Consider the following 56,787-nt stretch of genomic DNA (forward strand, 5'->3'; position numbering starts at 1 on the left):
GGGGCTATGGCGTGTTCGCCTCGGGGGCCCCCGCGGACCCTACCCGCGCCTCCACTACTACCCCACATCTTGCCGGGGGGGGGGGGGCCGGGGGGGGGGGGCCCCCCGCCCCCCCCCCGGCGCCGGGCGGCCCCGCTCAGCGCCGGTAGCCCAGCACCGTCATCATCCCGGCCTCCGCGTGGTAGACGTTGTGGCAGTGCAGCATCCACAGGCCCGGGTTGTCCGCGTCGAAGTCCACCGTCAGCCGGCCGTTCGGCAGCACGATCGCGGTGTCCTTGCGGGCCCCCGACGCCGCGCCGCCGAGCGCGAAGGTGTGCCCGTGCAGATGCACCGGGTGCCACATCGCCGTCGCGTTGGCGACCTCCAGCCGCACCCGCTCGCCCGCCCGTACCGGGTGCCGCTGGTCCGGCGCGTACGGCCTGCCGTCGAAGGCCCAGTCGTACTTCGCCATCCCGCCGGTCATCCGCAGCCGGATCGTCCGGTCCGGCGCACGCGGGGGCAGCGCCACCGACCGCGCGGCCCGCAGCCGGTCGGCCGTCACCAGCTTCCCGGCCAGCTCCCTCGGCCGTACCCCGGCGTCGGGCGCGGCGCCGCCGCCGGTGCGCAGCAGCGCGAGCCCCGACGCCTTCTTGCCCTCCGCGACCGCCGTCAGCGGGAACACGCCGTCCCCGGCGGTCACCAGGACGTCGTACCGCTCGCCCATCCCCAGCAGCAGCGCGTCCGTAGTGACGTGCTCGACCGGGAAGCCGTCGGTGTGCGTCACCGTCATCCGGTGCCCGCCGAGCGCGACGCGGAAGGCGGTGTCGCCGCCCGCGTTGACGATCCGCAGCCTGATCCGCTCGCCGGGTTCGGCGCGGTACGTCGAGGGGTCGGCCGGCACACGGCCGTTGACCAGGTAGTGCGGATAGGCGACGTCGCCCGCGTCCGCGCCCAGCAGGTCGCTGGCGGCGCCCGTCATCATGCGGGAGGGGCCGGCGCCCCGCGGCGGCTTCGTGGGGGCGGGCACGCCGTGGCCCCCGTGCCCGCCGCCCGGACCTCCGCCGTGGTCCATGCCGCCCATGCCCCCGCTGAGTTCGGCGAGCACGGCGTCCGGGGTCGAGCCCGCCACCCCGTCCACCCAGTCGTCCAGCACCACGACCCACTCCCGGTCGTACGCCAGCGGCTCCTTCGGGTCCTCGACGATCAGCGGCGCGTACAGTCCCCGGTCCTGCTGGACGCCGGAGTGCGGGTGGAACCAGTACGTCCCCGGGTGCGGCACCGTGAAGCGGTACGTGAACGAGGCGCCCGGCGCGATGTCCCGCTGCGTGAGCCCCGGCACGCCGTCCATGTCGTTGCGCAGCGCGAGGCCGTGCCAGTGCAGGGAGGTGGCGGCGGGCAGGTGGTTGGCCAGGGTCAGGGCGAGGGTGTCGCCCGCCGTGACCCGGACCTCCTGGCCGGGCAGCGCGTCGCCGTACGCCCAGGACTTCACGGTGACGCCGCCGCCCAGGTCGAGCGGGGCGGGGGTGGCGATGAGCCGGACGGTGCGGACGGGGCCGTTGCCCCGGGCGGCCTCGGCGGCGACGACCTCCTCGTCGTACGGGGCGATGTAGCCCCGGGGTGCGGCCGGCGGGGCGGAGGGGGAGTGCCCCGGCCCGGCGTGCCCGGTGGCGCCGCCGGACGAACAGGCCGTCAGGAAGCCGGTCCCGGCGGCGGCGATGCCCGCGCCCAGCACGGAACGGCGCGTGTGATGCGTACGCATGACTGGAGTACCTCGTGTGTCTGAAGGTGAGTGCCCGGCTCCCGCGGCCGTGCGGGCGTGCGGGAGCGGCGGATGGACGAAGCGGGAGGAGGGCCGCTTCTAGATCCGCAGGACCGACAGACGGGCGAGCGCGACGCGCAGGGGCGGCGGGTGGGGCCACAGGGCGCGCAACAGGCCGCTGTCGCGCACGGGTTCGGCCCACTCCCGCCGACGCCGCGACAGTGCGAGCGCGCACAGGAGCGCGACGCCCCACGCCGTGAGCACGGCGAGGCAGACGGACATGGGGTCCATGCCGTGCAGCGGGGGCTCGGAGGTCGCCGCCAGGGGGTCGGCGGCCGCGAGGGGCGCCGCGGGGGCGCTCGCTGCCGCCGCTTCGTGGAGGGGCGCGGCGGACCCCTGGTGACGGGCCGTCACGGAGGCCGGGTCCGCGGAGCCCCCGTGCTCTTCGGCGGGATGCCCCAGCGTGTGCATCGCGACGATGCCGCACAGGAGCGCGACGAGCAGCAGGAGCCGCCCGCCCCACGTGTCCCGCCCGCGCCTCGTCGCCATGCCGTGCACCTTACCCCCGGCGGGTATCCCTTCCGAGGGAGGCGTGGGCCCCGGATGACCGTCTGTCCCGTGTGTCCGGATTCGCGCGGCCTCCGTACGCACCCGGGTGCCGGGCCCCGCCGACGCCTTCAGGTGCTGCTGGTGGCGATCCGGCCCATGGTGCTCGCGCACTCCGTGCGACGCGAGAAGCTGTCCCCATGACGATCATGGGAGAGTTCGTGCGGATCGCGGGAGTGCCCCACCACGTGGTGGTGGAGGGCAGCGGCCCGGTGTGCGTGCTGAGCGCGGGGCTCGCGATGAGCTGGTACGACTGGGAGCCGGTCGTGCCGCTGCTGACGCCGCACCGCACGGTGGTGCGCTTCGACCGGCCCGGCCACGGGTTCTCGGGCCCGGCGCGGGCGGTGCCCACGGCGGCGGGGGAGGCGCACCGGATCGGGTCGCTCCTGGACGCGCTGGGGCTGCGCACCCCCGTCACCGTCGTCGGGCACTCCATCGCCGGTTTCCACGCGGAGGCGTTCGCGCGGCTGCACCCGGAGCGGGCGGCCGGTGTCGTCCTGGTGGACTCCAGCGCCGAACCCCACGCGCAGGCGCCCGCCGCTCCCGCCGTACGGACCGGGGCGACGCGGGCGCTGGGATCGGCCCTGGCCGCGGCCGGACTGCCCGCCCTGCTGGGCCCCGCCGTCCGCCGCGCCGCCGTACGGGCCTCCCGCGCCCGGCACGCCCACGACCCGGCCCCCACCCCGCTGGTGCGCCGCACCTACCGGACGGCCCGGGTCCTGCGGGGCGCGCTGCTGGAGAACGGCTCCTACCGGGCGGTCGCCGCCGAACTCCTCGCCCTGCGCACCACGCACCCGCTGCCCGCCTCCCTCCCGGTGACGGTGCTCGCCGCGTACGACGGCCGGCCCACCCTGCCCGCGCTGCACTGGCTGGAACGCCAGCGCGACCTCGCCGACACGCTGGCCGCACGCTTCGAGGCCGTCCCCGGGGCGGGGCACCTGCTCATGCTGGACCGCCCGGAACGGGTCGCGGAGGCGGTGCTCTGTCAGACCCCCGTGCTGTGATGGGGGCCATGACGGAGCTGAGGCTGAGACTCATCGGGGAACACCTGCCGGGCGCGGACTGCGGCGAGTTCCGCGACGTGCACGTGGCGGTGCAGCGCGGGAAGGACCCGGAGGGGCCGGTGCGGGGGGACGCGGCGGAGGCGGTCTGGGACCTCACGCTGGACGTCCGCCCGGGCCCGGACTTCCGCGGCCCGTACGTGCACGGCCGCCCCGGGACCCGCTTCCTCTACCTGACCTGGGGCGAGGTGGGCCCGGACGGGGCCTTCGCGATGTTCCGCCGCGCCAAGATCTTCTGCGCGGACATCCCGGCGGCCCTGGTGGCCCGGGGCGAGGCGGAGGGCCGCATGTCCCTCACGGACGACAAGGGCCTGCCCCTGTGCGCGGGGATCCTCCCCCCGGAGATCAGGTGGAGCTGACGGCCCCGCCGGCGATCCAGCGGAGCCGACGGCCCGGCGACCATGTGGGGCTGACGTCCCTCCCGGCGGTCACGTAGAGCCGACGGCCCCCGGCGATCACATGGAGCCGACGCCCCCGGCGATCACGTGAAGCCGACGGCCCGCACGGCGGCTGCCCGGCGGCCCGCCCGACGGCCCGCACGGCTACTGCCCGCGCTCCCTCAGCATCCCCTCCATCAGCTCCACCTCCGCCTGCTGCGCGTCCACCATGCCCTGCGCCAGCTCCTTCTCCACCCGCACCGAGCACAGCCGCACGCAGCCCCGGGCCATCTCCACCCCGCCCCGGTGGTGCGCGGTCATCAGCCGCAGGTAGCGGACCTCGGCCGCCCGCCCCGACGCCGTGCGCAGCTCGGCGAGCTGGGCGCGGGTGGCCATGCCCGGCATCAGGCCCTCCGGACCCCGCGCGTGCCCCGCGTGCCCGGACCCGCCCAGCCACGCCATCGGCGCGGTGCCCGTCTTCGGCAGCCCCCACAGGTCCAGCCAGCCCAGCATCATGCCCCGCTGGTTGGCCTGCGTGTTGGCGATGTCGTACGCGAGCCGCCTGACGTCCGCGTCCTTCGTGCGGTCCCTGACCAGGAACGACATCTCCACCGCCTGCTGGTGGTGCGCCGCCATGTCCCGCGCGAACCCCGCGTCGGCGGAGTCCCCCCCGGGGCCCCCGGGCACGGCGGGCCCGCCCTCGGACGGCGCGGACGCCACGGGCGCGGGCGACGACGTCATCGCCGCCCGCGTCACCGTCACCGTTCCGGCCACCACCGCCAGCGCGAACACCACCGCCCCGACGGCCTGCCACCACGTACGGCTCCCCGCACGGCCCACTACTCCATGCCCCCGCCCAGCACCGGCTTTCCGGCCCCGTCCAGCGTCACGCCGTTCGAGCAGGCCGCGCCCGGCTCCGGGGTCTGCTTGCCCATCACGTACCGGGTGAAGAACTGGCCGACGCGCGGGTCGTCCGCCCCGTCCACGGTGACCTGCTTGCCCCACGCGCTCAGCATGATCGGCCCGGCCTGCGCCCGCACCGGGCTCATCAGTGAGTACTGCGTCTTCCTGACCTTCGCCGCGAGTGCGTCGACATCGCTCTTGGCGGCCTTGTCGTTGTACGTCACCCACACCGCGCCGTGCTCCAGGGAGTGCACGGCGTGCTTGTCCGGGACCGGCTTCGTGTAGACGTCGCCCTGACAGTTCATCCACGCCTGGTGGTGGTCGCCGCCGACCGGCGGGGTCATCGGGTACGTGACGTCCTTGGTCACGTGCGTGCGGCCCAGCTTCTTGGCGTCCCAGGCCTTCTCGCCCCTGATCGGGGCCTTCGCGGCCGCGACCTGGGCCTCCTTCTTGTCGGACTGCTCGGTGAAGACGTACACCCCGAAGCCGACGACCCCGGCGAGGACGGCCCCGCCGACGCCGAAAGCGATGATCTTGTTGCGGCGGTCCCGGGCCTTCTCGGCACGCCGCATCTCGTCTATTCGGGCCTTGCGGGAGGGGGAGGCGGTGGACATGGCTGGACTTCCTCTTCTGCGCGGGGAGTTGGGCGTACGGAGGGAACTCGTCCGGAAACGGACCCCCTCCTACCTCCGCAGCACTCCCAGCACGTGCGCCCCCGGCGCCCGGGCCCGCACCTCGCCCGCGCGCCGCACCCTCGGCCTCTCGTCACCGCTCGCGTGCCGCACGACGAGTACGGCGGCGCCGGGGGCGGAGTCCTGGGGCGGGGCGGTCAGAACGGCGGGCGCGAGGTGCGGGAAGACCCCGCAACCGCCTTGCTCATAGGGGCAGTTGTACGCAGCCGTGGCCGCGGCCGTGGTCAGGCCCTCGCGGTGCGGGCCGGCCGTCCCGCCGCCCGCCCCGGCGGGGTCCGGGCAGGCGAGCAGGGTGCCCAGCAGCGCGGCGACGGCGCACAGCAGGGCCGCGCCGCGCCACGCGTGACGCACGGTGCCCGTGATGCGGAGGTGCCGCACTCGCCCCATGGCCCGAGATGCTAACGGCCGCCCGGTCCGGCGTCCCCGTTTCTCCGTCACCAGGCCGGTTCGGTGCGCGACGGCGGGCACGACGCGTTGGCCGGTCCAGGGGCACTGCGCAACCTGCGCGAAACCGTGTGGTGGGATGCTGGAAGCCCCGATTGTGTCCCGAGGCGCGGGAGCAGGCGGCCTGACCAGCAAGGATGGATGTGAAAATGGACAAGCAGCAGGAATTCGTGCTCCGTACCCTGGAGGAGCGTGACATCCGCTTCGTGCGCCTGTGGTTCACCGACGTGCTCGGCTTCCTGAAATCGGTGGCGGTGGCCCCGGCCGAGCTGGAGCAGGCCTTCGACGAGGGCATCGGCTTCGACGGCTCCGCCATCGAGGGCTTCGCCCGGGTCTACGAGTCCGACATGATCGCCAAGCCGGACCCCAGCACCTTCCAGATCCTCCCGTGGCGCGCGGAGGCCCCCGGCACCGCCCGGATGTTCTGCGACATCCTCATGCCGGACGGCTCGCCGTCCTTCGCCGACCCGCGCTACGTCCTCAAGCGCATCCTGAACAAGACCTCCGACCTCGGCTTCACCTTCTACACGCACCCCGAGATCGAGTTCTTCCTGCTCAAGGACAAGCCGCTGGACGGCTCGAAGCCGGTCCCGGCCGACAATTCCGGCTACTTCGACCACACCCCGCAGAACGTCGGCATGGACTTCCGCCGGCAGGCCATCACCATGCTGGAGTCGATGGGGATCTCGGTCGAGTTCAGCCACCACGAGGGCGCGCCGGGCCAGCAGGAGATCGACCTGCGCTACGCCGACGCGCTCTCCACCGCCGACAACATCATGACCTTCCGCCTGGTCATGAAGCAGGTCGCGCTCGAACAGGGCGTCCAGGCGACCTTCATGCCCAAGCCCTTCTCCGAGTTCCCCGGCTCCGGCATGCACACCCACCTCTCGCTCTTCGAGGGCGACCGCAACGCCTTCTACGAGTCCGGCGCGGAGTACCAGCTCTCCAAGGTGGGCCGCTCCTTCATCGCGGGCCTGCTCAAGCACGCCGCCGAGATCTCCGCCGTCACCAACCAGTGGGTCAACTCCTACAAGCGCATCTGGGGCGGCTCGGCGCGCACCGCGGGTTCCGGCGGCGAGGCCCCCTCGTACATCTGCTGGGGCCACAACAACCGCTCCGCCCTCATCCGCGTCCCCATGTACAAGCCCGGCAAGACCGGCTCCTCACGCGTCGAGGTCCGCTCCATCGACTCCGGCGCCAACCCCTACCTGACCTACGCGGTCCTGCTCGCCGCCGGCCTCAAGGGCATCGAGGAGGGGTACGAACTCCCGCCGGGCGCCGACGACGACGTCTGGGCCCTCTCCGACGCGGAACGCCGCGCCATGGGCATCGAACCCCTGCCGCAGAACCTCGGCGAGGCGATCGCGCTGATGGAGCGCAGCGAACTGGTCGCCGAGACGCTGGGCGAGCACGTCTTCGACTTCTTCCTCCGCAACAAGAAGCAGGAGTGGGAGGAGTACCGCAGCGAGGTCACCGCGTTCGAGCTGCGGAAGAACCTGCCCGTTCTGTAGCTTTCGGGCAACGAGCCTGCCTGTCGCATCCGTTGAAGGGCCGTTAAACGGGTGCGGCGGGCCCGCCGGGGTGAGAGCCTGCGCGGATGGAAAGATCACTCAGGTCCCGGCTGGCCCACACGCACCACCCCATCGCGGCACCGCTCGACGACTCCTCCGTACGCAGGGTGCTGGACCGCGCGGTCGTGCGCGGTGACGAGCGTCTGCTCGACCTCGGCTGCGGCCAGGCGGAATGGCTGATCAGGGCCCTTGAGGCGAATCCCGGGGCCACCGGCGTCGGGGTCGACATCGACACGGCGGCCCTGGCGGCCGCCCGCGAGCAGGCGGACGCCCGGGGTGTCGGGGACCGGCTGACCCTGCACGAGGCGGACGCGGACGCCTTCGTGCCGGACGGGGACTTCGACGTGGTCCTCAGCGTCGGCGCCACGCACGCCTTCGGCGGGCTGATCGCCACGCTCGCGGTCGCCCGGAAGTACCTCGCGCCCCGGGGCGCCGTGCTCGTCGGCGACGCGTACTGGCTGACCGAGCCGACCGCCGAGGCCGTCGAGATGCTCGGCGAGTACGAGGACCTGGCGACGACGGTGGAGAACGTCGTCGCCGACGGGTGGGTCCCGGTGTACGGGCACCTCAGCACCCGGCACGAGCTCGACGACTACGAGTGGCACTGGACGGGCTCGCTCGCGGAGTGGGCCGTGAACCACCCCGACCACCCGGACGCCGCGGCGGCCCTGGAGTCCTCCGCCGCGCACCGCACGGAGTGGCTGCGGGTGTACCGGGACAGCTTCGGCTTCCACACGCTCGTACTGCGGCCGACGAAGGGCTGAGGGGGGATCGCGATGGACGCCGGGACCGGGCGGCCCGCGCCGCCCCTGCGCGGGGGCGAGCGGGAGACGCTGCGGGCGTTTCTGGACTTCCACCGGGCCACCCTCGCCATGAAGTGCGAGGGGCTGTCGGACGAGCAGCTCAGGACGCGGTCGATGCCGCCCTCGACGCTGTCGCTGCTGGGGCTCGTACGGCACATGGCGGAGGTCGAGCGGACATGGTTCCGGCGGGTCGTCGGGCGGGAGACCGGCCTGCCCTTCGTCTGGTCCGACACGCAGGACTACCAGGAGGCGTACGACGCCACGGGCGCGACCCGGGCGGAGGCCTTCGCGGCCTGGGAGGCCGAGGTGGAGTGCGCGCGGCGCGTCGAGCGGGAGGCGGAGTCGCTGGACGTCACCGGGTACCAGGAGCGGTGGGGTGAGGACGTGTCGTTGCGGCTGGTGATGCTGCACCTGATCCATGAGTACGCGCGGCACAACGGGCACGCGGATCTGCTGCGGGAGGGGATCGACGGGGTGGTGGGGGCCTAGCGCCGACCGCCCGGGCCGCGCGGGTCCGGGGGCAGGAGGGTCCCGCGCGGGAGACCGGGTGCGCGGGGCCCGCGCGGGCGCCTCGTGGCCGGTCGCGCGGGCCCCGTACTCCAGAGGGGCGTCGGCTCACGACCCGTAGAAGAGGTCCTCCATCACCGCCCTCGCCCGGCGGGTGATGCGGCGGTAGTCGTCGAGCATGTCGCCCACGTGGCCCTCGTCGTAGCCCAGGTAGCGGCCCATCGCGGCCAGTTCGCGGCCGTCGGAGGGGAACGTGTCGCCGGCCCGGCCGCGCACCAGCATCACTCCGTTGCGGACGCGGGAGGCCAGGACCCACGCGTCGTCCAGGGTCTGCGCCTCCTCGGTCGGGATCAGGCCCGCCGCGTGCGCGGCGCGCAGGGCCTCGCGGGTGCGGGTGGTGCGCAGGCCCGGTTCGGCCCAGCCGTGCCGCATCTGGAGGAGCTGGACCGTCCACTCCACGTCGCTCAGGCCGCCCCGGCCCAGTTTGGTGTGCAGGGTGGGGTCGGCGCCGCGCGGCATGCGCTCGGACTCCATGCGGGCCTTCAGGCGGCGGATCTCGCGCACCGCGTCGTCGCCCAGGCCCTCCACCGGGTAGCGCAGCGGGTCGATCAGCTCGATGAAGCGGCGGCCGAGGTCCGGGTCGCCCGCCATCGGTTCGGCGCGCAGGAGGGCCTGGCTCTCCCAGACCAGGGACCAGCGGCGGTAGTAGGCCTCGTAGGACTTCAGGGAGCGGACCAGCGGGCCGCTCCTGCCTTCCGGCCGCAGGTCCGCGTCGATCAGCAACGGCGGGTCCGAGGTGGGGAGCTGGAGCAGCCGGCGCATCTCGGTGACGATCCTGTTGGCGGCCCGGGCCGCCTCCTGTTCGTCGACGCCCTCGCGCGGCTCGTGGACGAACAGGACGTCCGCGTCGGAACCGTAGGCGAGTTCGTGGCCGCCGAAGCGGCCCATGCCGATCACGGCGAAGCGGGTGGGGAGTTCGTCGCCCCACTGGGCGCGGACGGCCGCCCGCAGGGCCCCGGCGATCGTGGCCGCGTTCAGCCCGGTGACCGCCTGGCCGACGCGGTCCACCAGCGCGCCGGGGTCGGATTCCGCCGGGCTCTCCTCCGTGCCGTAGGAGCCGATGATGTCGGCGGCCGTGGTGCGGAAGAGCTCGCGGCGGCGTACGCCGCGGGCCGCCGCGACGGCGGCCTCCGCGCCGTCCGCGCGGCCCACCGCGGCCAGGACCTCCTGCTCCAGGTGTTCGCGGGTGCGGGGGGTGAGGCCCTTGGGGTCGCCGAGGATGGCGACGGCCTCGGGGGCGCGCAGCAGGAGGTCGGGGGCGAGCCGGCCGGCGGACAGCACGCGGGCCAGGTTCTCCGCCGCCGCGCCCTCGTCGCGCAGCAGGCGCAGGTACCAGGGGGTCTTGCCGAGCGCGTCGGAGACCTTGCGGAAGCCGAGCAGCCCCGCGTCCGGGTCGGCGGAGTCCGCGAACCAGCCGAGCAGGACGGGCAGCAGGGTGCGCTGGATGGCGGCCTTGCGGGTGACGCCGGAGGAGAGGGCTTCGAGGTGGCGGAGGGCTCCGACGGGGTCCGCGTAGCCGAGGGCCTGGAGGCGCTGGCCGGCCGCGCGGGGGCTCAGCCGGGCCTCGCCGGGGGCGAGCTGGGCGACCGCGTCGAGCAGCGGGCGGTAGAAGAGCTTCTCGTGCAGGCGGCGTACGACCGACGCGTACCGGCGCCAGGCCTGCTGGAGCTCGGTCACCGGTTCCCCGCGCAGGCCCAGGGAGCGGCCCAGGCGGCGCAGGTCCGCCTCGTCCGTGGGGACGAGGTGGGTGCGGCGCAGGCGGTGGAGCTGGATGCGGTGCTCCATGGTGCGCAGGAAGCGGTACGCCTCGTCGAGCTGCGCGGCGTCCGCCCGGCCCACGTACCCCCCGGCGGCGAGCGCCCGCAGGGCTTCGAGGGTGGTGCCGCTGTGCAGCGACGCGTCGCTGCGGCCGTGCACGAGCTGGAGGAGCTGGACGGCGAACTCCACGTCCCGCAGGCCGCCCGGGCCGAGCTTCAGCTCGCGGTCCACCTGCCCCGCGGGGATGTTGTCGACGACCCGGCGGCGCATCTTCTGCACGTCGGGGACGAAGTTCTCGCGCTCGGCGGCCTGCCAGACCATCGGGGCGAGGGCCTGGACGTACTCCTCGCCCAGGGAGAGGTCCCCGGCCACCGGGCGGGCCTTCAGCAGGGCCTGGAACTCCCAGGTCTTCGCCCAGCGCTGGTAGTACGCGACATGGCTGGAGAGGGTGCGCACCAGGGGGCCGTTGCGTCCCTCGGGGCGGAGGTTGGCGTCGACGGGCCAGATGGTGCCCTCGACGGTGGTGTCCGAGCAGATCCGCATGAGGTGGGAGGCGAGCCGGGTGGCCGCCCGCATCGCCTTGGCCTCGTCGGCCCCCTCGGCCCCCTCGACCGCCTCCCCGACGAAGATCACGTCCACGTCGGAGACGTAGTTCAGCTCGTGGCCGCCGCACTTGCCCATCGCGATCACCGCGAGGCGGCACTGGGCGGCGTCCTCGGGCGCGGCCCGGCGGGCGATGGCCAGGGCGGCGCGCAGGGTGGCGGTCGCGAGGTCGGCCAGCTCGGCGGCGGTCTCGGCCACGTCGGTGGTCCCGCAGACGTCCCGGGCCGAGATCGACAGCAGGCAGCGGCGGTAGGCGACGCGCAGGGCGTCGGGGTCGTCGGCGCCGGCGAGGTGGTGCTCGAACTCCGCCACGCCGGGGTGCAGGTCGGCCGCCTCGTACGTGAGGAGGGCGTGCCAGTCGCCGGGGTGGCGGGCGAGGTGGTCGGCCAGGGCCTCGGAGGCGCCCAGCACGCCCAGCAGCCGGTCCCGCAGCGGCTTCGCCGAGACGAGCGTCCGCAGGAACTCCTGCCGCCGCGCCGTGTCCTCCTGCGCCTCGGCGAGGCGGACGAGGCCCCGCAGGGCGAGGTCGGGGTCGGCGGTCGCGCCGAGGGCGTCGAGGAGGACGGGGTCGTGGCGCACCGGTTCGAGGGCTTCCTCGTCGAGGAGGCGCTCGGCGGTGGCCGGGTCGGTGAAGCCGTGCCGGATGAGGCGGGTGAAGGTGCTGCTGCGGCGGCCTGGCACGGTCATGCGGGTCCCTTGGGCGGTGGGCGTACGGTGCCCTCCGAGCCTAGCCGGGCGCCGCCGCACGAACCCGGGGCCGGGCGGTGCGCCCCTTCAGGGGCGCGGGGAACTGCGCGCCCAGCCACGACGCACCCGCGGTGAACCCTGGACAGCCGCGCGGCGAGCGCTTTAGGGAAAGGGGCGGGTCCGGGGCCTCTCTGCCCGAGCCGGGCGGGGCTGCCTGGCCCGGTGCCGGGGCTGAGCTCGCGGCCTTGGCGGGATCGCGCACCCGGCACAGGCGCTCACGCAGGGGGCGGCACCCGGGCGGGCCGGGAGCGGGAGGGGCCGCCCCCTTGCCCGCCCGTTCCGCCCCCTTGGGGCGGCCCCGTCGCCCAAGGGGGCTCGGAGGTGAAGCCCAAGGGGGCGGGGGCGGAGGGCGGCTGCGGAGCCGAAGGGGGCTGGTGTCACGGCCTTGGCGAAGTCGCGCGTCCGGCGCAGGCGCTTGCGCAGGGGGCGGCATCCGGATGGGCCGGGAGGAGGGTGCGGGGTCAGGCCTGGGCTGGGAGGAGGTGGTGGGGGGAGGGGGCGGAGACCAGCTTGGGGAGGCGGTGGGGGAGGGACCCGTACCAGGCGTAAGCCACCGCGTACCCGAAGGACAGGCACAGCAGCCCCCCCACCGCGTCCAGCCAGAAGTGGTTCGCCGTGGCGACGATGACGACGAGGGTGAGCGTCGGATAGAGCAGGCCGAGCACCCGCACCCACGGCACCGACGCCAGGAAGAAGATCGTCAGCCCGCACCACGTCGACCACCCGATGTGCATCGACGGCATCGCCGCGTACTGGTTCGACATGTGCTTGAGGTCGCCCGACGCCATCGACCCCCACGTGTGGTGCACGAGCACGGTGTCGACGAAGCCGCCGCCGTTCATCAGGCGCGGCGGGGCCAGCGGGTACAGGTAGTAGCCGACCAGTGCGACACCGGTCGTGGCGAAGAGGATCGTCCGCGCCGCCGCGTACCGCCCCGGCTGCCACCGGTACAGCCACACCAGCACCCCGATGGTCACCAGGAAGTGCAGCGTCGCGTAGTAGTAGTTCATGCCCACGACCAGCCAGGTCACCGAGTCGACCGCGTGGTTGATCGTCTTCTCGACGGCGATCCCGAGCTCGTTCTCGACCTTCCAGATCCAGTCGGCGTTGGCGAGCGCCTTGGCCTTCTGCTCGGGGACGGCGTTGCGGATCATCGAGTAGATCCAGTAGCTGACGAGGAGCAGCAGGACCTCGAACCAGATGCGCGGCCGCCGCGGCGAGCGCACCCGCCCGGCCAGCGAGACGGCGGCGCGGCCCGCGCGCCGCACCCGGCCGGACGGCACGGAACCGGGCCGGTCGGCCCCCTCCCCGCTCACCTTGGGTGAGGGGATGGTGGCACGCCTGCCCTGGTCGGGGCCTGCCTCCCGGCCTGCCGCGGTTCTGGTCCTCGCTTCACCCATGGCACGAGAGTCTGCCAGATCGTTATCCGCGCGCGATCATCCCTCGGAGGGTTCCGGCGGGCCCGGAGTACGACTCAGGTACTACTCACCGGCGGGGGCCGGAGGCCGTCGAGCCCCGCACGACCAGTTCCGGGTGGAAGACGAACTCGCTGTGCGGCGCGGGCGTCCCCCCGACCTCTTCGAGCAGGGCCCGCACGGCCGCCTGGCCCATGGCCGTCACCGGTTTGCGGATGGTGGTCAGCGGCGGGTCGGTGAACGCTATGAGCGGCGAGTCGTCGAAGCCGACCACCGACACGTCCTTCGGCACGTCGAGCCCCAGCCGGCGGGCGGCCCGTATCGCGCCGAGCGCCATCATGTCGCTCGCGCACACCACCGCCGTGCAGCCCCGCTCGATGAGCGCGGAGGCGGCGGCCTGGCCGCCCTCCAGCGTGTAGAGGGAGTGCTGGATCAGCTCCTCCGTCTCCTCGGCCGCCAGCCCCAGCCGCTCCTGCATGCTCGCCCGGAAGCCCTCGATCTTGCGCAGGACGGGTACGAACCGCTTCGGCCCGACCGCGAGCCCGATCCGGGTGTGCCCGAGGGCCGCGAGGTGGGTGACCGCGAGCCGCATGGCCGCCCGGTCGTCGGGCGAGATGAAGGGGGCCTGCACCTTCGGCGAGAAACCGTCGACCAGGACGAAGGGCACGCCCTGGGCGCGCAGCTGCTCGTAGCGCTGCATGTCGGCGGTGGTGTCGGCGTGCAGTCCGGAGACGAAGATGATGCCGCTCACCCCCCGCGCCACCAGCATCTCCGTCAGCTCGTCCTCGGTGGAGCCGCCCGGGGTCTGGGTGGCGAGCACCGGGGTGTAGCCCTGCCGGGTCAGCGCCTGCCCTATCACCTGGGCGAGCGCCGGGAAGATCGGGTTCTCCAGTTCGGGGGTTATCAGCCCGACGAGGCCCGCGCTCAGCCGGCGCAGCCGGACCGGGCGCTCGTACCCGAGGACGTCGAGTGCGGCGAGTACGGATTCGCGGGTGCCCGAGGCAACACCGGGCTTGCCGTTCAGGACCCGGCTGACCGTCGCTTCGCTGACCCCCGCCTGGGCTGCGATGTCGGCTAGCCGTGCGGTCATGACTGTGGACCTTACCGGGCGCGTGTCAGATTGCCCACCAAGCGCAGGAATCGGCCGGGAGCACGACCTGCGCCCCCGCGCCGGGCGCGACCTCGGCCGACGCGACCAGCAGCCGCCCCGGGGAGGGGAGTTCGACGGGGGCGGAGGTGGCGTTGAGGGTGCAGCGGAAGCCGTCCCGCTCGAAGTCGAGCAGTCCGTCCGCCGACGGCCGCCACTCCATCGCGCCGTCCCCGAGGCCGGGCAGCTCCCTGCGTACGGTCAGGGCCGTGCGGTAGAGCTCCAGGGTCGACCCCGCCACGCCTTCCTGGGCCGCCGCGCTCAGCCCCTGCCAGTCCGCGGGCTGCGGGAGCCAACTGCCGCCGCTGCCGAAGCCGTACGAGGGCCCCTCGGGCGTCCAGGGGAGCGGCACCCGGCACCCGTCGCGCAGCCCGTCCTGGCCGTCGCTGCGGAAGAACGAGGGGTCCTGCCGGACGGCGTCGGGCAGGTCGGTGACCTCGGGCAGACCCAGCTCCTCGCCCTGGTAGAGGTACGTCGAGCCGGGCAGCGCCAGCATGAGCAGGGCCGCGGCGCGGGCGCGGCGCAGGCCGAGGGCGCGGTCGGCGCCGCCGTAGCGGGTGAGGTGGCGCACCACGTCGTGGTTGGACAGCACCCAGGTGGTGGGCGCGCCGACGGAGCCGGTGGCGGCGAGCGAGGCGTCGATGACGGCGCGCATCGCGACCGCGTCCCAGGGGCAGGTCAGGAACTGGAAGTTGAACGCCTGGTGCAGCTCGTCGGGGCGCACGTACAGCGCGAGCCGCTCGGGGGACGGCGCCCAGGCCTCCGCGACGCCGATGCGCTCGCCGCCGTACGCGTCGCCGTGGTCCGGCCGGTCCGTGTACGAGTCCAGGAGGCGGCGCCAGCCGCGGTGGATGGCGTGCACCCCGTCCTGGTCGAAGAAGGGGAGGACCTGCGAGCCGATCATCCGGGCCTGTTCGCGGGCCCCGATGTCGGGCATTCCGGCGGCCTTGACCATGCCGTGCGCGACGTCGACGCGGAAGCCGTCGACGCCCTTGTCGAGCCAGAAGCGCAGTACGGAGTCGAACTCGGCGTGCACGGCCGGGTTCTCCCAGTTGAGGTCGGGCTGCTGCGGGGCGAAGAGGTGGAGGTACCAGTCGCCGTCCGGGACCCGGGTCCAGGCGGGGCCGCCGAAGACCGACTCCCAGTCGTTGGGCGGGAGTTCGCCGCTCGCGCCCCGGCCCGGCCGGAAGTGGTAGAGGTCGCGCCCGGGGCCGCCGGCGAGGGCCGCGCGGAACCACGGGTGCTGCTCGGAGGTGTGGTTGGGGACGACGTCCACGATGACGCGCAGGCCCAGCCCGTGGGCGCGGTCGATGAGGCCGACCGCGTCGTCCAGGGTGCCGAAGAGCGGGTCGACGGCCCGGTAGTCGGCGACGTCGTAGCCGCCGTCGGCCTGCGGGGAGGCGTAGAAGGGGGTCAGCCACACCGCGTCGACGCCGAGGGCGGCCAGGTGCGGGAGGCGCTCGCACACTCCCGGCAGGTCTCCGACGCCGTCCCCGTTGCTGTCGGCGAAGGAGCGGACGTACACCTGGTAGATGACGGCGTCGCGCCACCACCTCGACGAGGCGGGGCGGGGGCCGGCGGCGGGCGCGGGGCGGCGCGGCAGGGTGGTCATCGGCGTCCTTCTCGTACGGGAGGCGGGGGAGCAGCGGCGCGGCGGACTCCCGGGACGCCAGGATCAACGCCGGTGGGACGGGAAAGTAACCCGTGCTGCAAGTTCTTGCGGAGGGGGGTGCGAACATGTACGGAAGCCCGCGAAACCAGGACTGGCCTGGGAATCAAGGCTCCCGACGGACACCTTCCGGTCTCGCGGCGGTAACGTCCGACCGCTTCTTGCAGAAATTTCCCGCAAACTCTTTCGGACTTCTTTCAGGCTTGTTACGTTCCTCCACGACCCGGCGCCGCGACGGAGCGGTACGGCAGTTGAAGGAGTTCGGATGCGACGTGGCATGACAGCCACCGCCCTGGTCGCGACGCTGGCGCTCGCGGCTACCGCCTGCGGCGGCGGCGACGGCGACAAGCAGGGCAAGGGCGCGGGCGGCGAGCTCGCCGGCGAGGTCACCTGGTGGGACACCTCGACCGTCGGCAGCGAGGACAAGGTCTTCAAGAAGATCGCCGAGGACTTCGAGAAGAAGCACCCCAAGGTCACGGTCAAGTACGTCAACGTGCCCTTCGGCGACGCCCAGAACAAGTTCAAGAACGCCGCGCAGGCCGGTTCCGGCGCCCCCGACGTGATCCGCTCCGAGGTCGCCTGGACCCCGGACTTCGCGGACCTCGGCTACCTGGCCCCCCTCGACGGCACCACCGCCCTGAAGAACGAGGGCGACTTCCTGCCGCAGGCCGCCGCCTCCACGAAGTACAAGGACAAGACGTACGCCGTCCCGCAGGTCATCGACTCGCTGGGCATCTTCTACAACAAGAAGATGCTGAAGGACGCGGGCGCCGAGGTCCCCAAGGACGTTCCCTCGCTGAAGGAGGCCTCCAAGAAGGTCAAGGAGAAGTCCGGCAAGACCGGTTTCTACCTGCGCGGCGACGACGCGTACTTCTTCCTGCCGTTCCTCTACGGCGAGGGCGGCGACCTGGTCGACGCCAAGACCAAGACCGTCACCGTCGACAACGCGGCCGGCGTCAAGGCCATGAAGACCGTCAAGGACCTGCTCGACTCGGGCGCCGCCAAGACGGACGCCACCGACGGCTACGAGAACCAGCAGAAGGCCTTCAAGTCCGGCGAGGTCGCCATGATGGTCAACGGCCCCTGGGCGCTCGCCGACACCTACACGGGCGAGCAGTTCAAGGACAAGTCCAACCTGGGCATCGCCCCGGTCCCGGCCGGCTCGGCCAAGCAGGGCGCCCCGCAGGGCGGCCACAACCTGGCCGTGTACGCGGGCTCCAAGAACCTCGACGCCTCGTACGCCTTCGTCGAGTACATGTCCTCGCCCGCCGTCCAGGCCCAGGTCACCAAGGAGCTGAACCTGCTCCCGACCCGCACCTCGGTCTACGCCCAGCCCGAGGTCGCCAAGAACGAGATCGTCGGCCTGTTCAAGCCGGCCGTCGAGAAGGCCGTCGAGCGCCCCTGGATCCCGGAGACCGGCAGCCTCTTCGCGCCGCTGGTCACCGAGTACACCAAGGTCCTCACCGGCCAGACCACGCCGGAGGCGGGCACCAAGGCCGCCGGTGACGCGTACCGCAAGCTCCTCAAGGGTTGGAAGTAACACCTGATGGCTGCCGCTGACACCGGCCGGCCGGTGGCGCCGGCCGCGGGCGGGAAGTCCCCCCCCCGCGGCCGGGGCCGCGCCACCGGCCGCGAGACGACGACGGGCGCCGCGCCCGGGAAGGCTCCGGGCGGGCTCCGCCGGTCCTTCTCCACCCACTGGTACGCCTGGACGATGGTCGCGCCCGTCGTGGTCGTCATCGGCGTCATCATCGGATACCCCCTGGTCCGCGGTGTCTACCTGTCGCTGACCAACGCCAACGAGCGCAACGTCGAGCGCTCGATCGGTGTGAACGAGCTGCCCGCGACCTACGAGTTCGTCGGTCTCGACAACTACCGGGACGCCCTGACCGGGGACCAGTTCCTGGCCACGCTCGGGTGGACGGTCCTGTGGACCGTGGCCTGCGTGTCGATCACCTTCGGACTGGGTCTCGCACTCGCCAACATCCTGAACCGGAAGATCGCGGGCCGCTCCTTCTACCGGATGCTGCTGGTGCTGCCGTGGGCGGTGCCGGGGTTCGTCTCGGTCTTCGCCTGGCGGTTCCTCTACAACGAGGACAGCGGGCTGTTCAACAAGATCCTCGCGGGCGGCGGCATCGACGCGGTGCCGTGGCTGAACGACCCGACGTGGGCGAAGTTCGCCGTCATCTCGGTCAACGTCTGGCTCGGCATCCCGTTCATGATGGTCGCCCTGCTGGGCGGACTCCAGTCCATCCCGGGCGAGCTGTACGAGGCCGCGGAGATGGACGGCGCGTCCCCCTGGCAGCGCTTCCGGCACATCACGATGCCGGGACTGCGGCCGGTGAGCACGACCGTGGTGCTGCTGTCCACGATCTGGACCTTCAACATGTTCCCGGTGATCTTCCTGCTCACCCGGGGCGGGCCCGGCGAGGCCACACAGATCCTCGTCACCCAGGCCTACAAGTTCTCGTTCGAGATCAGCCCGCGCGACTTCGCGCAGTCCTCCACCTGGGGCGTGCTGATCCTCGTGCTGTTGATGCTCTTCGCCGCTGTGTACCGGCGAGTGCTCCGTAAGCAGGGAGACGTCTGGTGAGCACCTCGTCCATGACGACCGGTTCGACTCTGGTGACGGGCCAGCGGGCCAACGTGCAGTTGCGGGAGAGACGCTCCCCGCTGGCGTCGTTCGCGCTGCACGCCACGCTCGTCGTCACCTCGGTCGTCGCCGTGTTCCCCGTGTTGTGGGTGCTGCTCACGTCGCTCAAGCCGGCGAAGTACGCGACGACCACGGACTTCGTGCGCGAGACGACCTTCGACAACTACACCCGGCTGCTCGGCGACACGCCGTTCCTGACGTGGTTCGGCAACTCGCTGCTGATCGCCGGGCTCTCGACGGTCATCGGCGTCTTCGTCTCGGCGACGACGGGCTACGCCATCAGCCGTTTCCGCTTCCCCGGGAAGCGGGGGCTGATGTGGACGCTGCTCATCACGCAGATGTTCCCGGTGGCCGTGCTGATCGTGCCGATCTACAACATCATGGCGAAGCTGGGGCTGCTCAACCAGCCGATGGGCCTGGTCATCACGTACCTGACGATCTCGGTGCCCTTCTGCGCGTGGATGATGAAGGGCTTCTTCGACGGGATTCCGCAGGAGATCGACGAGTCGGGGCAGGTGGACGGGCTCACCCCGTTCGGGACCTTCTGGCGGCTGATCTTTCCGCTGGCCAAGCCGGGCATCGCGGTGACGGCGTTCTACTCGTTCATCACGGCGTGGGGCGAGGTCGCCTACGCGTCGGCGTTCCTGGTCGGGGACGAGAACATGACGCTGGCGGGCGGGCTGCAGAAGTTCGTGAACCAGTATTCGAGCCAGTGGGGGCCGATGGCGGCGGCGTCCGTGCTGATCGCGATTCCGGCGGGGGTGGTGTTCGTCTTCGCGCAGAAGCATTTGGTGAGCGGGATGACGGCGGGCGCCACCAAGGGCTGACGCGTCATCCCCGGCCCGCCCCGGCCCCGTCTCCGCCCTTCCCGCTTCCCTAGCCCCCTTGGGCGACGGGGCCGCCCCAAGGGGGCGAGGGGGGTACCCCCTGCTCGAGCGAAGCCGAGAGCTTGGGGGAGGGCGGGCAAGGGGGCGGCCCCTCCCGCTCCCGGCCCGCCCGGGTGCCGCCCCCTGCGCAAGCGCCTGCGCCGGACGCGCGTCCCCGCCAAGGCCGTGAGTTCAGCCCTGGTACCGGACGCACAGCCCCGCCCGGCTCGGGCAGGAGAGGCCCCGGACCCGCCCCTCCACCTAAAGCGCTCGCCGCGCGGCCAGGTACACGGTTTCGTGCAGGAGCGTCGTGGCTGGTCGCGCAGTTCCCCGCGCCCCTGACGGGGCGCACCGCCCGGTGGGAGATGTGCACGTGCGTCGTGGTTGCTCGCGCCCCCTGAACGGGGCGGACCGACCGGGCCCGCCCTTCCCCACCGACAACACCCCGTACACCCCACACCCCCCAGGGACGACATGACCCAGCACCTCACCGCCCCGGCCTCCGCCGCCGCCCCGGCCGCCCCCCGCGCCGACTGGTGGCGCGACGCCGTGATCTACCAGGTCTACCCCCGCAGCTTCGCCGACGGAAACGGCGACGGCATGGGCGACCTCGCCGGTGTCCGCTCCCGTCTGCCCTACCTCCGCGACCTCGGCGTCGACGCCGTCTGGCTGAGCCCCTTCTACGCCTCCCCGCAGGCCGACGCGGGCTACGACGTCGCCGACTACCGGGCCATCGACCCCATGTTCGGCACCCTCCTCGACGCCGACGGCCTCATCCGCGACGCCCACGCGCTCGGCCTGCGCGTCATCACGGACCTCGTGCCGAACCACTCCTCCGACCAGCACGACTGGTTCCAGCGCGCCCTCGCCGAAGGGCCCGGTTCCCCGTTCCGCGCCCGGTACCACTTCCGTCCCGGCAAGGGCGCGGACGGCGAACTCCCGCCCAACGACTGGGAGTCCGTCTTCGGCGGCCCCGCCTGGACCCGCACCACCGACCCCGACGGCACCCCCGGCGACTGGTACCTCCACCTCTTCGCCCCCCAGCAGCCCGACTTCAACTGGGACCACCCCGCCGTCGCCGACGAGTTCCGCTCCATCCTGCGCTTCTGGCTCGACATGGGCGTCGACGGCTTCCGCATCGACGTCGCCCACGGCCTCGTCAAGGCCGACGGGCTGCCCGACATCGGCTCCCACGACCAGCTCAAGCTGCTCGGCAATGACGTCATGCCCTTCTTCGACCAGGACGGCGTCCACGCCATCTACCGCGCCTGGCGGAAGATCCTCGACGAGTACCCGGGACAGCGGATCGGCGTCGCCGAGGCCTGGACCCCCACCGTCGAGCGCACCGCCAACTACGTCCGCCCCGACGAGCTCCACCAGGCATTCAACTTCCAGTACCTGGGCACCCATTGGGACGCCGAGGCGCTGCGCGAGGTCATCGACGTCTCCCTCGCCGCGATGCGCCCCGTCGACGCCCCCACCACCTGGGTCCTCTCCAACCACGACGTGACCCGCCACGCCACCCGCTTCGCCAACCCGCCCGGCCTCGGCACCCAGATCCGCACCCCCGGCGACCGCGAACTCGGCCTGCGCCGCGCCCGCGCCGCCACCCTGCTGATGCTGGCCCTCCCGGGTTCGGCGTACGTCTACCAGGGCGAGGAACTGGGACTTCCGGACGTCACCGACCTGCCCGACGAGGCCCGCCAGGACCCGTCCTTCTTCCGCGCGGCGGGCCAGGACGGCTTCCGCGACGGCTGCCGGGTGCCGATCCCGTGGACGGTCACGGGTTCCTCGTACGGCTTCGGCGACGGCGGCAGCTGGCTCCCGCAGCCCGACTCCTGGGCGGAACTGTCCGTCGAGGCCCAGACCGGCGACCCCCACTCCACGCTGGAGCTCTACCGCTCCGCCCTCGCCGTCCGCCGCGACCACCCGGACCTGGGCGCGGGCACGGACGTGAGCTGGCTGCCGGACACCGCGCCCGGCGTCCTGGCCTTCGCCCGCGGCGGTTTCGTCTGCACGGCCAACACCACCGCCGAGCCGGTACGCATCCAGGCCCCCGGCCGGCTGCTCCTCGCCAGCGCCGCGGTGGACGCCGGCGACGGCGAGGTGACGCTTCCCGCCGACACCACCGTCTGGTGGTCCGTGTGACGAACCCCGCGCCGGGGAGCGGCCCGCCCGCTCCCCGGCTGGCCCACATCGCCACGCAGGCCGAGGTCAGCGAGGCGACGGTGAGCCGTGTCCTGAACGGCAAGCCGGGAGTCGCGACCACCACCCGCCACCGCGTCCTGGCCGCCCTGGACGTCCTGGGCTACGCCCGCCCCGTACGTCTCAAGCCCCGCGCGACGGACCTGATCGGCCTGGTCACCCCGGAGCTGACCAACCCGATCTTCCCCGCCTTCGCCCAGATCATCGAGCAGCAGCTCGCGGGCCACGGCCACACCCCGATCCTGTGCACCCAGATCCCCGGCGGCGCGACGGAGGACGAACTCGTCGAGCAGCTCGTCGACCGGGGCGTCGGCGGCATCATCTTCCTGTCCGGCCTGCACGCCGACCTGTCCGCCGACCCCGCCCGCTACGCGAACCTCTCCGCGGCCGGCATCCCGTACGTCCTGGTCAACGGCTACAACGAGCGCGTCAGCGCGCCCTTCGTCTCCCCGGACGACCATGTCGCGGTCCGCATGGCCCTCACCCACCTCGCCGACCTCGGCCACACCCGGATCGGCCTCGCGGTGGGGCCGGCCCGCTACGTCCCCTCCCACCGCAAGCGCCAGGCGTTCCTCGAAGCGCTCGGGGACGCCGCCGAAGGGGCCGTCCAGCACACCCTCTTCAGCGTCGAGGGCGGCCGGGCGGCCGCCGCCGCCCTCCTCGACCAGGGCTGTACGGGCATCATCTGCGGCAGCGACATGATGGCTCTCGGCGCGGTCCGCGCCGCCCGCGAGCGGGGCCTGCGCGTCCCTGCGGACGTCTCGGTCGTCGGCTACGACGACTCCCCGCTGATCCCCTTCACGGACCCGCCCCTCACCACGGTCCGCCAGCCCGTCCAGGCGATGGCCTCGGCGGCGGTCGGAGCCCTGCTGGAGGAGCTGAGCGGCAGCCCCGTCCAGCGCACCGAGTACGTCTTCCAGCCCGAGCTGGTGGTGCGCGGCTCCACGGCGCAGGCGAGCGTCAGGGGGCCGGCCGCGCGGACGCGGGCCCCCTTCTGATCACCGGACGGCTCTCTCCTCCTCGGCCGACGGCCGCCAGGAGGGGGCGTTCCGACCGGGGAGGCGTCCTTCCCGGGTCCGAAGAACCGGTCCGGGTCCAGTGCCTCGGGGACCTGGCCCGGACCGCCGCACCTCATCGCCCGCGTACAGGTCCGCGTGCCCCTCCGCGAGGTGCCGCCGGAACGCCTCGTGCCCTTGCGCCGCCTGCTCCCGCGTGAAGTCGATCAGGGCCTGCAGCCGGTCCGGTAGGACGTCCAGCACCTCGGGGCCCGCCAGGTCCGGCCCGTACGCCCGGCAGAACGCGGTCACCCGCCGCCCCTGTTCCGCCGACGTGCCGAAGCTCGGCCCCCGCAAGGGGTGCTCCCGGCCCACCGGTCAACTTCCCCGTACGGCCAGCAAGTTACCTGACCTGCACGGACGGACGCCCGACCGTTCGATCAGCCCGGTCCCGGAACTCGATCAGCCCGGTCCCGGAACAGCCCTTGCGCGGAGGGTTGACCTCCCCCCGGCCCGCTCATAACGTCACCCCGCAAGAAATTCCCGGTAGTTGCAGCAAGAACCTTCAACGCGCCCTGCGCGGCCCGCGCAGCGCCCCCCACCGAAGGAATCCCCATGCCCCGCAAGCTCCCCGTACCCCGCAGACTCCCCTCCGTCCTCGCGCTCCTCGCCACCGCCACCGCCCTCCTCGCCGCCCCCGCCCCCGCCGTCCAGGCGGCCCCGCCCGGCGGCAGGGACGTCACCGCCGTCCTCTTCGAGTGGAAGTTCAGCTCGGTCGCCAAGGCCTGCACCCACCGGCTCGGCCCCGCCGGTTACGGGTACGTCCAGGTCTCGCCGCCCCAGGAGCACATCCAGGGCGGCCAGTGGTGGACCTCGTACCAGCCCGTCAGCTACCGGATCGCGGGGCGGCTCGGCGACCGGGCCGCCTTCAAGGCCATGGTCGACACCTGCCACGCGGCAGGCGTCAAGGTCGTCGCCGACGCCGTCGTCAACCACATGGCCGCCGGTGACGGCACCGGCACCGGCGGCTCCTCGTACCGGAAGTACGACTACCCCGGCGTCTACTCCGGCTTCGACTTCGACGACTGCCGCGCCCCCGTCACCGACTACCGCAACCGCTCCAACGTCCAGAACTGCGAACTCGTCGGCCTCGCCGACCTCGACACCGGCGAGGAGTACGTGCGCGGGCGCGTCGCCGGCTACCTCAACGACCTCCGCTCCCTCGGCGTCGACGGCTTCCGCGTCGACGCCGCCAAGCACATGCCGGCCGCCGACCTGGCCGCGATCAAGTCCCGGCTGAGCGACCCCGCCGTGTACTGGAAGCAGGAGGCGATCCACGGCGAGGGCGAGGCGGTCTCCCCGGGCGAGTACCTCGGGACCGGGGACGTCCAGGAGTTCCGGTACGCGCGCGGGCTGAAGCACGCGTTCCAGGGCGGCAGCCTCGCCTGGCTGAAGAACTTCGGCGAGGGCTGGGGCTTCATGGAGTCCGGCAGGTCGGCGGTGTTCGTCGACAACCACGACACCGAGCGCGTCGGCGACACCCTCAACTACAAGGCGGGCAGCACCTACACCCTCGCCAACGTCTTCATGCTGGCCTGGCCGTACGGCTCCCCGGACGTCCACTCCGGTTACGAGTGGACCGACAAGGACGCCGGCCCGCCGAACGGCGGTCACGTCAACTCCTGTTACGCGGACGGCTGGAAGTGCCAGCACGACTGGCGTGAGATCGCCTCCATGGTGGCCCTGCGCAACACCGCCGCCGGGCAGCCCGTCACCGGCTGGTGGGACAACGGCGGCAACCAGATCGCCTTCGGGCGCGGCTCCAAGGCGTACGTCGTCATCAACCGCGACGGCTCCCCGCTGACCCGCACCTTCCAGACGTCCCTGCCCGGCGGCGCCTACTGCGACGTCCAGAGCGGCCGCCCGGTCACGGTCGACGGCGCGGGCCGCTTCACCGCGACCGCCCCCGCGGGCACGGCGATCGCCCTGCACGCGGGCGCGCGGGCCTGCTGAGGGCGCGGGGGCGGGCCGTCCGAGGGCCCCGGCACGATCCGCCCCCGCCTGACCAGCCCAAATCCCCACCCCGTCCAACCCCTTGACCCCTCCCCGCCCCCCTCGTACCGTCACGCGCAAGAAGTTTCTGCTGTCTTGCTGCAAGAACATTCAGCGGCAGGCCGAGGACATTCCGCGGTGGATCCGGACCGGCCCCGCACCGCCCCCGCCCCGCACCGCCGACCCCGCGCCACCGCCGCTCCGCGCCACCACCCCCTCCGGTCGACCCGTACGAGGAGAACCCGCCCGTGATACCCACACCCCTGCGAAGAGCCGTCGTCGGCGTCGTGAGCGCGGCCCTGTGCGCCGCCCTCGCCCCCGCCGTCCCCGCCCTCGCGGTCCCGAAGGCCCCGGCGGCCCCGAACGCGCCGGCCCCGCCCTCCGACGCCCGGCTGGCCGCGCAGCCCGCCCGCCACGACCTGACCCGCGACCAGTTCTACTTCGTCCTCCCGGACCGGTTCGCGAACGGCGACCCGGCCAATGACCGCGGCGGTCTCGCCGGAACCCGTCTCGACCACGGCTTCGACCCCGCCGACAAGGGCTTCTACCAGGGCGGCGACCTCAAGGGCCTGACCGAGAGGCTCGACTACATCAAGGGGCTCGGCACCACCGCCCTCTGGCTGGCCCCGATCTTCAAGAACAAGCCCGTGCAGGGCACGGGGAAGGACGCCTCCGCCGGATACCACGGCTACTGGATCACCGACTTCACCCAGGTCGACCCCCACTTCGGGACCAACGCCGACCTGGAGCGGCTCATCGACAAGGCCCACGCCAAGGGCATGAAGGTCTTCTTCGACGTCATCACCAACCACACCGCCGACACCGTCGACCACGCCGAGAAGAAGTACGGCTACCGGCCGAAGGGCGCCCACCCCTACCTCGACAAGGAGGGCCGCCCGTTCGACGACCGCGTGCGGACGCCCGAGGTCGACCGGGACGCGTTCCCGTACACGCCCGTCCCGCGCACGGGCGAGCGCAAGACCCCGGCCTGGCTCAACGACCCGACGATGTACCACAACCGGGGCGACTCCACCTTCGCGGGCGAGAGCGCCGAGTACGGCGACTTCTCCGGCCTCGACGACCTGTGGACCGAGCGGCCCGAGGTCGTCGACGGCATGGCGAGGATCTACGAGAAGTGGGTCCGCGACTTCGACATCGACGGCTTCCGGATCGACACCGTCAAACACGTCGACCTCGGCTTCTGGACCCAGTGGGCCACCGCCCTCGACGCCTATGCCAAGAAGCGGGGGCGCGCGGACTTCTTCCTGTTCGGCGAGGTCTACGACTCCGACCCGGCCGCCACCGCCCCCTACGTCACCCGGGGCCGCCTCGACGCCACCCTCGACTTCCCCCTCCAGGACGCCCTGCGCGGCTACGCCTCCCGGAGCGGCGGCGCCGCCCGGCTCGCCAAGGTCTACGGGGCCGACTACCGCTACACCACCGACAAGGCCAACGCGTACGAGCAGGTGACCTTCACCGGCAACCACGACATGGGCCGCATCGGCGCCTTCCTCAAGCAGGACAACCCGAAGGCGAGCGACGCCGAACTGCTCCAGCGGGCGCGTCTGGCCAACGAGTTGATGTTCTTCGGGCGCGGCAACCCCGTCGTCTACTACGGCGACGAGCAGGGCTTCACCGGCGCGGGCGGCGACAAGGACTCCCGCCAGACCCTCTTCGCCTCCCGGACCCCCGACTACCTCGACGACGACCAGCTCGGCACCGACCGCACCCACGCGAGCGACGCCTACGACACCGCACACCCCCTCTACCGCTCGATCGCCGAACTGTCGAAGCTGACCCGGGCGCACCCCGCCCTGCGCGACGGCGTCCAGGAGGAGCGGTACGCGCGGGACTCCGTGTACGCCTTCTCCCGTACGGACAGCAGGCGCAAGGTCGAGTACGTCGTCGCCACGAACAGCGCCACCGGGGCGAAGACGGTCGAGATCCCGGTTGCGAGCACCGGCTTCCGCACGCTCTACGGCGGCACCGCCCCCGTGACGGCCACCGGCGGCACGGTGAAGCTCACGGTCCCCGCCCTCTCCAGCGTCGTCCTCCGGGCCGAGAAGCCGCTCGGCACACCGGCTGCCAAGCCCTCCCTCACCCTGAAGGCCCCCGCACCCGGCGCCACCGGCACCGTCGAGATCGAGGCCGCCCCCGCCGGCGGGCAGCTCAACCGGGTCGTCTTCGCCGCCCAGGCGGGCAACGGCCCCTGGCGCGTCCTCGGCTCCGCCGACCACGCCCCGTACAAGGTCACCCACCACGTCGACGCGGCCACGCGTGCCGGAACCGCCCTGCGGTACAAGGCGGTCGTGGTGGACAGCGCCGGACGCACGGCCAGTGCCCTCGCCGCGACGACGGCGGGGCGGACGCCCCCGCCCGAGAAGCCGCGCGCCGGGGACCGGACGTACGCCGTCGTGCACTACCGGCGGACGGACGGCGACTACACCGGCTGGACGCTCAAGTCCCCGCTCGGGACCGGCGCGTTCACCGGCCGCGACGCCTACGGCGCCTTCGCCTGGGTGAAGCTCCCCGAAGGGGCGGCCGCCTTCCCGTACACCGTCGAGAAGGACGGCGCCGCCGACGGGCCCGCGCGGACCGTCGACCTCGCGGCCACCGGCGAGGTGTGGATCGAGCAGGGCGGGGACGGGCAGGCGACGAAGGCCCCCCAGGGCACGTACCCGCCGCAGGACAAGGGCAAGGCGGTGCTGCACTACCAGCGGGCCGACGGGAACTACGACGGCTGGGGCCTGCACGTCTGGACCGGGGCCAAGGACCCGACCGACTGGGCGAAGCCGCTGCCGCCGGTGCGCGAGGACGCGTACGGAGTGACGTACGAGGTGCCGCTCGCCGCCGGTGCCGCCTCCCTCTCCTACATCCTGCACAAGGGCGACGAGAAGGACCTCCCGACCGACCAGTCCCTCGACCTCGCCACCCACGGGCACGAGGTGTGGGCGCTCGCCGGACAGCCGGCGTACGTCCTGCCGCAGACCGCCGGCGCGGGCTCGCTCGACCTGGGCAGGGCCGAGGCGCAGTGGCTCGACCGGGACACCGTGGTCTGGAAGGTCAAGGCCACCGAGGCGACCAGCCAGCAGCTCGTGTACGCGAAGGACGGCGGCATCGAGGTCGTCGACGGCGCGCTGAGCGACGAGGGCCGCTGGCTGCGGCTGAACCCGGGCACGCTGAGCGAGGCGCAGAAGGCGAAGTTCCCGCACCTCAAGGACCATCCGGCCTTCGTGGTCGACGCCCGTGACCGCGACCGCGTGGAGGACGCCCTGCGCGGCCAGGTGATCGCCACCCAGCGGGCCGCGAACGGCGCCCTGCTGGCGGCCACCGGCGTGCAGCTCCCCGGTGTCCTCGACGCCACCTACGCGGCGAGCGCCCAGCAGGCCGCGCTCGGGCCCGTCTTCCGCGACGGCCGCCCGACGCTGTCCGTGTGGGCGCCGACCGCGCAGCGGGTCGTGCTCGACCTGGCCGGGCGCAAGGTCCCCATGCGCCGGGACGCGCGCAGCGGCGTGTGGTCCGTCCGGGGCGAGCCGGGGTGGGCCGGGAAGCCGTACCTGTACGAGGTGACCGTGTGGGCGCCCAGCGTCCGGAAGGTCGTCACCAACCGGGTCACCGACCCGTACTCCACCGGGCTGACGACGGACTCGGCGCGCAGCCTGGTGGTCGACCTGCGCGACCCCGGGCTCGCGCCGAAGGGATGGCAGGGGCTGAGGAAACCCGCCCCCGTGCCCCTGCGGAACGCGCAGATCCAGGAGCTGCACGTACGGGACTTCTCCGTCGGGGACCGGACGGCTGAGCACCCGGGCCAGTACCTGGCCTTCACGGACCGCGCCTCGAAGGGCTCGCAGCACCTGCGGAAGCTGGCGGCCGCCGGGACCTCGTACGTCCACCTGCTCCCCGTCTTCGACATCGGGACCGTACCGGAGAAGAAGTCCGGACAGGCGTCTCCCGCCTGCGACCTGGGCTCCTACCCGAAGGACTCCGAGGCGCAGCAGGACTGCGTCGGGAAGACCGCGGCGAAGGACGCCTACAACTGGGGCTACGACCCGCTGCACTACACCGTGCCGGAGGGCTCGTACGCCAGCGACCCGGAGGGGACGCGGCGCACGGTCGAGTTCCGGCAGATGGTGCAGGCGCTCAACGGCAGCGGGCTGCGGACCGTGATGGACGTGGTCTACAACCACACCGTCGCCGCCGGGCAGTCGGAGAAGTCCGTACTGGACCGGATCGTGCCGGGCTACTACCAGCGGCTGCTGCCGGACGGCTCCGTCGCGACCTCCACGTGCTGCGCCAACACCGCGCCCGAGAACGCCATGATGGGCAAGCTGGTCGTGGACTCCGTGGTCACCTGGGCGCGCGAGTACAAGGTCGACGGCTTCCGCTTCGACCTCATGGGACACCACCCGAAGGCCAACATCCTGGCCGTCCGCAAGGCGCTCGACGCGCTGACCGTCGCCGAGGACGGGGTCGACGGCAAGGCGGTCGTCCTGTACGGCGAGGGCTGGAACTTCGGCGAGATCGCCGACGACGCGCGCTTCGTGCAGGCCACCCAGAAGAACATGGCGGGCACCGGCATCGCGACCTTCTCCGACCGGGCGCGGGACGCGGTGCGCGGCGGCGGCCCCTTCGACGAGGACCCGGGCGTGCAGGGCTTCGCCTCGGGACTCTTCACCGACCCCAACTCCTCTCCCGCCAACGGCAGTCCGGCCGAGCAGAGGGCCCGGCTGCTGCACTACCAGGACCTGCTGAAGGTCGGCCTGAGCGGAAACCTCGCGGACTACTCCTTCGTGGACAGCGGCGGCCGTACGGTCAAGGGGTCGCAGGTCGACTACAACGGCTCCCCGGCGGGATACGCGGCCGCCCCCGGCGACGCCCTCGCCTACGCGGACGCGCACGACAACGAGACCCTCTTCGACGCGCTGGCCTTCAAGCTGCCGGTGAGGACCACGGCGTCGGACCGGGCGCGGATGCAGGTGCTGGGCATGGCGACGGCGGCCCTGTCGCAGGGCCCGGCGCTCTCCCAGGCGGGGACCGACCTCCTGCGGTCCAAGTCGCTGGACCGCAACTCCTACGACAGCGGGGACTGGTTCAACGCGGCCCACTGGGACTGCCGGGACGGCAACGGCTTCGGCCGGGGCCTGCCGCCGGCGGCGGACAACCGCCCCAAGTGGCCGTTCGGCAAGCCGCTGCTGACGTCCGTCTCGGTCGGCTGCCCGGAGATCGACGGGGCGTCGGCCGCCTACCGGGACCTGCTGAAGATCCGTACGACGGAACCGGACTTCGGGCTGGCGACGGCCGGTGCGGTCCAGTCCCGGCTCTCCTTCCCCCTCTCGGGCGAGGACGAGACGCCGGGGGCCGTCACGATGCGGCTCGGCGACCTGGTGGTCGTGTTCAACGCGACGCCGGACGCCGTGCGGCAGACGGTGCCGGCCCTCTCGGGCCGCCCCCACGCACTGCACCCGGTGCAGGCACGCGGCTCCGACCCGGTCGTCAAGCGGTCCTCCTACGAGGCGTCCTCGGGCACCTTCACGGTCCCGCCCCGCACGGTGGCGGTCTTCCGGGCGGGCTGAACGCGGTCCCCGCGCCCCTGAAAGGGGCGCGGGGAACCGCACGGGCACCCACCGCCCGGCCGCGCGGCGAGCGCTTCGGGGAAAGGGGCGGGGCAGGGGCGCGGAACGGGGGTCCGGCAGCGGAGCCCCCGGCAGGGCAGCCACCGCCCACCCGCCCCGCGCAGCATCCAAGTGGGCAAGAATGACCCCGTGTTGGGAAACCTCCCCGAGGACGCCACGACCTTCGTGGGCCGCCGCGCCGACCTGGCCCGCGTCGCCCACGCCCTCCGCACGTCCCGCCTCGTCACCCTCACCGGCCCCGCCGGCATCGGCAAGACCCGCCTCGCGCTCCGTGCCGCCCAGCAGGCCCAGGACACCCCGGCCGCCCACCCCGACGGCGTCTGGTGGGCCGACCTCTCCCCGCTCCGCGACGACGCCCTCCTCGTCGCCACCGTCAGCGACGCCGTCGACTTCGCCGACCACACCCTGCGGATGCCCGCCGAAGCCCTCTGCGCCTGGCTCCAGCACAAGCGGCTCCTCCTCGTCGTCGACTGCTGCGAACGGCTCGCCGCCCCCGTCGCCCACCTCGTCGCCGAACTCCTCACCGCCGCCCCCCGGCTGACCGTCCTCGCCACGAGCCGGCAGGCCCTCGGCAGCCGCGGCGAGCACGTCCTCGACGTACCGCCGCTGCCGCTGGCCGGCCCCGACGGCGCCGCCGGCCTCTTCCGCGAGCGGGCCCGCCGCGCCGCCCCCGGCGCGACCCCGGACGCCACCGACGTGGACGCCGTCTGCGCCCACCTCGAAGGCATCCCCCTCGCCCTCGAACTCGCCTGCGCCCAGCTCACCGAGGGCCGCACCGTGCACGACCTCGCCCAGCGGCTCACCGCGCGGGCCGGCGCCCGGCTCGACGTCCTCACCCAGGACGGGGTGTGGCCCGAGCGGCACCGTGCCCTGCGGACCGCCATCGGGTGGAGCCACGAGCTGTGCACCCCGCTGGAGCGGCTGCTCTGGGCCCGGCTCTCGGTGTTCCGGGGGGACTTCGACGAGGAGCGGGCCGCCGAGGTCTGCGCGGGCGGCCCGCTGGACGCCGGCGCCGTCGGGCGGGCCCTGCGCGGGCTGGTCCGCAAGTCCGTCGTGCGGGAGCGGGCCGAGGGAACCTTCCGCATGCTCGACACCCTGCGCGAGTACGGGGCGATGTGGCTGCGCGAACTCGGCGAGAGCGCCCGCGTCGCCGAACGGCACGCCACCCACCACGCCGAGCTCGCCCGCCGCGCCGACGAGGGCTGGATCGGGGCGGAGCAGGCCCACTGGTACCGGCGGATCGGCGGCGCGCACGCCGACCTGTGCGCCGCCCTGGACCACCTGCTGGAGACCGCCCCCGAGCGGGCGCTCGCCATGGCCGGGAGGATCGGCTTCTACTGGGGGTGCTGCGGCCACCTCCACGAGGCCCGCGCCTACCTCACCCGCGCCCTGCGGGCCCACGCCGCCCCCGGCCCGCACCGCTCGCGCGCCCTGTGGGCGCTCGGCGTCGCCGGCAGCCTCCAGGGCGACCATGAGGGCGCCCGCCGGCTCGGCGAGCAGTGCGCCGTCGCCGCCTGGCAGGACCGGAACCCCGAGGACATGCTCAGCGCGGCCTACCTGCTGGGCGTCACGTATCTGCTGATGGGCAGACCGCGGGCCGCGCACACCGTCGCCGACCGCTGCCTCACCGCCCGGCCGGGCGCCCCCTTCGACTCCGCCGCCCAACTGCGCTGCCGCCTGGTGCGCGTCTTCGCCCTCACCGGCATGGGCGAGCTGGACGACGCCAGGACCGCCGCCGAGGAACTCCGCCGGATCTGCGCCGAGCGGGGCGAGTGCTGGACGCGCTCCTACGCCGACTACCAACTGGCCCTCGTCGCCCTGCTCCAGGAGCGGCCCGACGACGCGGCCGCGCACGCGCGTGCCATGGTCGACGCCAAGTACCGCATCGGCGACAGCTTCGGCATCGCCCTCGGCCTCGACACGCTGGCCGCCGCCCTCGCCGCCCGGGGCGATGGCGAACAGGCCGCCCGCGTCTACGGGACCGGGCACACCTACTGGAGCCAGGTCGGCCACCCCCAGCGCGGCACCCCCGAGCTGGGCCCCGTGCGCGAGGAGTGCGAACGGCGGGCCCGGGCGCTGATCGGCGACGCCGCGTACGAACGCGCCTACCGGGAGGGGGCGGCGGCCCACCAGGACACCGCCCTCGCGCTCGCCCTCCTGGGGCCGCTGCCCTGACCGGCGCGATCCGCCGCGGCCCCCCGCGGAACCGTCCGGGACGCCCCGGCGCGAAGTCGTGGGTGACCATCCCACGAATGGTTCGTTCTGCGTAATGTGCGCCGCCCCCAGGATGTCCTCAGCCGCCCCAGCAAGCCCACCGACGACCCCGCCGCCGCGCCCCCGGCCGACGCCACCGTCGCCGTCGGCGTCGAGCAGGCCGAGGCCGCGCTCGTCGAGCACTACCCCGGCCTCGTCCGGCTCGCCTACCTGGTGCTCCCGCCGCACCTCGGGCGCAACCGGCGGGTCCTGACCGCCCACTCCCTCGTCCAGCGCGCCCTCCCGCGCGGCCGCACCGGCCGCACCCCGCAGGCCGTCGCCGCGGTCCCCGGCCCCCGCGGCCCCGAGGGCGAACGCACCCGGGGCGGGCACGCGTTCGTACGCCAGCAGGTGCTGCGCCAGGCCCTGGAAGCCCAGCCGCCGCTGCTGCGCGGGGCCTGGCCCAAGCGGGCCCAACTGCCGCCCGTGCTGCCGCAGGTGTGGGGGATGCGGCTGTTCCCCGCCTCGGGCGGCGCCGACGAACTCGCCCTGGACCAAAGGCTCGCCGCCCTGTCCGGCGCGGGCCGCGCCGCGTACGTGCTGCGCGGCCTGGAGGGACTGGACGCGGCGGAGGCGCGCGGTGTGCTCGCCGCCGCCGGGGCCGCCGACCCGGACGCCGCCCTCGCGGAGGCCGGCACGGTCGAGCCGTCCCCGCTCCTGGCGTCCGCCGAGTTCGACCCCTGCTCGCTCCAGGCCCGCCCCACCGACCTCATGCGCCGCCGCCGGCTCACCCGCGTCGGCGGCGCCGCCCTCGCCGCGCTGGTCGTGGGCGCGGTGGTGCTGGGCGGACCGGGGGAGCGCGACGCGTCCGTACGCAACCTCGCGGCCGAAGAGGCCCTGGACCCGGGTCTGCTGACGGTCGCCGCGGCCGGGGCGTGGAAGACCTCCGACCGCACCGACTTCTCCGCCTGGCCCGTCCGCGGCTCCCTCGCCGACGACAGCGAGCTGCTGCGCCGCGCCCTGGCCGTCTGGGCCGCGCCGGGCGACGCCGTGCACATCTCCGCCACCCCGGAGACCGCCACCGGGCCCGCCGCGGGCGCGCCCCAGCTCCTGTACGCGGGCGAGGTCGACGGGGCGCGCGTCGTCGTCCTGTACGACGGGCTGCGGCTCGTGCGGTACGCCGAACCCCTGGACGGCGCCGGGCGGACCGCCCTCGACTTCGCCCGCGCGGACGGCGCGCGGGAGGCCACCGCGAACGCCGTGGTCGTCTCCAGGACGGCCACCGCGGTGCGCTACCTGACCGCCCCCTGGGCCGACCGCGCCTCGGTGCGGGACCTGCTCGACGCGGCCGCCGCCCCCCGGCCCCTCAAGCGCGGACCCGACGGCGTCACCGAGCCGGTCGCGGCCTCCTCGATGGCCCGGGACTGCACGTCCTGGGACGCCGTGGAGATCCGCGACACCACCGGGACGCGCACCCTCACCGACCTCGGCGAACTGCTCCCGGCCCGGCTGACCGCCGGAGCTCCGGCGGCCGCCGGGGACCTGAAGTCGCCCGCAGACCGGGCGGGCTGGGCCCGTACCGCCTGCCAGTTGCCCACCCTGCGCTCGCACGGCGTACGCGGCGTCCACGTGTGGTCGTACGCCTCCCAGAGCCTGCCCGAGGGCGGCGGCACCGCGCAGTGGACGTGCGTCAGGGCGGAGACCTGGCGGGGGAGCGGCAGCCGGGTCCTCGCCCAGTTCCTGCCGCCGGCCGCCGGGCGCGCGACGCCGGGGGCGACCGTGGCGAAGGCCGAGGACTCCGCCGCGTGCGGGGCCAAGGACCCGAAGGTGCTCGCCGGGGCGCTGTGGAAGTCCAAGAGCGACAAGTGGTACCTGCTGGCCGCCGGGAACGAGGACTTCGCCTCGGTCACCGCGAGCGGCGGCATCAAGGGCTCGGCGGACGGCAACGTGCTGGCCGTGCCCGCCCGGCAGGGGGCGCAGGCCCACCTCAGCGGCAGGCTCGCGGACGGCACGGAGGCGGACTCGCTGAGGTGACGGCCCGGCGCGCGGCCGGCGTCGGCCGCGTGGCGCCGGAGTGCGCGTGGGGCGTTGACCGCGTAGGGGCGGAGTGCGCAGGGGGCGTTGACCGCACGGCGTCGAAGTTCTGGCCGCACAGACCTGTTGCCAAGGTCGTACTCGTCAGTACATTGACGCCATGTCTAATACGCAGCAGGGGCCGGCCCCGGTGGCGTCGGAGCGGACGCCGCTGAAGGCCCGCAACGTGTCCTTCGACTGGGCGGACACCCCGCTCCACTGGCTCCCCGGCCGGCCGTTCGCCACCCACACCATCAACGTCCTGCACCTGCTGCTCCCGGCGGGGGAGCGCTGGTTCGTGCACGTCTACCGGCAGGCGCTGCCGCTGATCACCGACGAGCGGCTGCGCCGGGACGTCATCGGGTTCATCGGCCAGGAGGCCATGCACTCCCAGGCCCACGACGCGGTCCTGCCGCACCTCAAGGCGCAGGGACTCGACCCCACGCCGTACACCGCACAGGTCGACTGGCTCTTCGAGAAGCTGCTCGGCGACCGCACGCTGCCGCCCGGCAGGCCGCGCAGGTGGTGGCTGATCGAGCGCATCGCGGTCATCGCGGCCATCGAGCACTACACCGCCTTCCTCGGCGACTGGGTGCTGAACGCCGACGAACTCGACCGCCGCGGCGCCGACCCCACCATGCTCGACCTGCTGCGCTGGCACGGCGCCGAGGAGGTCGAACACCGCTCGGTGGCCTTCGAGTTGTTCCAGCACGTCGACGGCGGCTACGCCCGCCGGGTGCGCACCTGGGCCGTGGCGTTCACCGCGCTGGTCTTCCTGTGGCAGCGCGGCGCCCGCTTCTTCATGGCGAACGACCCGACGCTGGGCGGCGCGGGCCGGGCCCGCCTCGCCGACTTCGTGCGGGACGGCCGCTGCGGCCTGCTGCCGTCGGCTGGCGCGATGGCCAAGTCCGTCCCCCGCTATCTGAGCCGCGGCTACCACCCCTCCCAGGAGGGCAGCACCGCCCAGGCCGTCGCCTACCTCGCCTCGTCCCCCGCCGCACGCGCCGCCGAGGCCCGCACCCGTGGAGGTTCCTGACCCATGCCCCGTGCCCGTACGTATCTGATCGCGGCCGGTGCCGCGTCGCTCGCCGTCGCTGCCCGGCGGGCGCTGCGCGGCCGCGTCCGGCAGTCGCCGCTGTGGCCCCTGCCCGCGCTGGAGGAGCCCCTGTCGGGGCAGCGGCAGCCGTCCGCCGGCCTCCGGGTCCTGGTCAGCGGCCGGTCGGAGCCCGCGGAGGGCGTCGTACAGCTCCACCTGGAGGCCCTGGACGCCGGGGACCTGCCGCGCTGGGAGCCCGGGGCGCACCTGGACCTGGTGCTGCCGTCGGGTCTCGTACGGCAGTACTCGCTGTGCGGCGACCCCGCCGACCGCGCCTCGTACACCGTCGCCACGCGCGTGCTTCCCGAGGAGGCGGGCGGCCGGGGCGGCTCGCGGGAGGTGCACGAGCGGGTCCACGAGGGCTCCGAGCTGCGGGTGCGCGGGCCCCGCAACCGCTTCCCGCTCGTCGGCTCCGCCTCGTACGTCTTCGTGGCGGGCGGCATCGGGATCACCCCGCTGCTGCCCATGCTGCGGGCGGCGCGGGCCGCGGGCGCGGACTGGCGGCTGCTGTACGGCGGGCGGAGCCGGGCCACCATGCCGTTCCTGGCGGAGGTCGAGGAGCTGGACGGCTCCGGGCGGCGGGTGCGGATCGTCGCCGAGGACGAGGACGGGCTGCCCGATCTCGCGGAGCTCTGGGCCGGTGTGCCGCAGGGGACGGCCGTGTACGCGTGCGGCCCCGAGGGACTGCTGGGGGCAGTGGAGGGATCACTGCCGGAGCACTGCTCGTTGCACGTCGAACGCTTCGCGCCGGGCGCGAGCGCTCCGGGCTCCGGCGCGTTCGAGGTGGAGCTGCGCAGGAGCGGCACGGTGGTGCCGGTGGCCGCCGGGCAGTCGGTGCTCGCGGCGCTCAAACCGGTCGTGCCGAACCTCTCGTACTCCTGTGAGCAGGGCTTTTGCGGGACCTGCCAGCAGCGGGTGATCGAGGGCGGGATCGACCACCGGGACGAGTTGCTGACGGACTCCGAGCGGGACGACTCGCTGCTGATCTGTGTCTCGCGGGCGGCGGGGGAGCGGCTGGTGCTGGATCTGTAGGGGGAGCCGGGGAGGGGCCGGGGCGTGATCCGCACCGGCCCCTGGGGTGCCGCCGTGCGGAGGACGGCGGTTAGGCTGGGAGGATGACGACCGGGGTGCGCCGCAGGATGGGCGTCGAAGAGCGCAGGCAGCAACTGATCGGCGTGGCGCTGGAGTTGTTCAGCCATCGCTCGCCCGACGAGGTCTCCATCGACGAGATCGCGGCTGCCGCGGGAATCTCCCGGCCACTCGTCTACCACTACTTCCCCGGCAAGCAGAGCCTGTACGAAGCCGCCCTGCGGCGCGCCGCGGACGAGCTCGCCGCCCGCTTCGACGAGCCGCGCGAAGGGCCCCTGGGCGCGCGGCTGCTGCGGGTCATGGAGCGCTTCTTCGGGTTCGTGGACGAGCACGGCCCCGGCTTCTCGGCGCTGATGCGCGGCGGGCCCGCGGTCGGGTCCTCGACCACGAACGCGATGATCGACGAGGTGCGGCAGGCCGCGTACGAACAGATCCTCGACCACCTGGGGGTGGGGAACCCGCCCGCCCGGCTCGCGCTGGTCGTGCGGTCGTGGGTCTCGCTCGCCGAGTCCACGGCGCTCCTGTGGCTCGACGGGCGGGAGATCCCGCGCGCCGAGCTGGAGTTGCAGCTCGTCCACGACTTCGCCGCGCTGATGGCGGTCGGCGCGGCGTACGATCCCGCGACGGAGCGGATCGTCCTGCGGATACTGGCCGACGAGCCGCCGGACGGGCCCTTCGGGGAGCTGGTGGGACGGCTGGTGGGGATGGCGTCGGCACTGCCGGCGGTGCCGGGGCCGCGGGGGACGGCGACGTAGCGGTCACCTGTAGGTGACCGTGATGTCCTTGAAGCCCAGGGAGCGCAGCAGGCCCTGGAGCATGCTCGTGGTGTTCTTCTCGGCGCGGGCGAGCAGTTCGCTCTCCTTGGCGGCCTCGCCGATGCGCTGGGCGGCGAGCTGGTTGACGGCCCGCTCGTCGTTCGGGTTGTCGGAGAAGAAGTCGCCGAGCCGGTCCAGCAGACCGCGCTGCTTGGAGACGGCGTACGAGCGGTCCGGGTCCAGGGCGGGCTTGCCGAGGGTGGCGTGCGGGAGCCGGATGACGGCGGCGGTGCGGTCCTCGTTGACGGTCACGTCGCCCTTGCCGAGCCTGCCCAGGGCCACGCTCGCGCCGACGGTGCCCGCGCCGACGTAGAGCGTGCGGGTGCCGCGCAGGGCGTCGGGGAGGAACTTGGCGTCCTTCTCCAGGTCGACGACCACCTGGAAGTTGCCCGCGGCCGCCTCGTAATCGCTCATGTCCTGGAGGGACTTGAGGACGGCGGGACCGGTGCGGTCCTTGGTCTCGGTGCCGAAGAGGCCGCCGAGGCCGGGGATCAGGAAGAGGCGGGTGCCCAGCAGGAGGGCGGCGACCAGGGCCAGCAGGACGCCGGGGATCTTGATCCACAGGGGGATGCGGCGGGGGTGGACGGGGGCGGGGGGTGGAGTGCGGGGACTCTCGGTGTCCCCGGGCCCCGGAGGCGCTTCGGTGCGGTCCATAGGGGGCGGATGCCCGGTGGGGGGCGGCTTTACGCGGGGACCTCGCGGGGCGGCGGGGCCGGGGCGGGGCGGGGCCGTCCCGGGTGCCCCGGGGGCCCCGTCGGGCGCGCCCCGGGTGCGGGGACGCGCGGCTTCGTGGGCGGTCGCTCGCGCAGTTCCCCGCGCTCCTGACGGCGTGCCCTCCGGGCGGCCGTCCCGGGCGCGTGCCGGTCACGCCTCCTGGGTGAGGCGGGTGCGGAGGCGGGCCACCGCGGCGTCCGGGATGCCCAGGCCGTCCCGTACGTAGGCCTCCATCGAGCCGTACGCCGCGTCGACCTCCGCCAGCGCCGTCGCCAGGTACTCCGGGACGACCCCGATGACCGCCTGCGCGATCTCCGGGTCGCCGCCCTTCGCCACGAACCCCGCGATCAGCGGCTCGAAGGCGGCCCGCACCGCCGGGTTCACCGCCAGGTACTCCGCCTCCACCGTCCGCGGCGACGCCCCCAGCAGGGTCAGCACGATCGTCGCCGCCCACCCCGTGCGGTCCTTGCCCGCCGTGCAGTGGAAGAGGAGCGGGCCCGCGTCCGGCGCCGTCAGCTCCAGCAGGAAGGCCCGGTAGGCGGCCCGCGCGGAGCCGGAGGAGACCAGGGCGCGGTAGGTCTCCGCGAAGAGGGTCTGGGCGCGGCCGCCGCCGAGGTGCTCCTCGGCCAGCGCCGGGTCGGAGAGGACGTGCTTCAACTGCGCCGCCGCCGGCTTGTCGTCCGCGCCCCCGCGCGCCACCGCCGCCGCGATGGTGTCCGCCAGCGCGTCCGCCACCACCAGCCGCGCCCCGGCCGGCACCCGGTCCGGGTGGTCCGTCCGCTCGGCCGTGCTGCGGAAGTCCACGATCGTCGCGATGCCCAGCGCCGCCACCACGGGGTCCGTCCGCGGGTCCATCCGGTCGAGCTGCCCCGCCCGCAGCAGCAGGCCGGGGCGGACGGTGCGGCCGTCGGCGAGGGGGAGGCCGCCGAGGTCGCGGAGGTTGGCGACGGTGGTCGACGCGAGTGCGGTCATGGGGGTGGGAACTCCTGGGCGTGAACGGGGCTGACGGGCGCTTTCCGCCACCGTACGCGGCCCCCGCTCAGACGGCCCGACGGCCCCCGACCAGCGCCGATCCCAGCCCGACGCCCAGGGCGAGCGCCGCGAAGTGCCCGACGTCGGTGAAGGTGGGCCGGTCCCTGTTGAGGAGCGGACGCGCGCCCAGGGCCAGCAGCGTCGCCCGCGCCGCCAGCCGGAGCGGACCGCGCGGCACCGCGGCCGTCAGCGCGCCCAGCACCGCGTTGAAGCCGTAGCTGGCGCCCACGTCCACCGCCGAGCGGGTCGCCGCGTCCGCGCCGGTCGCCCGCAGCCCCCCGTACACGATCAGCGTGGCGGCGGTGTGGCCGAGCAGGAAGACCCCGGCCGCCCACCAGGCGCCGTACGCGTACTCGGCGTATCCGAGGACCGCGAGCAGCAGCAGCGCGTACGGCAGCGGCATCGGCTCCTCGACGACGAGCGCGCTGGTCAGGAGGGTCTCCCAGTGGCCCGCTTCGAGCTGGTCGACGTTGGTGGAGCAGGCGCGCAGGAAGTCGTGGCGGTGGCCGGGCTCCGGCAGGTGCCGCCGCGCGGCGTGCGCGCCGAGCTGGACGCCGCCCACATACGCGGGGGCGAGGACGGGGAGGTCCGAGAGGTGCATGGGGGCATGATCGCGCACCTCGGTTAACGGACGTGTCAGAAGCGGCCGTTCGCCCTCGCCGATCACGCCGGGCGCGCCACCATGGGCCGATGCGCGAACGAACGGCTGCCGTGGTGTGCGGACTCCTGCTCGGTCTCGGGCCGACCGGCTGCGGGGAGCCGCCCGGGCCCGCCGAGGCCACCGGGACCCTGGAGGAGCTGGCCGCCCTGGCCGGGTGCGAGCCGCGGATCGGCACGGACGCGGCGCAGATCCGGCAGGCCGACTGCCGGGCCGGGAACTCCCGTTACGTCCTCGCGGCCTTCGCCAGCGACCGTGGGCGCGCGGAATGGCTCGACCAGGCCACCGACTACGGCGGCAGCTACCTGGTCGGCCGGCGGTGGGTCGTGGTGGCCGACGGGCCCACCCTGGCCCTGCTGCGCACGCGGCTCGGCGGAGTCCTCCTGACCGGCTCCTCGCACGCCCCGGCGGGCCCGCACGGGGGCCACGGACCGTGACCGGCGTCGGCCCGTGGTCCCTGGTGCGGAGACCGGGTCAGCGGCAGCGGTAGCCCGTGGTTCCCCCGCGCGAGGGGCCGGGTCAGCGGCAGCGGCGGCCCTCGTTGATGCAGCTCACCATCCGCCGCATGACCCTCTCGTCGAAGACGTTGATGAAGTCCCCGTGGTCCGTCACCGGCTTGTGCAACTGCTCGGGGAAGGAGTCCACCGCGAACCCCGGCCCCCGCGGCACCGCGTACACCACCCGCTGCACCAACTGCGGAATCGGCCGGAAGCCCAGCTCGCACGACCCGTCGGGGCGGGTGAAGGCGACATGGGCGCGGTGGTTGGCGCTGTCCGTGTTGCGCCCGTCCCAGCAGCTCTGGAAGCGGAAGGTCCGCACGACCCGGCTGCCGCGCGGGCAGAGGGGGTACTTGTCCTTCAGCTGCCGGTCCTCGAAGCCGGTGCAGCTCCACGACGCGTTGGCGTTCGCCGTGCCGTTGGTGAACGCCTTCGCGTCCCCCGTGACGATCCGCAGGAACCGCGGCATCGCCGTCACCTTCCCCGTCGGATTCCCGGCGAATTCGAGGGTGACCTGGCGCGGCGTCTGGATCTCCCCGGTGTTCTGGTCCTTTCCGCCGCCGTCCGCCGCCGCGTCGTCCTCGGCCTTTCCGTTCTGGAGACGCAGAACGGGCCAGTAGTACGTCGAGCGGTCACCGGGATTGCGGCAGGTCGTCCGGCCCGACGCGAGAACGCCGTCACTCGCGAAAGCGTCCGTCGCCTGGTTTCCGACGTAATCGTGCATGTGGTGGGCGCCATTGCGCACACCCGGCGCGACGATGACATTGTCGGGATTGAACTTCCCGTTCTCGTTGCGTCCGCAGAAGGTGCTGAAGACGCCCCTGGACGCGCCGGGCCGGGGGCGGGCCTGCGGGGCGCCGGGGCGCACGGAACGGATGTCGACGAAGTCGGAGCGCTCGGGCCCGTTCCCCTGCCGGGCGCCGTCCGGCGCGCCGTCCTGCGGTGTGCCCCCCGCGGACCCGGGCGGACCGGAGCCCGCCGTCTCCTGCGTCGTGCACTCCGCCAGCCGCTCCAGCCCCGGCGGCCGCTCCGCCCCCGGCCGGCGCTCCACCGCGTCCCCGATCCGGGCCAGCGACGCCGCCCGCTGTTCCCGCAACGGGCCCAGCACCGCGTCCTGGCCTGCGGCGCTCCCCGCGTCCGCGAACGCGCCGTAGGCCTCCGTGAGGCGGCTGTCCATGGCGGCCAGCTCCCGGTCGACCTCCTGCCGCGCCTCCCGGGGAATCCCGGGCAGCGCGTGCGACACGTCCGGGCAGTTGATCGTCCCCGTGCGCGCGCCGGCGGGTGGCGGGGCGGGGTCCTCCGAGGCGGAAGCGCTCACGTTCAGGGCGATCAGGCCGCCCCCGCCCAGGACGAGCGCGGCGCTCGCCGCGATCGTCCGTTTCACCAAAGGGGAACGTTTGTGCTTTTTCGAATGTGCGGTCTTGTCCAGGCGTGCGGTCTCGTTGCGGCGTGCTGTCTTGCCCATGGGATTCCTTCGGGGAACGTGCGATCTTCGCGCTCTGCCACTGCCGGGCGAAGTCCCGTACGGATGCGGGGAACGATGTGTTCAATCCTTTCCCGCGCGCCCCGCGCATTTCGGCCGCGTCCCCGAAGTTGCCGCCGAATACGGCGAAGTGCCCTCAGGCCTTGAGCGCCCGCTGGTAAAGAGCCCGCGCCGGGGACCCGAAGAGCGCGGCCGTCGACTCCGCGTCGGTGTCGCCGCCGCTCAGCACGCCGATCAGTCTGCCGGGGCGGTCCGGGCCCCGGTAGTCGGTCAGCCAGGGGCTGCCGCTGGTGCCGTTCCAGAACCCCGCGCACTCCATGCGCACCATGCCGGGCAGGTCCTTGTCGGCCCTGCTGTCGGTGGTGCAGGTGACGGGGTGGTTGTCGGGGTTGTGGTCGGGCTCCGGGTAGCCGACCACGGTCACCTGCCGGTCGGGGCCCGACTCCCAGTCGAGCCCGGCGGCGCCCACGACGTCCTGCACGTTGCGCCCCTGCGCGTCCGGCTCCAGGGCCAGGAACGCGAAGTCGTACGGATCGTCCTCCTGTTCCTGCCAGCGGTCGTCCACCTGCACGGAACGCACCTTCCAGGCGCCGTACGGCTGCTTGCCGACGCCCTGGCCCGCGAACCCGGGGGCGAAGGAGATCGTGCGCGGCTCCGAGCTGTCCGCCTCGTACACGCAGTGCGCGGCGGTGGCCACGATGTTGCCCCGGGGGCTGTCCACCACGCTGGCCGTGCACCAGTGGTCGTCGCCGTCCACCAGGACGCCGATGAACGGCGGGTAGTCGATGACGGCGGCCGACTTCCGCGGCACGGGGGAGGGCCCGGCGTCCAGCCGGGGCGCGGAGGCGACCGGCCCGCCGCACGCGCCGACCAGCGTCATCAGCGCCACGCCTCCGGCCGCCGCGGCACCCCGCGATCTCCACGTCCTCCGCTCACCCACGTCGGCAATCTCCCTCGCCCGCTCGCATCCGGCCACCCGCTGACAGGTTAAGCATGTGTCCCGTCGGCGTCGTGTCCATGCGCCGCGCCCGGCGAGGGCCCCGGGTGCCGCCGGGTGCGTCAGCGGTCCAGGTAGGCCAGCACCGCCAGCACCCGCCGGTTGTCGTCGTCCGACACCGTCAGGTCCAGCTTCCCGAAGATGTTCGACGTGTGCTTGGCCACCGCGCGCTCCGTCACGAAGAGCTGCGCCGCGATCGCCGCGTTCGACCTGCCCTGCGCCATCAGCTCCATGACCTCCTTCTCCCGGGGGGTGAGCTGGGCCATCGGCCGGTCCTGCGCCCGCCGCGACAGCAACTGCTGGATGACCTGGGGGTCCATCGCCGTGCCGCCGTCCGCCACCCGTCGTACCGCGTCGACGAACTGCTCCGCGTCGAAGACCCGGTCCTTCAGCAGGTAGCCGATGCCGCCGTCGCCGTCCGCGAGCAGCTCGCGCGCGTACAGCTGCTCGACGTGCTGCGACAGGACCAGCACGGGCAGTCCGGGTCTCGCCCGTCGCGCCGCCAGCGCGCACTGGAGGCCCTCGTCGGTGTGGGACGGCGGCAGCCGGACGTCGACGACGGCGACGTCCGGCTGCAGTTCCGCGAAGGCGCGGGTCAGTTCGGGGCCCGTCTCGACGGCGGCCAGGACCTCGAAGTCGAACGCTTCGAGCATCCTGACCAGGCCGTCGCGGAGCAGGAAGAGGTCTTCGGCTAGCAGGACACGAAGGTTGCGCAAGGAATCTCCATGGTCACCATGGTGGGACCGCCCGCGGGGCTGCTGACGGCCAGAACACCGTCGAATGTACCGAGTCGGCGTTCGACTCCGCTCAGCCCCGACCCCGCCCCGATCCGGGCCCCGCCCCGCCCGTTGTCGGTGACCGACGCGCGCAGCATGCCGTCCGTTCCGTGCAGGTCGATCCAGAGGCGGTCCGCCCCGGAGTGCTTGACCGCGTTGGTGAGGACCTCGCTGATGGCGAAGTACGCCGCCGACTCGACCGGTGCGTCCGCCCGCCCGGGCAGGTCCACCTCGACCTCGGTCTCGACGGGCAGCCGCAGCGCGAGCGCCCGCACCGCGTCGCCGAGGCCGCGCTCGGCCAGCACCGGCGGGTGGATTCCCCGGACCAGGTCGCGCAGCTCGGTCAGCGCCTCGGCGGACGAGGCGCGGGCCGCCGCGAGCAGCTTCTTCGCCTGCGCGGGGTCCTTCTCCACCAGCGCCTCGATGGTGCCCAGGTTCATGCCCATCGCCACCAGCCGGGCCTGCGCGCCGTCGTGCAGGTCCCGCTCGATGCGGCGCAGTTCGGCCGCCGAGGTGTCCAGCGCGTCGTGCCGGCTCTCGGTCAGCGTCTCCACCCGCCGGGCGAGCGCGGCCTGCTTGGTCGGCGCGAGGAGGACCTGGCAGAACCGGAAGTGGGAGCGCAGGATCGCCGGGTTCCAGCGGAGCCCGAGCAGGAGGAACACCGCGCCCACCGGGAGGGTGAGCAGTCCCGTCTCCTGGCTGTCGACCCGGATGAAGGCGTACCAGTTCGGGTCGTTCTCGAAGACCCGCCACAGCCCGCACGCGTACGCGACCGCTTCGAGCGGATAGAAGAGCAGCAGCGCGGGCAGCAACGCGGTCATCAGGCCGACGGTCATGTCGAGGAACAGCCACTGGAGGTCCCGCCAGGTCGCCGGGTCCTTCAGCAGGTGCGCGACCAGCTCCACCTGCCCGGTGATCCCGGGCCGCCGGTCGGCGGGCAGCGGCCGGTAGGGCACCGGGATCGGCACGTCCGCCCACGCGCCCGCCAGGGCCCGCCGCCGGTCGGCCCACCGGCGGGTCGCCGCCAGGACCGGCGGTGTGGTGAACAGCCCGACCCCGATCACCATGAGCACCAGGGAGATCAGCGTCAGGCTGAACAGCACGCACGACACGACGACCGCGGAGACCGACAGGCCGAGCCCGCGGACCCCCGCGAGCGCGGACGCGCGTACCGACGCACGTATCTTGATGGCATTCATGGTGGTCTGTCCCTCTCCGCCGGCATCCCGTGTGCCGAGTGCACCCCCAGTCTCGCCGGTGCGGAGGGACGGCGTCACCGGGCCCCGCACCCGGAAAGGGGGTGTACCCAGCACCACCCCGGCGGGCTCCTACGGGGCGTACTTGTAGCCCACCCTGCGCACCGTCTGGATGCTCCGGCGGTGCTCCGCGCCCAGCTTGCGGCGCAGCCGGGCGATGTGCACGTCCACGGTGCGGCCGTCGCCGACGTGACCGTACCCCCACACCGTGGTCACCAGCTGGTCGCGCGTGTGCACCCGGTGCGGGTGCGCCACCAGGTGCGCGAGCAGCTCGAACTCCAGATACGTCAGGTCCAGCGCCCGACCCTCGACCTCGACGATCCGCCGGGACCCGTCGATCCGCACGGCCCCGTCCCGCACGTCCCGCACGGGCTCGGGCCCGGCCGGCTCCTGCACCAGCACGGGCTGCGCCTGCTGCGGTACGTGTCCCTGGTCGGCCGGTACGAGGACCAGGTAGCCCACCATCGGCGGACGGCCCGGCAGCGCGGGCAGGGTGTGCTGGGGCGCGGGCAGCCAGGTGGCCCCCGGCGGCAGGTAGTCGGCGACGTCGTAGGCCGGGCGGACCGGGGCGGCGGCCGGCGCCTGCGCCACCTCGTCGCGGTCCACGGCCCGCAGCCGGTGGGCCGGGGGGCGCAGCGGTTCGTGGACGCCGCGCCGCTGGACGAGGTTCGCGGTCATCGCGGAGGAGGCGGAGTACGTACGGGTGCCGGTGGTACGGGAGTTCGCCATGGCGGGTCAGCTCTTTCGCGCGGAGGAGACCGCCGCGGAGAGCCGCGCGGCGGCATGGGGTTCACCTCAAGATGTGCGCGCGGGCCGAAGGCCGTACGGGACCGGTCGCCCGGTGCGTGACGGCGTTAGAGGGGCCGCGCGTTCGTCGCGCGACAACAGACCCGGTCGAAGTCGTGGTGCTGCCGGGAAGGCCAGAACGGCTCCAGGTCGGAGCGACCCGGGGCGGTGGAGTTCTGGAAGCCGGTCATGCGCCTATTGAAGCATGTGCGCGCCAGGGGGAGGAGCCCCCCTGGCGCGGGGAACGTGCTCAGACCTGGCCGGCCTTCTCCAGGGCGGTGCAGCAGGTCTCGACGATCAGGCGGGTGACCACGTACGGGTCGACGTTGGCGTTCGGCCGCCGGTCCTCGATGTACCCCTTCTTCTCCTGCGCGACCTGCCAGGGGATGCGCACGGACGCGCCGCGGTCGGAGACCCCGTAGCTGTACTCGTTCCACGGCGCGGTCTCGTGGAGCCCGGTCAGCCGGTCGTCGATCCCCGCGCCGTAGTTCTTGACGTGGTCCATCGGCTTCGAGCCCTCGCCCAGCGACTCGCACGCCGTGACGATGGCGTCGTAGCCCTCGCGCATGGCCCGGGTGGAGAAGTTGGTGTGCGCGCCCGCGCCGTTCCAGTCGCCCTTGACGGGCTTGGGGTCCAGGGTGGCGGAGACGCCGAAGTCCTCGGCGGTGCGGTAGAGCAGCCAGCGGGCGATCCACAACTGGTCGGAGACCTCCAGCGGGGACAGCGGGCCCACCTGGAACTCCCACTGGCCCGGCATGACCTCGGCGTTGATCCCCGAGATCCCGAGGCCGGCCGCCAGGCAGTGGTCGAGGTGCTTCTCCACGATCTCGCGCCCGAAGATCTCGTCGGCGCCGACCCCGCAGTAGTAACCGCCCTGCGCGGCCGGGAAGCCGCCCGCCGGGAAGCCGAGGGGGCGCTCGCCCTCGAAGAAGGTGTACTCCTGCTCGATGCCGAAGACCGGCTCCTGGGCGTCGAACCGCTCGGCCTGCGGGCGCAGTTCGGCCCGCGTGTTGGAGGGGTGCGGCGTCATGTCGATGTTCAGCACCTCGCACAGGACGAGGATGTCGTCGCCGCCGCGGAGGGGGTCCGGGCAGGAGAACACCGGGCTCAGGACGAGGTCCGAGGCGTGGCCCTGGGCCTGGTTCGTGCTCGACCCGTCGAAGCCCCAGAGCGGCAGGGCCGCCCCGTCGGCCAGGATCTTCGTCTTCGAGCGGAGCTTGGCGGTCGGCTCGGCGCCGTCGATCCAGATGTACTCGGCCTTGAACGTCACGGACGCCATCCTTTGCGGGTTCTGCTGCTGCGCGGCTGCGGGGCGGGCCACCGGTGCGGCGGCGCTCGGCCCGCGGCGGCTGCGGTGATGGTCGGCAGCCTGTCAACCCGCCATTTCCCACCCGTTGCCCCTACGTGAACCCCGTGTTACCTCCCCCCAGCCCCTTTGGACGTCCCAGCCGCCCTGCCACCCCCGTCCTCTTGGGCGACGGGGCCGCCCCGAGGGGGCGGGACGGGCGGCCCCTCTCGCTCCCGGCCCGCCCGGGTGCCGCCCCCTGTGTGAGCGCCTGCGCCGGGCCACCTCCTTCACCAGGGCCGGGAGCCCAGCCCCCGTGCCGGACGCGTCAGCCCCGTCCTGCGAACGCAGGAGAGGCCCCGGACCCGCCCCTTTCCCTAAAGCGCTCGCCGCGCGGCCAGGTGCACGGTTCCGTGCGGATGCGTCGTGGCTGGTCGCGCAGTTCCCCGCGCCCCTGAGGCAGCACCGCCCCGTGCAGACTGGACCCCATGACGACACCCGCCCCCCTCCGCATCGGCCTCCTCGGTACCGGTCCCTGGGCCGCCCGTACCCATGCTCCCGCCCTCGCCGCCCATCCCGGCGTCCGCCTCCAGGGCGTCTGGGGCCGTCGCCCCGAAGCGGCCGAGGCCCTGGCCCGTGCCCATGCCACCACCGCGTACGCGGACCCCGACGCCCTCTTCGCGGCCTGCGACGCGGTCGCCGTCGCCCTGCCGCCGGACGTCCAGGCGCCCCTGGCCGTCCGCGCCGCGCAGGCGGGCTGCCACCTGCTGCTGGACAAGCCGGTCGCCACCACTCCCGGGGGCGCCCGCGAGGTCGCCGACGCGGCGGAGGCCGCAGGCGTGGCGTCCGTCGTCTTCTTCACCCTGCGCTTCGCCGCCGGCGTCGCCCCCTGGGTCGCCGAACAGGCCGCCGTCGGCGGCTGGTTCACCGCCCGCGCGCACTGGCTGGGCGCGCTCTTCTCGCCGGACTCGGACAGCCCGTACGCCGCCTCCCCCTGGCGCGGCGAGAAGGGCGCCCTGTGGGACGTGGGCCCGCACGCCCTGTCCGTGCTGCTGCCGACGCTCGGCGACGTCACGCACCTCACGGCCGCCGCGGGCCCCGGCGACACCGTCCACCTCACCCTGCGCCACGCCTCGGGCGCCTCCAGCGTCACCACGCTGAGCCTGAGCGCCCCGCAGGAGGCCGCGGGCGTCTCCATCGAGCTGCGCGGCACCGACGGCGTCCACGAGCTGCCCGCCGAGTGGGGCCCGGCGACCGACTCCTTCGGCACCGCCACGGACGCCCTCCTGGAGGCCGTCCGCACCGGCGCCCCGCACCCCTGCGACGCCCGCTTCGGCCAGCGCGTCACCGAGATCCTGGCCCGGGCCGAGGCGGCCCTCTCCGCCGCATCCTGAGCCGGCGGGCCCTACCCCCGCCGCCCGAGCGCGTCCCGTACCGCTTCCTCCGTCCGCCCCACCACGGCCGTGCCGTCGTCCGCCGTGATGATCGGCCGCTGGATGAGCTTCGGATGCGCGGCGAGCGCCGCGACCCAGCGCTCCCGCGCGTCCGCGTCCCTCGGCCAGTCCTTCAGCCCGAGCTCCTTCGCCTCGGCCTCCTGGGTGCGGGTGATGTCCCACGGCTCAAGGCCCAGCCGCTCCAGCACCTCCCTGATCTCCCCCTCCCGCGGCACGTCGTCGAGGTAGCGCCGCACGGTGTACTCCGCCCCTCCCTCGTCCAGCAGCCGCACCGCCGACCGGCACTTGGAACACGCGGGATTGATCCAGATCTCCATGCCCCAAAGCTACCCCCGACCCCACCCGCCCCGTGGCCGCGAACCCCCTCTGGCCAGGGCCGATTGTCAGTGGTGCCCAGTAAAATGGGAAGCGTCCGAGAGGGTCCGTGAACGCCTCAGGAGGATGCCCGTGACCGCTGCCGCACTGCTGACCGACACCCGCCCCCGCAAGCCGAAGTCCACCCCTCCCAAGCCCCTGCGGAAGAAGCCGCTCCCGGCCGGCCTGCCGCGCGAGTGGTACATCTCCCACAACCGCCGCCTGAAGGCCATGCGGCTGGCGATAGTCCTGATGGACACGGGCGTCTACGTCCCGGAGAAGGCCACCAACCGCAAGATCCGCACCACGGCCGCCCGGGTGGGCATCCACCCGCCGTCCAACACGACGTGCCGACTGGTCCGCGACCTGATCCGCGACGAGCTGAGCTGATCCCGAAGCCCGGCAGACGGCGAAGGGCCGCCCTCCCCGGCGGGGGAGGGCGGCCCTTGTGTCACGCGGCTGCGGCCTAGAGGTCGAAGTACAGCTCGAACTCGTGCGGGTGCGGGCGGAGCTGGATCGGGGCGATCTCCTGCGTGCGCTTGTAGTCGATCCACGTCTCGATCAGGTCGGGGGTGAAGACACCGCCGGCGAGAAGGTACTCGTGGTCGGCCTCCAGGGCGTCCAGGACGGCCGGGAGCGAGGTCGGCACCTGCTGGACGTTGGCGTGCTCCTCGGGAGCCAGCTCGTAGAGGTCCTTGTCGATCGGCTCCGGCGGCTCGATCTTGTTCTTCACGCCGTCCAGACCGGCCATCAGCAGGGCCGCGAACGCGAGGTACGGGTTGGACGACGGGTCCGGGGCGCGGAACTCGACGCGCTTGGCCTTCGGGTTGGAGCCCGTGATCGGGATGCGCATCGCGGCGGAGCGGTTGCGCTGCGAGTACACCATGTTGACCGGCGCCTCGAAGCCCGGCACCAGGCGGTGGTAGGAGTTCACCGTCGGGTTGGTGAAGGCCAGCAGCGACGGGGCGTGCTTGAGGATGCCGCCGATGTAGTAGCGCGCCATGTCGGACAGGCCCGCGTAGCCCTGCTCGTCGTAGAAGAGCGGGACGCCGTTCTGCCACAGCGACTGGTGGACGTGCATGCCCGAGCCGTTGTCGCCGAAGATCGGCTTCGGCATGAAGGTCGCGGTCTTGCCGTTCTTCCAGGCGACGTTCTTCACGACGTACTTGAAGAGCATCAGGTCGTCGGCGGCGGCGAGGAGGGTGTTGAACTTGTAGTTGATCTCCGCCTGGCCGGCGGTGCCGACCTCGTGGTGCTGGCGCTCGACCTGGAGGCCGTTCTTGTCCAGCTCCAGGGAGATCTCGGCACGCAGGTCGGCGAAGTGGTCGACCGGGGGAGTGGGGAAGTAACCGCCCTTGTAGCGGACCTTGTAGCCGCGGTTGTTCTCCACCGCACCGGTGTTCCAGGCGCCCGCCTCGGAGTCGATGTGGTAGAAGCTCTCGTTCGCCGACGTCTGGAAGCGGACGCTGTCGAAGACGTAGAACTCGGCCTCGGGACCGAAGTAGGCGGTGTCCGCGAAACCGGTGGAGGCGAGGTACGCCTCCGCCTTCTTGGCGACGTTGCGCGGGTCACGGCTGTACTGCTCGCCCGTGATCGGGTCGTGGATGAAGAAGTTGATGTTCAGCGTCTTGTCGCGGCGGAAGGGGTCGATCCGCGCCGTCGACAGGTCCGCGCGCAGCGCCATGTCCGACTCGTGGATGGCCTGGAAGCCGCGGATGGACGAGCCGTCGAAGGCCAACTCCTCGTCCGGGTCGAAGACGTTCGCCGGGATGGTGAAGTGCTGCATCACACCCGGCAGGTCGCAGAACCTGACGTCGACGAACTTCACGTCGTTGTCGGCGATGAACTTCTTGGCGTCGTCGGCGTTCCCGAACATCCAGCTCCTCCTACTCCCGCCCGGGGCCGGACGGGGTTGCCGCGTTTCCGCGGGTCTTCATGCGGGCCAGTGCGGTGGCGCACGCTGGCGTCGACCATAGGCAGCCGGGATTTCTCCAGCATGACCCATTTGTTTCGCCCAAGTTAACCAGCAGCTCCACCGCTCATCGCCGAACCTGCCCCCGACGGACCGGGACGAACGCCGCCGGGGACGTGACGCGGGCCGCATCCCGCGCCCCGGGCGGACCGGGACGAACAGGTGCGCAGTACCGTGGTGGGGTGGACAACAGGCAAGCAATCGGATCGTGGCTCTCCGGGCCGCGCGCGGCCGCCGAAGAGATGGGCGCCGACTTCGGGCACCGGGGCAAGCGCCTCGGACTGCCCCCCGAGGGCCCCGGCGCGGTGGCCCCGCTGGGCCGCCGGTTCGGCGCCCTCTTCGTCGACTGGATCCTGTGCCTGCTCATCGCGAACGGCCTCTTCGCCCGCGGTGACGCCCAGACGGCGGGCAACGCGGCGCTCCTGATCTTCCTCGTCCTGAGCGTCCTCACCGTCGGCACCGTCGGCTGCACCCCCGGCAAGCGCCTGTTCAGGGTGCGGGTGGTCGCCGAGAGCGGCGGGCGGCTCGCCTTCGGCTGGGCCGTGGTGCGCAGCGTGCTGCTGTGCCTGGCGATCCCGGCCCTCATCTGGGACCGCGACGGGCGCGGCCTGCACGACCGGCTGAGCCGCTCCGTACAGGTGCGGATGTAGCCCCGGCGGCGGGCGGACGAGCAGGACGGCCCCGGCGGCTCTCACACGGTGAGAGCCGCCGGGGCCGACGCTTGCGTAGCAGGAACGGGAGGGGAGGAGCGGTCAGCGGCCCTTCGGCATCTTCATGCCCTTCGGCATGGGGCCCTTCGGCAGCGGCATGTTGCTCATCAGGTCGCCCATGGCGCGCAGCCGGTCGTTGGTCGCGGTCACCTGCGGACCGGTCAGCGTGCGCGGCAGCTTCAGCATCGTCGTGCGCACCTTCTTCAGCGGGGTCTGGCCCTCGCCGGTGCCCACGATGATGTCGGTGACCGGGACGTCCGGGCCGACGATGCGCGCCATCTTCTTCTTCTCGGCGCCCAGCAGCGTCCGCAGCCGGTTCGGGTTGCCCTCGGCCACCAGGACGATGCCGGCCTTGCCGACCGCCCGGTGCACGACGTCCTGGTTGCGGTTCATCGCGACCGCCGGAGTCGTCGTCCAGCCGCGGCCCACGTTGTCCAGCACGGCCGCAGCGGCTCCCGGCTGCCCCTCCATCTGCCCGAAGGCAGCGCGCTCGGCACGCCGTCCGAAGACGATCGCCATCGCGAGGAAGGCCAGCAGGAAGCCGAGAATGCCCAGGTAGACCGGGTGACCGATCAGAAAGCCGAGGCCCAGGAGCACGCCGAAGACGACGATGCCCAAGCCGAAGACGACAAGACCCACCTTGGGGTCCTGCTTGCGCGTCATCTTGTACGTCAGAGCGATCTGCTTGAGTCGCCCGGGGTTCGCAGTGTCCGCGTTCGCTGCGCGTTCCTTCCTCGCCATACGAGAAAGTTTACGTTGCCTAGGACGTACGAGCGGACACTGCCTCCAGCGCGTGCTGCGTCTCCATCCGGTCCTTGGCGCGGCGGCGGTCCTCCAGCACGGCGGTCCAGGCGTTGCGGCGCGCGGTGCGCTGGCCGGTGCCGATCAGCAGGGACTCGACGGCGCGGAGGGCGTCGGTGACGGACGGGCGGGCGGTGTCGCGTACGGCCTGCATGACGGGGGTCCCCCTCGTGGCGACGGCGAATGGCGGCAAGGGTGCGGCTGCGGTGGGTCAAGCCAGGGTCACTGATCGGTGTTACCAGTGCGTGACCGGGCGGTCAAACGGCGATGAAGCCCTGACGGTGGGGCGCCTCCGGGGCGAGAACGCCGACGCGGCCCGTACGGGGTCCCCTGCCTGCGGGGATCGTACGGGCCGCGTCCTGACGGTCATTACCGCTCAGTAACCGCTTGTGTGCCGATTCACACGGCGGGCGCGGACTCCAGCGCTCCGCGCCGCTCCATCGCCTGGCCGTACAGCCGGCCCGCGCGGTACGAGGAACGGACCAGCGGCCCGGACATCACACCGGAGTAGCCGATCGCGTCGGCCTCGTCCTTCAGCTCGACGAACTCCATCGGCTTCACCCAGCGCTCGACGGGGTGGTGCCGCGGCGAGGGACGCAGGTACTGGGTGATCGTGATCAGCTCGCAGCCCGCCTCGTGCAGGTCCCTCAGCGCCTCGCTGACCTCTTCACGGGTCTCGCCCATGCCCAGGATCAGGTTCGACTTGGTGATCAGACCGGCCGCGCGCGCCTTGGTGATGACGTCGAGGGAGCGCTCGTAACGGAAGCCGGGGCGGATGCGCTTGAAGATGCGCGGCACCGTCTCCACGTTGTGCGCGAAGACCTCGGGGCGGGACTCGAAGACCACGTCCAGCAGCTCGGGGACCGCGTTGAAGTCGGGGGCCAGCAGCTCCACCTTGGTGCGCCCGGCCTCCCGGCCGGCGGTCTGCTGGTGGATCTGGCGCACGGTCTCCGCGTACAGCCAGGCGCCGCCGTCCTCCAGGTCGTCGCGCGCGACGCCCGTGATGGTGGCGTAGTTCAGGTCCATGGTGACCACGGACTCGCCCACGCGGCGCGGCTCGTCACGGTCCAGCGCCTCGGGCTTGCCCGTGTCGATCTGGCAGAAGTCACAGCGCCTGGTGCACTGGTCACCGCCGATGAGGAAGGTGGCCTCGCGGTCCTCCCAGCACTCGTAGATGTTGGGGCAGCCGGCCTCCTGGCACACCGTGTGCAGTCCTTCGCCCTTCACCAGGGCCTGCATCTTGGTGTACTCGGGACCCATCTTCGCCCGGGTCTTGATCCACTCGGGCTTGCGCTCGATGGGGGTCTGGCTGTTCCGGACCTCCAGGCGCAGCATCTTGCGTCCGTCGGGTGCGACAGCGGACACGTCCGCACTCCCTCTTGCCGTAACGGCTTCGATTCATCGGCGGACACCAGGGTACGCCCGATATTTGCATGGCACTACGTCCGGACAACCTGGGCCCGGGCAGGGACATTCCCCCGACGACGCTCAGACGGCCGCCTTCTCGACGGCCCGGGGCGCGGGGACGGACTCCGCCATCACCGCGCTCAGGTGCTTCTCCACCACCGGCAGGACCTCCTCGATCGTGACGTCCCGGCCCAGCTCGCCCGCGAGCGAGGCGACGCCCGCGTCGCGGATGCCGCACGGCACGATGCGGTCGAACCAGGTGTTGTCCGGGTTCACGTTCAGCGAGAAGCCGTGCATGGTGACGCCCTTGGCGACCCGGATGCCGATCGCGGCCAGCTTGCGGTCCTCGCGCCGCTGGCCGGCGTTGGAGGGCGCGTACTCGGGCCCGTTCAGCCGGGCGTCGAACTCGGGGTCCGTCAGGCGCGGGTCGAAGTCCAGCGACAGACCACCGGTCGCGCTGCGCCGCTCCGTGCCTTCGGTCGCGCTGCGCCTCGACTCCGCTTCGGCCGGGTGCCCCTCGCTCGTTCCTCGCTCGGAACCCCCAACCTGCGCTGCGTCTCGGCTGCGCCGCTCCGTGGGGTCGCCGAGCACCCACACGCCGCTGCGGCCCTCGACGCGGGTGGTCTCCAGGCCCAGCTCCGCACACGTGCGGATCAGCGCCTCCTCCAGCCGGCGCACGTGCGCGACCACGTCCACCGGGCGGGGCAGCTTCTGGATCGGGTAGCCGACGAGCTGGCCGGGACCGTGCCAGGTGATCTTGCCGCCCCGGTCCACGTCCACCACCGGTGTGCCGTCCAGGGGGCGCTCACTGTCCTCGGTGCGCCGCCCCGCCGTGTAGACGGGCAGGTGCTCCAGCAGCAGACAGGTGTCGGGGACCGCGTCCTCGAAACGGGCGGCGTGCACCTCACGCTGCTTCTGCCATGCCTCCTGGTACTCGACGGCCTCGTCGCCGAATCCCAGTCGGACGAACCGCAGCTCACTCACGGTGTGTCTCCTTCGTATCGCCACGCCCTCAGCCACTGTACGGCGGCCGAGACGTCGCCCCCCGGGCAGGGAGGGGACCGGGGCGCACGGCCCCCAGGGGCGGGAGCGGCGTCAGCGCCTCCCGTGAATCGTCACACGATCGGATGAAGTAGAGGCGCTCAGGCCGGTTCCGGGGGCCAGGATCGCTAAATTCGCGCCGTCCCATGCAGGGCTGCCACCCGGGGCCCGGAAGGCAGGAGAGCACAGAGCTGATGACGGAACGACCTCCGCAGCGCATTCCCAACCGACAGCTCGCCGCGCTCATCGCGGAGGCGGGATTCTCCAACGCGGGTCTGGCCCGACGGGTCGATCAACTGGGACTGGAACACGGGCTCGACCTCCGCTACGACAAGACCTCGGTCACCCGCTGGCTGCGCGGCCAGCAGCCGCGCGGCACCACGCCCGCGCTCATCGCCGAGGTGTTCACCAGGAGGCTGGGCAGGCGGCTCTCCGCGCAGGACCTCGGCCTCGACGCGTGCGCCCCCGTCTACGCGGGGCTCGAATTCGCGGCCACGCCCGAGGAGGCCGTGGACATCGTGAGCGGTCTGTGGCGCAAGGACTCCGGCAGCCACGCCGAACTCCGCAAGATCGCCTTCACCCCGGCGGGGCTCGTGGTGCCCAGCCGCGACTGGCTGATCGGCCGCGCCGACGACCGGGTCGGGCGCGGCGAGCCCCCGGCGGTCAACGGGACGCCGTCCACCCGGGTGCCCGCCCAGGGCGGCCGGGCAGCCGTGCTGCCCCGCCAGCGGCAGACCGACCGGGGACCCGGCCAGCGGGTCACCGCCGGCGACATCGCGGCCCTGCGCTCGGTGGCCGATCTCTTCCGGACCCTGGACCACGCGTACGGCGGCGGGCACGCCCGGCAGGCCCTCGTGCGGTACCTGGAGCACGAGGCGGAGCCCATGCTCCGGGGGACCTACGGGGAGGCGACGGGCCGCAGACTCTTCGCGGCCGCCGCCGACCTGACCCGGCTGGCGGGCTGGACCTCGTACGACATCGCGGCGCACGGCCTGGCCCAGCGGTACTTCGTGCAGGCGCTGCGGCTGGCGCAGGCGGCGGGCGACCGGGCGTACGGCAGCTACGTGCTGGTCACGATGAGCAGACAGGCCGTCTACCTCGGGCACGGACGGGAGGCCGTGCAGCTCGCGCGGGTCGCCCAGCAGGGCGTCGGCTCGTCCGCGCCCCCGGTCGTCCAGGCGCTGCTGCACGCGGTGGAGGCGCGCGGCCACGGGGTGCTCAGCGAAGTGCGGGCCTGCACGTCGTCGCTGGTGCGGGCGGAGCGGGCGATGGAGGCCGCGCGGCCCGGGGACGAGGTGCCGCACTGGGCGAAGTTCTTCGACGAGGCGCAGCTCGCGGACGAGTTCGGGCACTGCCACCGCGACCTGCAGCAGTACCGGGCGGCCGCCCAGCACGCGGAGAAGTCCCTCGCGCTCAGGCCGCACGGGTACGCGCGCAGCCGGCTGTTCTGCCGGGTGGTGCTCGCGCAGGCGCGGCTCGGGCTCGGCGAGCTGGACCAGGCGTGCGCGCTGGGCGCGGAGGCGGCCCAGCAGGCCTCCGAGATGCGGTCGGCGCGGGCTACGGAGTACGTACGGGAATTCGAGCGGCGGCTGGAGCCGTACCGCGACGCGGCGGCGGTGCGCGGTTACCGGGACCGGGTGGCGGCGCTGGGCTGAGGACGCGCGCACGGAACGCCGGGGCCGGGTCGTCGGTGCGACTCCGGCCCCGGCGGCTGATCGCGCGGTACGTCGGACCGCTCCGCGCGCGTCGGGCCGTCCCGCGTGCGTCAGGCCGCGTCGCGCAGCTCGTTCGCC

General features: G+C 73.4%; 47 protein-coding genes and 1 pseudogene (1 of these 48 cut by a window edge). 22 read left to right on the forward strand and 26 right to left on the reverse strand.

The genetic code is table 11. From position 1 onward, the window contains the following. Positions 1–136: 136 nt before the first annotated feature. Complete coding sequence (locus ACIP93_RS10590; RefSeq protein WP_401757395.1) at positions 137–1,738, reverse strand: multicopper oxidase family protein; 1,602 nt, start codon at positions 1,736–1,738, stop codon at positions 137–139. A gap of 99 nt (positions 1,739–1,837) precedes the next feature. Next, positions 1,838–2,287 carry a hypothetical protein gene (locus ACIP93_RS10595; RefSeq protein ID WP_401757397.1) on the reverse strand — a complete coding sequence of 150 codons (450 nt, stop codon included), beginning with the start codon at positions 2,285–2,287 and terminating at the stop codon, positions 1,838–1,840. Between the two features lie 197 nt (positions 2,288–2,484). Between ACIP93_RS10595 and ACIP93_RS10600 the strand changes: the two genes are divergently transcribed. Next, the gene (locus ACIP93_RS10600) at positions 2,485–3,348 is read left to right on the forward strand and encodes an alpha/beta fold hydrolase (RefSeq protein WP_401757399.1); all 864 of its coding nucleotides are present in this window, start codon (positions 2,485–2,487) and stop codon (positions 3,346–3,348) included. Positions 3,349–3,356: 8 nt separating this feature from the next. Next, a complete protein-coding gene (locus ACIP93_RS10605) occupies positions 3,357–3,764 on the forward strand; it encodes a DUF5990 family protein (protein WP_401757400.1) in 408 nt (135 codons plus the stop codon). Between the two features lie 183 nt (positions 3,765–3,947). Here ACIP93_RS10605 and ACIP93_RS10610 read toward each other — a convergent pair whose 3' ends face one another. The 3 genes from ACIP93_RS10610 to ACIP93_RS10620 all read right to left on the reverse strand — a co-directional run bounded on the left by ACIP93_RS10610 (position 3,948) and on the right by ACIP93_RS10620 (position 5,764). Next, complete coding sequence (locus tag ACIP93_RS10610) at positions 3,948–4,523, reverse strand: DUF305 domain-containing protein (RefSeq protein WP_401757934.1); 576 nt, start codon at positions 4,521–4,523, stop codon at positions 3,948–3,950. A 98-nt stretch (positions 4,524–4,621) separates the two neighbouring features. Then, positions 4,622–5,299, reverse strand: a complete 678-nt coding sequence (locus ACIP93_RS10615) for a DUF3105 domain-containing protein (protein ID WP_345223495.1) — start codon at positions 5,297–5,299, stop codon at positions 4,622–4,624. A gap of 69 nt (positions 5,300–5,368) precedes the next feature. Further along, on the reverse strand, positions 5,369–5,764 hold the full coding sequence (locus ACIP93_RS10620; protein ID WP_345223497.1) for a hypothetical protein: 396 nt from the start codon (positions 5,762–5,764) through the stop codon (positions 5,369–5,371). Between the two features lie 206 nt (positions 5,765–5,970). Here ACIP93_RS10620 and ACIP93_RS10625 point away from each other — a divergent pair, with 206 nt between their 5' ends. The 3 genes from ACIP93_RS10625 to ACIP93_RS10635 all read left to right on the forward strand — a co-directional run bounded on the left by ACIP93_RS10625 (position 5,971) and on the right by ACIP93_RS10635 (position 8,684). Continuing rightward, positions 5,971–7,332, forward strand: a complete 1,362-nt coding sequence (locus ACIP93_RS10625; protein ID WP_189821854.1) for a glutamine synthetase family protein — start codon at positions 5,971–5,973, stop codon at positions 7,330–7,332. Between the two features lie 86 nt (positions 7,333–7,418). Beyond that, complete coding sequence (locus ACIP93_RS10630) at positions 7,419–8,156, forward strand: methyltransferase domain-containing protein (RefSeq protein ID WP_401757403.1); 738 nt, start codon at positions 7,419–7,421, stop codon at positions 8,154–8,156. 12 nt (positions 8,157–8,168) lie between these two features. Next, positions 8,169–8,684, forward strand: a complete 516-nt coding sequence (locus ACIP93_RS10635; protein ID WP_345223504.1) for a DinB family protein — start codon at positions 8,169–8,171, stop codon at positions 8,682–8,684. A gap of 126 nt (positions 8,685–8,810) precedes the next feature. On the opposite strand, the gene ACIP93_RS10640 is transcribed toward ACIP93_RS10635, so the two are convergent. The 4 genes from ACIP93_RS10640 to ACIP93_RS10655 all read right to left on the reverse strand — a co-directional run bounded on the left by ACIP93_RS10640 (position 8,811) and on the right by ACIP93_RS10655 (position 16,044). Further along, positions 8,811–11,810, reverse strand: a complete 3,000-nt coding sequence (locus ACIP93_RS10640) for a bifunctional [glutamine synthetase] adenylyltransferase/[glutamine synthetase]-adenylyl-L-tyrosine phosphorylase (protein WP_345223506.1) — start codon at positions 11,808–11,810, stop codon at positions 8,811–8,813. Between the two features lie 521 nt (positions 11,811–12,331). Continuing rightward, positions 12,332–13,270 carry a phosphatase PAP2 family protein gene (locus ACIP93_RS10645; protein ID WP_380836988.1) on the reverse strand — a complete coding sequence of 313 codons (939 nt, stop codon included), beginning with the start codon at positions 13,268–13,270 and terminating at the stop codon, positions 12,332–12,334. 85 nt (positions 13,271–13,355) lie between these two features. Continuing rightward, a complete protein-coding gene (locus ACIP93_RS10650; protein ID WP_401757406.1) occupies positions 13,356–14,375 on the reverse strand; it encodes a LacI family DNA-binding transcriptional regulator in 1,020 nt (339 codons plus the stop codon). A gap of 25 nt (positions 14,376–14,400) precedes the next feature. Then, a complete protein-coding gene (locus tag ACIP93_RS10655) occupies positions 14,401–16,044 on the reverse strand; it encodes an alpha-amylase family glycosyl hydrolase (RefSeq protein ID WP_401757408.1) in 1,644 nt (547 codons plus the stop codon). Between the two features lie 322 nt (positions 16,045–16,366). Between ACIP93_RS10655 and ACIP93_RS10660 the strand changes: the two genes are divergently transcribed. The 12 genes and pseudogenes from ACIP93_RS10660 (at position 16,367) to ACIP93_RS10715 (ending at position 37,711) form a co-directional block, all read left to right on the forward strand. Beyond that, positions 16,367–17,641, forward strand: coding sequence for an extracellular solute-binding protein (locus ACIP93_RS10660; protein WP_401757410.1), 1,275 nt, complete (start codon positions 16,367–16,369; stop codon positions 17,639–17,641). Positions 17,642–17,647: 6 nt separating this feature from the next. After that, the gene (locus tag ACIP93_RS10665) at positions 17,648–18,694 is read left to right on the forward strand and encodes a carbohydrate ABC transporter permease (RefSeq protein ID WP_401757412.1); all 1,047 of its coding nucleotides are present in this window, start codon (positions 17,648–17,650) and stop codon (positions 18,692–18,694) included. An 11-nt stretch (positions 18,695–18,705) separates the two neighbouring features. Continuing rightward, positions 18,706–19,581: a sugar ABC transporter permease gene (locus ACIP93_RS10670; RefSeq protein WP_401757935.1), complete on the forward strand. Its 876-nt coding sequence runs from the start codon at positions 18,706–18,708 to the stop codon at positions 19,579–19,581. A 513-nt stretch (positions 19,582–20,094) separates the two neighbouring features. Further along, positions 20,095–21,768 (forward strand): glycoside hydrolase family 13 protein, encoded by a 1,674-nt coding sequence (locus ACIP93_RS10675; protein ID WP_401757414.1) that lies wholly within the window; start codon positions 20,095–20,097, stop codon positions 21,766–21,768. Next, positions 21,753–22,823, forward strand: a complete 1,071-nt coding sequence (locus ACIP93_RS10680) for a LacI family DNA-binding transcriptional regulator (protein ID WP_345226517.1) — start codon at positions 21,753–21,755, stop codon at positions 22,821–22,823. Before ACIP93_RS10675 ends, ACIP93_RS10680 begins: the two co-directional genes overlap by 16 nt. Positions 22,824–23,435: 612 nt before the next feature. Further along, positions 23,436–24,830, forward strand: a pseudogene (locus tag ACIP93_RS10685) (alpha-amylase family protein); the annotation flags it as partial. Positions 24,831–25,120: 290 nt separating this feature from the next. After that, complete coding sequence (pulA, locus tag ACIP93_RS10690) at positions 25,121–30,445, forward strand: pullulanase-type alpha-1,6-glucosidase (protein ID WP_401757416.1); 5,325 nt, start codon at positions 25,121–25,123, stop codon at positions 30,443–30,445. Between the two features lie 189 nt (positions 30,446–30,634). Further along, a complete protein-coding gene (locus ACIP93_RS10695) occupies positions 30,635–32,680 on the forward strand; it encodes an ATP-binding protein (RefSeq protein ID WP_401757418.1) in 2,046 nt (681 codons plus the stop codon). Positions 32,681–32,776: 96 nt separating this feature from the next. Then, positions 32,777–34,732: a hypothetical protein gene (locus tag ACIP93_RS10700; protein ID WP_401757420.1), complete on the forward strand. Its 1,956-nt coding sequence runs from the start codon at positions 32,777–32,779 to the stop codon at positions 34,730–34,732. Positions 34,733–34,892: 160 nt separating this feature from the next. Then, positions 34,893–35,807, forward strand: coding sequence for a metal-dependent hydrolase (locus ACIP93_RS10705; RefSeq protein WP_401757422.1), 915 nt, complete (start codon positions 34,893–34,895; stop codon positions 35,805–35,807). 3 nt (positions 35,808–35,810) lie between these two features. Beyond that, positions 35,811–36,899, forward strand: a complete 1,089-nt coding sequence (locus ACIP93_RS10710) for a PDR/VanB family oxidoreductase (protein WP_401757424.1) — start codon at positions 35,811–35,813, stop codon at positions 36,897–36,899. An 83-nt stretch (positions 36,900–36,982) separates the two neighbouring features. Further along, positions 36,983–37,711, forward strand: coding sequence for a TetR/AcrR family transcriptional regulator (locus tag ACIP93_RS10715; protein WP_345223525.1), 729 nt, complete (start codon positions 36,983–36,985; stop codon positions 37,709–37,711). A 3-nt stretch (positions 37,712–37,714) separates the two neighbouring features. Here the strand turns inward: ACIP93_RS10715 and ACIP93_RS10720 are convergent, their stop codons facing one another. From ACIP93_RS10720 to ACIP93_RS10730, 3 genes are all read right to left on the reverse strand, one after another. Beyond that, a complete protein-coding gene (locus ACIP93_RS10720) occupies positions 37,715–38,425 on the reverse strand; it encodes a DUF4230 domain-containing protein (protein WP_345223527.1) in 711 nt (236 codons plus the stop codon). Between the two features lie 210 nt (positions 38,426–38,635). Next, complete coding sequence (locus ACIP93_RS10725) at positions 38,636–39,457, reverse strand: tyrosine-protein phosphatase (protein WP_401757426.1); 822 nt, start codon at positions 39,455–39,457, stop codon at positions 38,636–38,638. A gap of 67 nt (positions 39,458–39,524) precedes the next feature. Further along, positions 39,525–40,118, reverse strand: a complete 594-nt coding sequence (locus ACIP93_RS10730) for a rhomboid-like protein (RefSeq protein WP_401757428.1) — start codon at positions 40,116–40,118, stop codon at positions 39,525–39,527. A gap of 89 nt (positions 40,119–40,207) precedes the next feature. On the opposite strand from ACIP93_RS10730, the gene ACIP93_RS10735 reads away from it, so the two are divergent. Next, a complete protein-coding gene (locus tag ACIP93_RS10735) occupies positions 40,208–40,612 on the forward strand; it encodes a hypothetical protein (protein WP_380836976.1) in 405 nt (134 codons plus the stop codon). Between the two features lie 82 nt (positions 40,613–40,694). On the opposite strand, the gene ACIP93_RS10740 is transcribed toward ACIP93_RS10735, so the two are convergent. The 7 genes from ACIP93_RS10740 to glnII all read right to left on the reverse strand — a co-directional run bounded on the left by ACIP93_RS10740 (position 40,695) and on the right by glnII (position 47,240). Then, positions 40,695–42,137: a DUF1996 domain-containing protein gene (locus tag ACIP93_RS10740; protein ID WP_401757430.1), complete on the reverse strand. Its 1,443-nt coding sequence runs from the start codon at positions 42,135–42,137 to the stop codon at positions 40,695–40,697. 154 nt (positions 42,138–42,291) lie between these two features. After that, on the reverse strand, positions 42,292–43,035 hold the full coding sequence (locus ACIP93_RS10745; protein ID WP_345226522.1) for a trypsin-like serine protease: 744 nt from the start codon (positions 43,033–43,035) through the stop codon (positions 42,292–42,294). Between the two features lie 179 nt (positions 43,036–43,214). Then, on the reverse strand, positions 43,215–43,805 hold the full coding sequence (locus ACIP93_RS10750; protein WP_345226525.1) for a response regulator transcription factor: 591 nt from the start codon (positions 43,803–43,805) through the stop codon (positions 43,215–43,217). A gap of 38 nt (positions 43,806–43,843) precedes the next feature. Continuing rightward, positions 43,844–45,127 (reverse strand): sensor histidine kinase, encoded by a 1,284-nt coding sequence (locus ACIP93_RS10755; RefSeq protein WP_401757432.1) that lies wholly within the window; start codon positions 45,125–45,127, stop codon positions 43,844–43,846. A 129-nt stretch (positions 45,128–45,256) separates the two neighbouring features. After that, a complete protein-coding gene (locus tag ACIP93_RS10760) occupies positions 45,257–45,913 on the reverse strand; it encodes a winged helix-turn-helix domain-containing protein (RefSeq protein ID WP_401757434.1) in 657 nt (218 codons plus the stop codon). Between the two features lie 125 nt (positions 45,914–46,038). Continuing rightward, on the reverse strand, positions 46,039–46,161 hold the full coding sequence (locus tag ACIP93_RS10765) for a hypothetical protein (protein ID WP_345223545.1): 123 nt from the start codon (positions 46,159–46,161) through the stop codon (positions 46,039–46,041). 59 nt (positions 46,162–46,220) lie between these two features. Next, positions 46,221–47,240: a glutamine synthetase gene (glnII, locus tag ACIP93_RS10770; protein WP_345223547.1), complete on the reverse strand. Its 1,020-nt coding sequence runs from the start codon at positions 47,238–47,240 to the stop codon at positions 46,221–46,223. Positions 47,241–47,743: 503 nt separating this feature from the next. Here glnII and ACIP93_RS10775 point away from each other — a divergent pair. After that, positions 47,744–48,649 carry a Gfo/Idh/MocA family protein gene (locus ACIP93_RS10775; RefSeq protein WP_401757436.1) on the forward strand — a complete coding sequence of 302 codons (906 nt, stop codon included), beginning with the start codon at positions 47,744–47,746 and terminating at the stop codon, positions 48,647–48,649. 11 nt (positions 48,650–48,660) lie between these two features. Here the strand turns inward: ACIP93_RS10775 and ACIP93_RS10780 are convergent, their stop codons facing one another. Then, positions 48,661–49,026, reverse strand: coding sequence for an arsenate reductase family protein (locus ACIP93_RS10780; protein WP_345223552.1), 366 nt, complete (start codon positions 49,024–49,026; stop codon positions 48,661–48,663). A gap of 124 nt (positions 49,027–49,150) precedes the next feature. On the opposite strand from ACIP93_RS10780, the gene ACIP93_RS10785 reads away from it, so the two are divergent. Further along, on the forward strand, positions 49,151–49,453 hold the full coding sequence (locus ACIP93_RS10785; RefSeq protein WP_401757438.1) for a hypothetical protein: 303 nt from the start codon (positions 49,151–49,153) through the stop codon (positions 49,451–49,453). A gap of 76 nt (positions 49,454–49,529) precedes the next feature. On the opposite strand, the gene glnA is transcribed toward ACIP93_RS10785, so the two are convergent. Continuing rightward, positions 49,530–50,939, reverse strand: coding sequence for a type I glutamate--ammonia ligase (glnA, locus tag ACIP93_RS10790; RefSeq protein ID WP_345223555.1), 1,410 nt, complete (start codon positions 50,937–50,939; stop codon positions 49,530–49,532). 278 nt (positions 50,940–51,217) lie between these two features. Between glnA and ACIP93_RS10795 the strand changes: the two genes are divergently transcribed. Beyond that, positions 51,218–51,685, forward strand: a complete 468-nt coding sequence (locus ACIP93_RS10795; RefSeq protein ID WP_345223557.1) for an RDD family protein — start codon at positions 51,218–51,220, stop codon at positions 51,683–51,685. 102 nt (positions 51,686–51,787) lie between these two features. On the opposite strand, the gene ACIP93_RS10800 is transcribed toward ACIP93_RS10795, so the two are convergent. The 4 genes from ACIP93_RS10800 to lipB all read right to left on the reverse strand — a co-directional run bounded on the left by ACIP93_RS10800 (position 51,788) and on the right by lipB (position 54,937). Continuing rightward, positions 51,788–52,486 (reverse strand): DUF4191 domain-containing protein, encoded by a 699-nt coding sequence (locus ACIP93_RS10800; RefSeq protein ID WP_345223559.1) that lies wholly within the window; start codon positions 52,484–52,486, stop codon positions 51,788–51,790. Between the two features lie 19 nt (positions 52,487–52,505). Continuing rightward, positions 52,506–52,700 carry a hypothetical protein gene (locus ACIP93_RS10805; protein WP_345223560.1) on the reverse strand — a complete coding sequence of 65 codons (195 nt, stop codon included), beginning with the start codon at positions 52,698–52,700 and terminating at the stop codon, positions 52,506–52,508. A 245-nt stretch (positions 52,701–52,945) separates the two neighbouring features. Continuing rightward, a complete protein-coding gene (gene lipA, locus ACIP93_RS10810) occupies positions 52,946–53,911 on the reverse strand; it encodes a lipoyl synthase (protein ID WP_345223562.1) in 966 nt (321 codons plus the stop codon). 123 nt (positions 53,912–54,034) lie between these two features. Beyond that, a complete protein-coding gene (lipB, locus tag ACIP93_RS10815; protein WP_401757442.1) occupies positions 54,035–54,937 on the reverse strand; it encodes a lipoyl(octanoyl) transferase LipB in 903 nt (300 codons plus the stop codon). A 251-nt stretch (positions 54,938–55,188) separates the two neighbouring features. On the opposite strand from lipB, the gene ACIP93_RS10820 reads away from it, so the two are divergent. Then, positions 55,189–56,649 carry a regulator gene (locus ACIP93_RS10820; protein ID WP_345223564.1) on the forward strand — a complete coding sequence of 487 codons (1,461 nt, stop codon included), beginning with the start codon at positions 55,189–55,191 and terminating at the stop codon, positions 56,647–56,649. Positions 56,650–56,759: 110 nt separating this feature from the next. Here the strand turns inward: ACIP93_RS10820 and ACIP93_RS10825 are convergent, their stop codons facing one another. Next, positions 56,760–56,787, reverse strand: partial view of an NAD(P)/FAD-dependent oxidoreductase gene (locus tag ACIP93_RS10825; protein WP_401757444.1) — the 3' portion only. 1,343 nt of this gene lie beyond the right edge of the window; 28 of the gene's 1,371 nt are visible here — the last part of the coding sequence; its start codon lies off the right edge, out of view; its stop codon occupies positions 56,760–56,762.

The sequence above is a fragment of the Streptomyces sp. NPDC088745 genome (genome assembly GCF_044751045.1).
Lineage (GTDB): Bacteria > Actinomycetota > Actinomycetes > Streptomycetales > Streptomycetaceae > Streptomyces > Streptomyces cremeus.

What these genes read in the sequence shown, in the direction of transcription:
- ACIP93_RS10665 (WP_401757412.1), top strand. Translation starts at nt 17,648, where the DNA reads ATGGCTGCCGCTGACACCGGCCGGCCGGTGGCGCCGGCCGCGGGCGGG.
- ACIP93_RS10650 (WP_401757406.1), bottom strand. Translation starts at nt 14,375, where the DNA reads ATGACCGCACGGCTAGCCGACATCGCAGCCCAGGCGGGGGTCAGCGAA.
- ACIP93_RS10765 (WP_345223545.1), bottom strand. Translation starts at nt 46,161, where the DNA reads ATGACCGGCTTCCAGAACTCCACCGCCCCGGGTCGCTCCGACCTGGAG.
- ACIP93_RS10785 (WP_401757438.1), top strand. Translation starts at nt 49,151, where the DNA reads ATGCCCGTGACCGCTGCCGCACTGCTGACCGACACCCGCCCCCGCAAG.
- ACIP93_RS10735 (WP_380836976.1), top strand. Translation starts at nt 40,208, where the DNA reads ATGCGCGAACGAACGGCTGCCGTGGTGTGCGGACTCCTGCTCGGTCTC.
- ACIP93_RS10655 (WP_401757408.1), bottom strand. Translation starts at nt 16,044, where the DNA reads ATGACCACCCTGCCGCGCCGCCCCGCGCCCGCCGCCGGCCCCCGCCCC.
- ACIP93_RS10590 (WP_401757395.1), bottom strand. Translation starts at nt 1,738, where the DNA reads ATGCGTACGCATCACACGCGCCGTTCCGTGCTGGGCGCGGGCATCGCC.
- ACIP93_RS10720 (WP_345223527.1), bottom strand. Translation starts at nt 38,425, where the DNA reads ATGGACCGCACCGAAGCGCCTCCGGGGCCCGGGGACACCGAGAGTCCC.
- ACIP93_RS10610 (WP_401757934.1), bottom strand. Translation starts at nt 4,523, where the DNA reads ATGACGTCGTCGCCCGCGCCCGTGGCGTCCGCGCCGTCCGAGGGCGGG.
- ACIP93_RS10740 (WP_401757430.1), bottom strand. Translation starts at nt 42,137, where the DNA reads ATGGGCAAGACAGCACGCCGCAACGAGACCGCACGCCTGGACAAGACC.
- ACIP93_RS10670 (WP_401757935.1), top strand. Translation starts at nt 18,706, where the DNA reads ATGACGACCGGTTCGACTCTGGTGACGGGCCAGCGGGCCAACGTGCAG.
- ACIP93_RS10755 (WP_401757432.1), bottom strand. Translation starts at nt 45,127, where the DNA reads ATGAATGCCATCAAGATACGTGCGTCGGTACGCGCGTCCGCGCTCGCG.
- ACIP93_RS10725 (WP_401757426.1), bottom strand. Translation starts at nt 39,457, where the DNA reads ATGACCGCACTCGCGTCGACCACCGTCGCCAACCTCCGCGACCTCGGC.
- ACIP93_RS10730 (WP_401757428.1), bottom strand. Translation starts at nt 40,118, where the DNA reads ATGCACCTCTCGGACCTCCCCGTCCTCGCCCCCGCGTATGTGGGCGGC.
- ACIP93_RS10635 (WP_345223504.1), top strand. Translation starts at nt 8,169, where the DNA reads ATGGACGCCGGGACCGGGCGGCCCGCGCCGCCCCTGCGCGGGGGCGAG.
- ACIP93_RS10715 (WP_345223525.1), top strand. Translation starts at nt 36,983, where the DNA reads ATGACGACCGGGGTGCGCCGCAGGATGGGCGTCGAAGAGCGCAGGCAG.
- ACIP93_RS10800 (WP_345223559.1), bottom strand. Translation starts at nt 52,486, where the DNA reads ATGGCGAGGAAGGAACGCGCAGCGAACGCGGACACTGCGAACCCCGGG.
- ACIP93_RS10625 (WP_189821854.1), top strand. Translation starts at nt 5,971, where the DNA reads ATGGACAAGCAGCAGGAATTCGTGCTCCGTACCCTGGAGGAGCGTGAC.
- ACIP93_RS10605 (WP_401757400.1), top strand. Translation starts at nt 3,357, where the DNA reads ATGACGGAGCTGAGGCTGAGACTCATCGGGGAACACCTGCCGGGCGCG.
- ACIP93_RS10595 (WP_401757397.1), bottom strand. Translation starts at nt 2,287, where the DNA reads ATGGCGACGAGGCGCGGGCGGGACACGTGGGGCGGGCGGCTCCTGCTG.
- ACIP93_RS10675 (WP_401757414.1), top strand. Translation starts at nt 20,095, where the DNA reads ATGACCCAGCACCTCACCGCCCCGGCCTCCGCCGCCGCCCCGGCCGCC.
- ACIP93_RS10615 (WP_345223495.1), bottom strand. Translation starts at nt 5,299, where the DNA reads ATGTCCACCGCCTCCCCCTCCCGCAAGGCCCGAATAGACGAGATGCGG.
- ACIP93_RS10780 (WP_345223552.1), bottom strand. Translation starts at nt 49,026, where the DNA reads ATGGAGATCTGGATCAATCCCGCGTGTTCCAAGTGCCGGTCGGCGGTG.
- glnA (WP_345223555.1), bottom strand. Translation starts at nt 50,939, where the DNA reads ATGTTCGGGAACGCCGACGACGCCAAGAAGTTCATCGCCGACAACGAC.
- ACIP93_RS10620 (WP_345223497.1), bottom strand. Translation starts at nt 5,764, where the DNA reads ATGGGGCGAGTGCGGCACCTCCGCATCACGGGCACCGTGCGTCACGCG.
- ACIP93_RS10750 (WP_345226525.1), bottom strand. Translation starts at nt 43,805, where the DNA reads ATGCTCGAAGCGTTCGACTTCGAGGTCCTGGCCGCCGTCGAGACGGGC.
- ACIP93_RS10630 (WP_401757403.1), top strand. Translation starts at nt 7,419, where the DNA reads ATGGAAAGATCACTCAGGTCCCGGCTGGCCCACACGCACCACCCCATC.
- ACIP93_RS10705 (WP_401757422.1), top strand. Translation starts at nt 34,893, where the DNA reads ATGTCTAATACGCAGCAGGGGCCGGCCCCGGTGGCGTCGGAGCGGACG.
- ACIP93_RS10660 (WP_401757410.1), top strand. Translation starts at nt 16,367, where the DNA reads ATGCGACGTGGCATGACAGCCACCGCCCTGGTCGCGACGCTGGCGCTC.
- ACIP93_RS10645 (WP_380836988.1), bottom strand. Translation starts at nt 13,270, where the DNA reads ATGGGTGAAGCGAGGACCAGAACCGCGGCAGGCCGGGAGGCAGGCCCC.
- ACIP93_RS10600 (WP_401757399.1), top strand. Translation starts at nt 2,485, where the DNA reads ATGACGATCATGGGAGAGTTCGTGCGGATCGCGGGAGTGCCCCACCAC.
- ACIP93_RS10745 (WP_345226522.1), bottom strand. Translation starts at nt 43,035, where the DNA reads ATGACGCTGGTCGGCGCGTGCGGCGGGCCGGTCGCCTCCGCGCCCCGG.
- ACIP93_RS10775 (WP_401757436.1), top strand. Translation starts at nt 47,744, where the DNA reads ATGACGACACCCGCCCCCCTCCGCATCGGCCTCCTCGGTACCGGTCCC.
- ACIP93_RS10640 (WP_345223506.1), bottom strand. Translation starts at nt 11,810, where the DNA reads ATGACCGTGCCAGGCCGCCGCAGCAGCACCTTCACCCGCCTCATCCGG.
- ACIP93_RS10710 (WP_401757424.1), top strand. Translation starts at nt 35,811, where the DNA reads ATGCCCCGTGCCCGTACGTATCTGATCGCGGCCGGTGCCGCGTCGCTC.
- ACIP93_RS10820 (WP_345223564.1), top strand. Translation starts at nt 55,189, where the DNA reads ATGACGGAACGACCTCCGCAGCGCATTCCCAACCGACAGCTCGCCGCG.
- ACIP93_RS10805 (WP_345223560.1), bottom strand. Translation starts at nt 52,700, where the DNA reads ATGCAGGCCGTACGCGACACCGCCCGCCCGTCCGTCACCGACGCCCTC.
- ACIP93_RS10760 (WP_401757434.1), bottom strand. Translation starts at nt 45,913, where the DNA reads ATGGCGAACTCCCGTACCACCGGCACCCGTACGTACTCCGCCTCCTCC.